Genomic DNA, 56,282 nt, shown 5'->3' on the forward strand with positions numbered 1-56,282 from the left:
ACGGCGGCGGGGGCTTGGGCCCAGTTGTTGCGGGCTCCTTCGAAGCCCCGGCAACCGACCGCGCAGGAGGTGAACGCGTCGGCGGGCCGATGCTCCTGGACTCCGGCGATGAACGCGCCGGTCTGCTGGTTGGCGTATCCGTCGGGCGAGCTGGGGCCCAGCCAGGTGGTGCCGGTGAAGGTCAGTCCCTCGAAGGAGAGGTCGTGGGCGGGCTCGTCGTAGGTGCCGCCGACCTCGATCAGGGTCTCCAACCGCGGCAGTTCGACCCGCGCGTTCGCCAGGTCCTGCCCTTCGAGCGGCTTGTAGTACAGCGTGCCGGCCGTGGTGTCCAGGTACCACTCGCCGGGCTCGTCGAGGAACGCCCGGGAGTTCAGCAGCCAGAACGTGGGTGTGCGGAACGGCGCCTGGATCGTGTCGTATCCGTAGGTGTTGTTGTCCCAGGCCGGCTGCCGCATGACGACCGTGGAGCCGGTGATGCTGTCCACGGGCGCGAAGCGGTTGGTGAAGGACAGCATCGCCTGGAGTTCGATACGCCGCTGGTCGGGCAGTTCGGCCAGGTAGTCGAGGTCCGGGTTGGTCAGGGTGAAGCCGGTGGCGTTGAGCCTGATGTCCGACCGGGACAGGCTCGTGCGGGCGCGCTGGGCGAGGGTGCCGTCGACGTAGAGCTGCCGGGTGTCGAAGCCGGTGCCGACGTCCGCCCGGTAGACCCCGGTCGTGGGGTCGTCGAGTTCCCAGCCGGTGACCGGCTCGGCGCCGGTCAGGACGGGGCTCGCTCCCGGGGCGGCCCGCCAGGCGACGGTGTGGCCGTCGCGGCCGGAGTCGGCGGCGTCGAACCGCAGTGGCTCGCTGAGCCGGTAGGTCCCGTCCTGCAGGGTGACGGTGACGTCGGCGTCGGCCCGGGCGGCGAGTTCCCGCGCCCGGCGCTGTGCCTCCGCCAGGGTCGCGAGCGGCTTCCGCATGGTGCCCGGGCCGCCGTCGTCGGCGTTCGCGGCGCCGGCGGGCGCGACGACCAGCGTGTGGTGGGGGACCGCGGCGTGCGCTTGGGGGGCGGGCATGGCGGTGATGACTCCGGTGGCCAGGACAGCGGCGGCTGCCGCGAGGGAGGTGCGCAGGCGTGAGGAGAGCGGTGGGGACACGCTTACGTCCTTTCGTCGTGAAGGGGTGTCACGAGGTCGGGGTGGAACGGGGACGCGGCAGGTGGTTGGCGGTAGGCGGCGGCGGGGAGGCCGGGAGCAGTCGCCGTCCGGCCTGTTCCGGCCTGACGTGGGGGCCGCCTGGTGCGGTGGTGTGCGGTCGGCGGGACGTGGTGATCGCCTCCGCGTCGACCCGGAGGCCGAGTCCCGGTGTGTCGCCGAGGACGAAGGCGCCGTCCTCGACGCGCAGGTCGACCGAGAGGCCCGTCGGGGGGCGCAGGTCCTGTAGTTCGCTGACGATGTGGTTGGGCACGGCCGTCGCGGCGTGCAACAGCCCGACGGGGGTGGTGCCGACCGGGCTGACCGGGAGGTCGTGGGCGTGGGCCAGGGTGGCCACCCGCAGGAAGTGGGTCACGCCGTGGACCGCCGCGGTCTGCACGATGTCGAGCGCGCCCGCCGCGAGCAGCGGGCGGTACTGCTCCAGGCCCGTGAGGTTCTCCCCACTCGCGACCGAGGCTCGGACTCCGCGTTGGACGACGGCCAGGCCTTCGGCGTCCCAGCGCCGGACGGGCTCCTCGACCCAGGTGAGGTCCAGGGTGCGTTCGAGTTCGGCGACGTGACGGACGGCCTGTTTGCGGGTCCAGGACTCGTTCGCGTCGAGCATCAGGCCGGGTCGCATGCCGCGCCCGGCCTCGGTCAGCACCTGTTCGACCAGGGTCAGCCGGTGCCGGTCCTGGTCGACGTCGAGGCCGCCCTTGAGTTTGGCCGCCCGGATGCCGTGCGCCGCGTACTCCTGGTGGACGGCCACGAGTTCGTCGTCGGTCAGCTCGATGTCGAGACCGGAGGCGTAGGCGGGCACTCTCCGGTCGCGTCCGCCGAGGAGCCGCCACAGGGGTTCGCCGGCCGCCCGCGCCTTGATGTCCCACAGGGCGGTGTCGAGCGCGCCGATGGTCCCGAACCGGGCCCCCGCGTGCCCGGCCTTGAAGGTCTCGCGCAGCATCCGGTCGTAGAGCGCGGTCACGGCGCGCGGGTCCTCACCCTCGATGGCGGCGAAGAGGGCGTCCACCTCGACGTGCGATCCCAGGCCGACGCCGGTGATGCCCTCGTCCGTGTCCACGAGGACGATCGGGACGGGGACGACCCCGTCGGCGAAGACGCCGTTGGCGTCACCGACGGGACGGCCCCACTCCTGGACCGTCGTCAGGGTGCGATACCCGGTGATCCGCATGTCATCCCTTCGTGGAGCCGGCGGTGACGCCGTCGGCTATCTGGCGCTGGAAGAAGACGTAGAGCACGAGGACGGGGAGCGCGGCGACGAGTACTCCGGAGGCGAAGACGGGGATGTCGTCGGAGTACTGGCCGCGGAGCGCGGTCACGCCGACCATGAGGGTGCGGTGGTCCGCGGACGGCATCATCAGCAGGGCGATCAGGACGTCGTTCCAGCAGAACAGGGTGTTGAGGATGCCGACCGACAGCAGGGCCGGGCGGCCGAGCGGCAGCATGACGCGCCGGTAGACGCCGTAGGGCGTGTTGCCGTCGATCCTGGCCGCGTCCACGATCTCGGCGGGAACGCCGGTGTAGTAGCTGGTCATCAGGAAGATCGTGAAGGGGAGGAACTGGGCGACGTAGGCGAGGACAAGACCGGCGTGGGTGTCCAGGAGCCGGCCGTCCGCCATGATCCGCGCGAGGGGGACCATGATGACCTGGAAGGGGACGAACAGGGCCGCGAGGCAGCCGAGGAAGAGCGCCCGCGAGCCCCGGAACCGCAGGTGGCTCAGCGCGAAGCCGGCCATCGAGCCGATCAGCAGGAGCAGCGCGACGGCGGAGGTCACCACGATGAGGGAGTTGACGACGTACCGTTCCATGCCGACGTTCGTCCACGCCGCGGTGACGTTGTCCAGGTTCGGGGAGCGTGCCAGGGAGAACCGGTCGAGGACGTAGTCGTGCCGGGTCTTCATCGCGACGTTCGCGGTGAACAGCAGGGGATAGACCGTCGCCAGGGCGAGCACGCCCATGGGGACGGCCACCAGCCACCTGCCGACGCGCCGCCCCGGCATCAGCTCTCCCTCCCCGTGCGGCGGAGCAGCGCGATCTGCGCGAGTCCGACGACGAGCATGATGACGAAGAGAACGGTCGACGCGGCCGAGGCGAGCGCCGGGCGGTTCATCTGTCCCTGCTGGATCCAGATGTAGTACTCCGGCAGGTAGGTGGAACCCTCGGGGCCGCCGCTCGTCATCACGTACAGCAGGCCGAACATGGACGTCAGCATCCCGATCATCGTGGTGACGACGACGAACTGGATGGTGCGGGACAGGCCCGGAACGATCACGTGCCGGATCACCCGGGGCAGCGACGCCCCGTCGACGCGGGCGGCGTCCAGGAGCGAGGGGTCCAGGGTGGAGAAGCCGGCCAGGAAGACGACCAGCGCCATGCCGAAGGTCGCCCACACGTGCACGCCGACGACGGTGAACATGGCGATGTCCGGATCGCCCAGCCAGTCGACCGGGCCGATTCCGAGGTACCCGAGGCCGGAGTTGAGCGGGCCGTCGAAGGCCAGCAGGAGGTTGAAGATCGCGCCGACGATCACCGGTGAGAGCACGGCCGGGAAGAAGTAGACGCCGCGATGGAACCGGTGTCCTGGCACGCGCAGGTGGATGAAGGTCGCCAGCAGGCCGGGGATCGCGACCGCCACCGGCAGCAACAGCACCAGCAGCCCGACGTTCTCCAGCGCGGTGCGGAAGACCGGGTCCTCCAGCAGCTCCGTGTAGTTGTCCAGGCCGACCGCCTGTCCGTCGCGCTCGCCGTCGCCGGTGAAGGAGTAGTTGACGCCGAGGAGCAGCGGGTACAGCCGGAGCACCAGGATGATCAGGACGGCGGGAGCGATCAGGACGTAGGGCGCCAGCCGTTCGGCGCGGCGGCCACCCCCGGGTGGGCGAACCGACGGCGGGGAGCTTCCTGGCGACACGGGGTCAGCTCGCCCGGTCGGAGTCGGCCAGCTGTCGCAGCGCGTCCTCGACGCCTACCGATCCGCTGAGGAGTTGCTGGGAGAGCCGCCCCATCAGGTCCAGGGTCTCGGCCGACAACGCGACGTGCAGCGCGGGTCTACCGGTCTCGATCTCCGGCGTGATCGCGGCCAGGGCGGGCCCACCGCCGGAGGCGTCGACCGTGGTGTCGGCGACGATCGCGCCGGCGTCGGCCTGGAACGTGGCCAGCGCCTCGGGGGAGGTCAGCGACCGGACCAGGTCGGCGGCCAGGTCCGGGTGTTCGGTGCCCGCCGCGACCGCGTACCCGATGCCGCCGTCGTAGGGCAGGCCGGGCCTGGCGCCGTCCGTCACGACGGGGGCCGGCATCACGCCGACGTTGTCCTCGCCGAGGAACTCGCCGAAGTCCTCCCAGTGGCCGATGTCCGACATCAGCCCGACGATGTGGGCGGCCCGCCCCGACTCGAAGAGCGCGAGGGAGTCGTTGAACAGCGCGGTCGAGTTGACCCCTTCGTTGTTCAGGCCGGCGTCCTCGACCTCCTGCCAGAGCTCGAAGATCCGCCGCACGTGGGGAGAGGTCCAGTCGCGGTTGCCGGCGATCCAGTCGTCGTACTCCCGCGGAGTGAGGACGGCCGACCCAAGGCCCGAGAGGAAGAACTGGATGCCGTAGCCCTCCTTGTTCCCCAGGGAGAAGCAGGCGGCCTCCGTCTCCTCGGTGATCGTCCGGCAGTCGTCGAGGAAGTCCGCCCACGTGGTGGCCGGGTCGTCGGGGTCGAGTCCGGCCTCCTCGTAGAGGGCCCTGTTGTAGTAGATCGGGTGTCCCTGGAGGGTCACCGGGGCCGCGTAGACGGTGCCGTCCCTGGAGAACGCCTCCCAGCCCGCCAGCCGCCGCATGTCCTCCTCGGTGACGTGGTCGTCCAGGGGCAGCAGGTCGTCGGCGCGGTCGCGCAACTGGCCGCCGCCGTTGAACAGCATCACGTCGGGGCCCTCGCCCGTGCGCATGGCCGTGCCGAGCAGCGTGTAGTACTGGTCGAACGGCTGCGCCACGAACTCCACGGTCACGTCCGGGTGCCGCTCGGCGAAGTCGGCCCGCGCCGCCTCGACGTACCCGGCGGCCGTCTCGTCACCGGACTTCCAGTCCCAGACGACCAGCGTGTCGTCCCCCGAACCGGACGAGGAGCCGGATCCCGCGCTGCCGCAACCGGTCAGAGTCAGAGCACCCGCCAACGCGGTCGCCCACAGTTTTCGCCGCTTCATCCGTCGCTCACTCTCCGGAGGGCGCCGGGGCCACCCGTCCGTCGGTCCAGATCGCGGGAAACGTAATTCGTATGATGAATTGCGTCAAGGGGTGGCGCGTATACTTGCCACGCGAATCGTGGCGCCGCCTGATCGCGGCCCACGGGAGGGACTATGACGGCATCACAGGAAGCCACGTCGGGCGCCGCGGTGCCACCGGCCTGGGTGCGAAGACCGGCGAACCTCGCGAGGGCGCTCACCGCGGAGCTGGTGGGGCGCATCGTCCGCGGGGTCTATCCGTCGGGCACGTCCCTGCCGGCCGAGCCGGGGCTCTGTGAGGCGTTCGGGGTCAGCAGGACGGTCGTCCGCGAGGCGGTGAAGCTGCTTCAGGAGAAGGGCCTGGTCCAGGTCCGGCAGGGCGCGGGCACCATGGTGACCCCGCCGTCGCGGTGGAACATGCTCGACGAGCTGGTGCTGGGGGCCAGTATCGAGGAGGACGAGAGCCTGGAGATCCTCGACGACCTCGTGGTCACGCGGCGCCTGCTGGAGTCCGACATGGCCAACGTCGCCGCCCAACTCGCCACGGACGACGTCCTCGACCGGTTGCGCACGCTCGTCGACGAGATGGACCGGCTCGTGGATGACCGCGTGACGTACGAGGAGCACGACCGCGCCTTCCACGACACGATCATGCGGGCCTCCCAGAACCGCATCGCCCGTGCCGTGGTGCGTTCGCTCGAGGGGCAGGTCATCAACACCGCCCGGTACGTGGGCAAGACCGAGCGTGCCCTGTGTGTCGCGTCCAACCAGGGCCATCGCCGTGTCTACGAGCGCGTCGCCGCCCACGACCCGAGCGGCGCCGCCGAGGCGATGTTCGACCACATCACCGAGGCGTGGCTCGTCCGGCGCGGTGGGACGGGCGACCCCGGGCGTCTGCGGCGCTAGGCCCTGTCCTAGCCGTCGGCGTCGCCCGGTCCCGCCGAGGTGGGACCGGGCGACGCCGAAGCCCCGGTACGGCTGGGCGGTCGGGCGGGGCTATCCCAGCCTCGCCTCCCACCTGGTGCCGTTCGCGGTGGCGCCGGCCGGGAGGCGGTCGCGGGCGGCGGTGTCGCCGTAGAGGCTCCAGCGGAACCAGTCCAGGAAGGTGTTCTCGGTCTGCGGGTAGGTCCGGAAGCCGGGCACCAGGTACCCGCCGTGGTCCGCCCCGACGTGGGTGAGGAACGCCTTGGGAGCGGGGAGTTCCTCGTAGGCGCGGCGTGCCGAGTTGTAGTCGCAGGTGGGGTCCCGGTCGCCGTGGATGAAGAGCACGTCGGCCGAGACCTGGCCGGTCGGGTTTCCCATGTCCACGCAGGCGATGGGGACGGCCGCGGCGATGCGGTTGTCCGGCCACGCGGTGACCAGGCCGTGGGTGGTCATGCCGCCCATGGAGTGGCCGGTGACGCCGACGCCGGCCCCGGTGTCGATGTGCCCGGCGAGCGGGTCGCCCGAGGTGCCGTTCAGCGCGAGGGTCCGCGTGATGACCTCGGACACGTCCCTCGACCACTCGCCGCCGTAGACGCTCCCGAGGTTGGTGTTGTCGGAGAAGGAGGGAGCGGGGCAGACGAAGCCGGCGGCGGCCAGGCCGTGGGTCTGGGAGGAGTAGCAGTCGGAGTTGCAGCCCATGCCGTGGCTGAACTCGACGACGGGGAACACACCGGCCGCGACGGGGGCGTTGGGGACGGGCGCGCCGCCGGGGGTGCCGGTGGCCGGGTAGAAGACCTTGGTGAACAGCGAGCGACCGCCGCGGGCCCAGCGGTACTCCCGGACGCCGATGGCGTAGGTCGCGGTGGCCGCCGGGCTGGCGGCGGGGGTGGGGTGCGCGTGCACCGGCGCGGCGCCGAGCACGGCGGCGCTCATGCCGATCGCTCCGGCCGCGCCGAGTCCCAGGAGCGTGCGTCGTCGCATCGTCATGGGTGACTCCTCGAGTGTGGGGGATGGTGGTGGGGAGGTGCGAGGGACGGCAGGGTGGCCCCGGTTCCGGGTGAGGCGTCAGCAGCCGTCGGTGGTGCTGGTGGCCAGGCCAAGGCGCCAGGGGAGTTGGGAGTAGTCGCCGCCGGCTGAGGGGTCCATGCCCTGGTACAGGAGCCGGAGGTCGCAGGGGTCGATCGCCATGGTCTGGTCGTGGGTGCTGCGGACCAGTTCGCCGTGGCTGATGTCCCGGGTCCAGGCGTCGCCGGAGTCGAAGGTGACGTTGTTGGCGCGGGCGAAGGGGTTGTCCTGGGTGGCGGCGAGGGGCGTCCACTGGCTTGTCAGGCCCTCGGCGGTGAAGGAGCGGTACCAGCGCCGCCCGTCGGAGCCGATGGCCTCCCAGATCAGCAGGTAGGTGTCGCTGTCGCCGACGCGGTAGACGGCGCCGCCCTCGAAGAGGTTGTTCGCGCTGTCCTCCAGGACGATCCGGGTGTTGCCGAAACCGGCCGGGAAGTCGGCCACGGTCGTCTCGGAGCGGTAGACGTGGCCGTTGTCGTCGGCGGAGAACAGGTAGCACATGGTGTCGTCGCAGATGACGAAGAAGTCGAGCCAGTGGCCGTTGCCGATGTTCTGCCGCACCACGTCGGGGACGCTGTCCATGAAGTTCCGCGGCGCCGACCAACTGGTGGGGTCGTCGGGGTCGGTGGTGGTGGAGAACGAGGGCAGGCCGGTCTGGTAGACGAGGTACCACTCGCCACGGGGGGCGAAGTAGAAGGCGTGCGGCGCCGCGCGGTAGCCGGGTCCGATGGCGGAGCTCGCTTCCAGGTCGGTCTGCGGGGAGGTGGCGGCCTGGGACCAGTCGGTGAAGCTGGTGTGGGCCAGCCCCCAGTCGCCCCTGGTGTCGACCCTGGTGAAGAAGACGTGCCAGGTTCCGTCCTCGTCCTGGACCACGGACGGGTCCTTGACCGCGACGGAGCCGATGTTCGGCGCGGGGGAGATCAGTGGCCCGCTCGAGGACCACTGGAAGCTGTCGGGTAACCGCTGCTCGGCCGGGGCGCCGGCGGCGGCCCCGTCCGCCTGCTCACCCGAAGCGGGTGCGGCGACCAGCGCGATGACCAGGCCGAGCAGGAGGACGGCGGCCGTGTGGAGGGGCCGGGAACGGGAACGGCGTGCAGGTGAAGGCATGGGGGGACTCCGTGCGGCTCGGCCGGTGGGTTCACCCACGAGAACGTCGCCCGTCCATGGCGTCCGGCACGGTGGCGTGTGGGGGACCTCACCGGGACAAACGGATGGTGCGCGTACCGTCCTGCCGGGTCCGTGCGGGCACGGACCGTGCGCCAGACCGAACGTCCGTCACGTCGAACGCCGACTGGCTCTCCGGACATCTCGGATGATAGCCGGGGCGAGACGTTAGTCAACATACGTCATATGACTTTTTCGCGGCGCCCCGATCGGTCCAGACGACGGGGACTGACGCGGCCCGGGCGGACGCCGGTGAGGTCGCGGAGCGCGCACGCCGGTGCCCGAGACCGCGTGACGCGCCTGGCGTTCCGGCGGACCGGTGCAGGTCAGAGGGGCAGGGCGGGAGGACGGTACATCTGCCGGCTCAGCGGCCATCGCCAGGAGATGCTGTCGACAGGTCGTCAGGGGGTTCTGGCAGGGCCTCCCAACGCCGGTGATCCGCGTCTACTGTGGAGCCATGGGGACGAAGGACGAGTTACGGGAGTTCCTGTTCACCCGCGGGGCGGATGTCGCACCGCACCGGCGAGTACCGGGCGGCGCGCCGCCCGGGCGGCGCGGACTTCGGTGGGGTGGGTGCTGGGCCGCATGAGCTTACCGGCGGTCGTGCACGACGCGAGGCAGGACATCGTCGCGACCATCCTCATGGGTTGGGCTCTGGACAGGGAGAGCGTGGCGTGAACCCACGACGACTCCTGGTTGCCGCACTCCTGTCGGTCTGCACGCTCACGGTCGCCGGATGCTCGGCATCCGGGAGCGACACCGACCGTGACCAGCGGCCCGCGCCTTCGACGCCCGCCGAGACCTCCGAGTCCGCGACCACTGGATCCGAGGTCGGCGACCAGCCGACCGAGGCGCCCACGACCCCGGCCGAGGATTCGGCCCAACACCCGTCGCTCACGGACTACTTCGACGAGTTGCCCGATGCCTCACCGGTCCAGCTCGGAAGAGTCCGCGAGCAGACAGCGGCCTACACCTCCTACGACGTCAGCTACCGCAGTGACGGGCTCCGCATCACCGGCGTGCTCAACGTTCCCACCGGTGGCGGCCCGTTCCCCGCGGTCGTGCTCGCCCATGGGTGGATCGACCGCGACGCCTACGTCACCGGGCAGGGCATGACCCGCGAGCGCGGTCACCTGGCCGAGAACGGATACGTCGTGCTGCACGTCGACTACCGCGCACACGCCGGTTCGGACGACGATCCCGAGCTGTTGGGCCAGCTGTACCGCGGCTACGCCGTCGACGTACTCGGCGGCGTCTCCGCGCTCCGGGCGTCCGAGCTGCCCGTCGACGACGAGCGGATCGGCCTGATGGGGCGTTCCCTGGGCGGCAGTGTGGTGCTCCAGGCACTCGAGATGGCGCCCGGACTTGTCGACGCAGGCGTCGTCTACTCGGCACAGTCCTCGCTCGAGTCGGACAACTACCGGCAGTGGGGCGGGCGTCCGGTCGACGGCTATGGCGCGGAGTACGCGAGCCGTCACGGCACACCCGAAGAGAACCCGGCGGCCTGGCAGGACATGTCAACCCGCCCCCATGTCGACCGCATCACCGAACCCGTCCTGATGATCCACGGCACCCGCGACGAGGACTGCCCGCCCGAGTGGGCTCGTGCGACCCATGCCGCGCTCGCCCAGGCCGACGTCGACGTCCAGCTCAACTGGTACGACGACTCTCACGCCTTCGGACCCAGCTTCACCCAGTCCATGGAGGACACCGTCGCGTTCCTCCAACGTCACCTGAGCTGAAACTGCCTTCCTGACCGGCCCGTCGTCCCGTGACGACCCCGACCCGAGGTGCCGACACCATGTGGACACGACACATACCCCGGACCGCGCTCCTCATCGCCGGGCTGACCACGCTCCTCGCCGTCAGCGGATGCGCGTCGAGCACCCCCGAGGCACCTCCCGCGCCGGAGGACCGACAGGGCGCCAGCGAGGTCTCCGACCACACGCCGGCTCCCAGCCAGGACCCGAGCCCCGAGGAGGAACCGCCCCTCACCAGCGACGGCCGCCCGCAGGTCGCCTACCTGACCATCCCGGAACTCGACATCCGGAACCTGCGCGTCGAGCCCTATGAGGGACAGACCGACGACGCCCCGGGAACGGAGATCCAGGACCGTGGCATCGCGGCCAGCCCACACGGCCCGTCCGGGGGAGTGGGCCCCGGAGGCATCGGGAACTACCAGGTGACAGCGCACCGAAACTCAGCGGGCGGCCCGTTCCTCGCGATCCCCGACCTCCCGAACGGCGCGCGGATCGAAGTGGCCACCGACCAACGCACCTACGTCTACCAGGTGATCGAGACCAGGGAGACGTCGTTTCGTTCTGAGCGATCCCTGGCGGAGCAACGAGCCGCCGTTCCAGGACATCCGGGTCGCGCCCCCAGCGAGGCCCTGATCACCCTCTCGACGTGCGCCACCCAGGAGGACCACGCCGCCGGGAACTACTGGGCCGACGAGCTGGGCAACCCAGAACACCGAATCGACAAGATCGGGGTACTGATCAGCTCGCACCCGGCCTGACCCCGCCCCGTCCGCTCGGGGAGGTCGTCCCCGTGGGTGCGTGCTTCCGTTCCCGCCCTGCCGCACAGCGCGCCTGCCGCCGTGGCGACTTCGAGACCGAGGGGCTCGACGCGGCGACTGACCGGGATTCTGCCCAGGCGTAGAGCGGGGCGATGCGGACCCGGTACGCCTTGCGGCGCGGCTCGCGGGGTGACCGCTCTCGACGGGCATGTCACCTACGTGGGCGTGCTCACGACTCACCTTCTGATCGGCGCGTCGCGGCACTCGACTGACGGTGTCCACGATCGGGGGCGCTGGCCGGGCGGCGTAGCCCGTCGACGAAAACGCTGACGACGCGCTGGTTGTATTCGGGTCGATGCCCGGGGATGGGCTGGGACAGTTGGGTGATGGCGTGCAGGAGCTGCTCGGCGCTGACGTCATCGCGAACCGTGCCGTCGGCCACTGCCGCGTCGAGGAGCGCCGCGAGGGTTGGGCCGAGCCGTTCCAGGAAGTAGCCGGGCAGTCCCGAGAACGCCGGATCGCCGGAGTGCAGTGCTGAGGCGAGTCCGCGTTTGGCGGCGAGCAGGTCGGTGAACTGGTGGATCCATCGGGTGAGCGCCTCGGCTGGTTCGTGTGCGGCGCTCAGTGTGGGGCCCGCGTCGGCGACGGCGTCGATGCCGCTTCGCACGACGGCTGTGACCAGGTCTGAGCGCTGGGGGAAGTGCCGGTAAAGCGTGCCGACCCCGAGGCCGGCCAGGTCGGTGATCTCCTTGGCCGGTGCGTCCACGCCGGAGGTGGCGAAAACGGTCCTTGCGGCTTCGACCAGTGCGTCGACGTTGCGTCGCGCGTCGGCGCGGCGTCGGCGAGGTGCCGGTTCCCCCGCGCCCGGCTCCGTGGATGCGGGCGCCTGGGCTTCGGCCCGCGTTCCGTTCTGAGACACCACACCATCTCCTCTTGCATAACCGGAAAGGCTTTCCGTATAGTTCCGGAATGGGTTTCCGCTTAAGGCAGCCTACGGCATCCGCGCGGTGCCGACCACAGCAGGGAGAGAACCGTGCACTACCGCCCCCTCGGCCGGACCGGCATCCAGGTCAGCCCCTACGCACTGGGCACATTGATGTTCGCCACGGTCATGGGCAACGCCCCCGAGGACTCGGCCCGCATCATCCACAAGGCGCTGGACGCCGGCATCAACTTCATCGACACCGCCGACGCTTACGGGGACTCCGAAGACGTCGTCGGCCGGGCCCTCAAGGGACGCCGGGACGACGTCGTGCTCGCCACCAAGTTCGGCCGCCCGACCGGCCAGGATCCCAACCACCAGGGAGCCTCGCGACGCTGGATCGTCGCCGCGGTGGAGAACTCGCTGCGTCGCCTGGGGACCGATCACATCGACCTCTATCAGCTCCACCGTCCCGACCCCGACACGGACATCGAGGAAACCCTGTCCGCGCTGACCGACCTGGTCCGTAGCGGCAAGGTCCGCGCGATCGGCACGTCGCAGACGCCGGCGTCCGGCATCGTCGAGGCTCAGTGGATCGCCGAGCGGCGCGGCTTCGAGCGGTTCAGCACCGAGCAGCCGCCCTACTCCATCCTCAACCGCGGGATCGAGCGCGAGGTGCTGCCCACCACCCAGCGTTTCACCATGGGCACCCTGGTCTGGGGTCCGCTCGGCCAGGGACTGCTCACGGGCCGGGTGCGCAAGGGCCAGGACAACGAGCTGAAGCGCGCCGGCCTGTTCCGACACCTCAACGACGAGCACCGGCTCGACGCCGTCGCAAGGCTCATCCCCGTCGCCGCCGAGGCAGGACTGCCGATGAGCCACCTCGCGATGGCGTTCACCATCGCTCACCCCGGCGTCACCAGCGCACTGATCGGCGTCCGCACCATGGAGCACCTCGACAGCCTGATCGCCGGCCTGGAGGTCGCCCTCTCCGACGACATCCTCGATCGCATCGACGAGATCGTCCCGCCCGGCACCGACGTCGGCACCCTCGACCAGGCCTACCAGCCCCCGGCTCTGGAGAGCCCGGTCCTGCGCCGCCGCCCGCCCGCCCTGCGCGCCGCGGCCTGACCACAGTTCCCGCCGGCACACCAGAGAGGTTCTGTCATGAGCGACATCACCATTGACTGCGCCATCGACGGCCAGTCCTATGCGACCGAACAGCTGGACAGGTTGCGGCATGCCCGGAATCTGCACGTGCTGCACCAGATGAAGCGACTCGGTGCGAACATCGAACACGACCACAAGCCGCTGTCCGATGACGAGATCGACTGCCTCAGTGCCGAGGACGCACATGAGGTGAACGTGGCGACAACCCTGGCGTACGGCGTGGAAGGCCTGCGCGAGCTCTTCGCGGAGCAGCTGCGGATGTCGGACCGGATGTGGAAGGACTGGGACGCCGCCTCCGCCGGACTGCCGTTACAGACGGCGCGCGCCGAGCTCCGGGTGACCGGGGTGACCGTGGAGGAGTTCCGTGCTCACGTGGCCGACTTCGACGAGCTCCAGAAGTTGGTCGTCGAGGCCAACCCCGACCACTTCTTCTTCTATCCGGACCGGGCCGGGGTCGCCTACGCCATGGAGACATTCGGCATGTACGGCACCCCGACCGACGTGATGGTCGCGGCCGACCCGAAGCTCCCGGCCCCCTTCGACCTCGACGAGGGGTTCCAGCTCCTTCTCGCCGGACACACCAGGCTGTCCAGCGACGGCACCCCGGTCAGCATCATCGCCTACCACCAGTGCAAGCCACTGCCCAACGGCCTCGTTGTCAGGCTCTGCGCGCTCTTCCCCGCGAAGGCACCCAGGGAACTGGTCGACGGACACAAGCTGCACCTGGCGATCGAGTTCACCAAGACGCTCGAACTGATCGCCGCTGCACGCTGATCCCAGCCAGCTCCGCGTTTCGGCGTGGCATCCGGCCGCGGGCCACCGGGGCGCGCGGTCGGGCGAGTGCCGTCGATCCGCCGGCGGTCGGGCGAGTGGCCGTCGTCGATACGGCTCGGAACCTACCGCCGGGGCGCCGGGTAGGTGACCGAGACGGTGAGCCCGCCGTCCGGTCCCGGGCGGGCGGTGACGAGGGCGGCGTGCGCCTGGGGGATCGAGGCGACGATGGACAGGCCGAGGCCGAGGCCGTGCCCACTTGGCGTTGTCTCGCGTGATGGTTGACGGTTACAGGTGATGCTGGACGGTTAGCGGGTGTCGGCTCTGTAACGGGTGACGCGGTCGCCTTTTGTGGGACGGGTGGAGATCTCGACCTCGCCGTGCAAGACGCGGAAGCAGGTCTTCTCGATCACCACGGTGACGGTCTTGCCGGCATGCGGGACACCCGGACGGAGCTTCTGCCGGGCGATCACGAAGGTGCCGTCGGCTCCGACGCGGCGGACCGCCTGCCGAGGCTTGAGCGAAGGACAGCCCGGTCACGCCGCGTCGCAGAGGTGCGACAGACCGAAGCAGCTTTGGCGGGGCAGGTAGCGGTGGTGCCGTCGAGCTTTCTCTTGAGACCGCCGAGGGCTCTCCGCGTGAACCATTCGGTCGGCGAGGCCATGCCCTCTGGTGTCCGTGACGAGTACGGGAGTCACGGTGGACGTGGCGTCGGCCGGCGTTCGGCGGGGCGAGGCCGGGGAGTCCTGCCACTACGTCTCGATGTAGTCGCGGGCGTGGCTCTCCGGCTCAGTCCAGGATGATCGGATTACTGAGCGCGGCCATGTGCCCGTGGGGATGACGTACCTCGACGCGGACGAAGGCCGACTCCCGTGCGCTGGTGCGCCACTCCACGGTGCCGGTGCCAGTGCCGGGCAGTGCCGCGTGGTACGCCTTCCCCAGCTCGGTGTGGAATCTGACGGTGCCCGACGGCACACCGCGGACGGCCGCCCGCACCAGGGCCGGCTCACCACGGGTCTCCAGCCGTTCGCCGATCCCGGCGCGCCGGTCACCGGCCAGGACGGTGAGCGTCAGTTCCACGGCGGCTGACTCGGCCACCCAGCTCCGGCCGGCCCGGATACCCGCGAGAACCGCGTCGGTGCTCAGCTCATCGGCGAGCACGACGGTGTGGGGGGTGCCGAGCTGTCCCGCCAGATGCGCGTCGCTGTTGCCCATCGCCGGCCGCCACCGCCCCCGGTGGATGTCTGCGGCCAGGCCGCGGCCCCATTCGGCCAGAGCCGCCTCGTTGTCGGCGTTCCACGGCAGGTCCGAGGCCCACACCCCGTTCCACACCTCGACCGCGTCGAACCCCTGATACTGGTACATGAACGTGCCCGAGGGATACGGCGCGAACGGATGGGCCGCCACACACAGCCCCCCAACGTCATGCACCTGGTCCAGATGCCGGTCGATCACCGCCTCCCGCACCTCGTACCGCCAGTCGATCACCTGCCCCGGGCGGATGCCGAGCGCGAGCCAGTGCCCGGTCCGGGTGGTGACCTCCTCGCCCAGGATCACCAGCAGATCGTCGTTGGCGCACCGCCCCCACACCCCGTGCGTTGCGGCCGACTTGTGCTCGGTCGTCGCAAGGAAGTCCAGCCCCGCCTCACGAGCGGCGGCCGCCAGCTGCTCCGGCGTCATCTCACCGCCGTCCGAGCACACCGAATGCACATGGCTGTCCCCCCGATACCAACCTCGCCCACGACCGGCCACCCGCACCGGCGGGAAATCCGCCCCCGACATCTCGTCTCCCTCGGAGCTTGCCATGCTCACGGATGGCCCTTCCTGAGGCGCCTCCAGCAGGTGAGGCCCTGCCCACGCCTCACCAACGGCACTGTCCTCACACCGGACACGACTGCCGGCACCGCGTCACGGGATCGTGTGACGAGCCCTCACTCGCTGCTGCCTCCGAGACCTCGCACCTCGAACGGCATAACTCCGCCCAGGCCACACCGGGAGGTCGGCGCCGGGCCTCGTCACGGGGCGGGTGGCCGGGTCGCCGTGGCCACAAGGCCAATGGACAATGCCGCCGACACAAGGCAGATTTGATCAGAGGTCCACCCATGTCGGCCATTCAGCGGAGAAAGGCGCCAGCCTGGCACCCTTCTAACTTACTAAGGACAGCAGTTACGTGTCGTCTCCCTCAGTTCTGGAACCCGTGGCGCATATTCTGCGCACCAATGCAGCCGCCTGCGACGATGATGCGAGTTTCCCGACGGAGTCCTTCACGGCGCTGCGCAAGCACGGCCTCCTGGGGTTCCTCGTACCCACTGAGCACGGTGGCGTGGGCGCAGAGCTCGAAGAATTCGTCGAGATGGCCAGGTGGCTCGGCTCCCATTGCCTGTCCACCGCCCAGATTTGGGCGATGCACTGTTTCCAAGTGGACGCGATCGTTCGCTTCGGCTCGCAGGAGTTGAAGGACGACCTCCTGTCACGGATCGCCGCAGGCGACGTCTACATAGCATCGGTGACCAGCGAACGAGGTCGTGCATCGGGCCTCTTCACCGCCCTCGCCCCCCTCACTGAGACCTCGGAGGGTCTCCTGGTCGAACGGTCCGCCCCGGTGGTGACCGGAGGTGAGCACGCCGACGGCTACCTGATCACGATGAGGGCCTCGCCCGAGGCATCGGAGGGCGAGGTCACGTTCGTGTACGCCGACCGGGCCGACGTGGACGTGCGCACGGAGAGCGGCTGGAACGCGCTCGGGATGCGGGGAACCGCCAGCGTTGCCCTCCAGATCGACGGGACCGTTCCCCGGCACAACGTCGTCGGCCTCCCCGGCAAGTTCGACCACATCGCGCGGGAAAGCATGATCCCGGTCTCCCACCTCGGCTGGGCCGCCTGCTGGCTGGGGGCGGCACAGGGAGCGCTCGAGGAACTCGTCCGCTGGTTCAGCCGGTCACGCAAGCCCGGTCCCACACCCAGCAGGGGTGCCGGCTCCGAGCTGTTCCACGAACGCCTCGGAGGCATCCGGATCAAGCTGGAGCTCGTCAGCGCCTATCTGCGGCAGGTGTGCCAGGAGGTCACGGCGGCCAGGGACCTGGGGGCGTCGCTGGCGGCCCCCGGCACGCAGATTCATCTCAACACACTCAAGGTTGCCGCGTCAGAGCTGACCTTTGAGGCCGTGAACGCCATGGTGGAACTCGCGGGACTCCGACTCGGCTACCTGAGGGACGCTCCCATCCCTCTGGAACGCCACTTCCGAGATCTGCGGGCGGCGAGTATGAACCACGCGAATTCCGACCTCCGTGTGGGCATCGGGGCCCTTTCGATGCTGGACCGGCGGAGTGGGCTCATCTGACATCAGCTCCCGAAAGGTCGGTGATCAGAAGCCGTGTTCTCCCAGTCGTTGGTGACGCTTTTCGAGAACCAGGTGCGCCGCACCCCTCTCGCGCCGGCCGTCGCGGATGAAGAACGCTCGCTCAGCTATCGAGAACTCGACGGCTGGTCCACTGCCGTCTGCGCCGAACTGGTGAGTGCCGGTGTGGCGGATGGCGACCTCGTCGGCATCCGCATGCGGGGTGGGGCGGAGTACGTCGCCGCCATCATCGGGGTGCTCAAGACGGGAAGCGGATACGTCCCGCTCGACCCCGACTACCCGTCCGGGCGTCTCTCCTTCATCGTCTCCGACTGCCGGCCCCGGGCCGTCCTCACCGGGTCCGGCGGCCCCGGAATCGATGCCGGTGCCGTGGAGACGATCGCCATGCCGAACTACGGCGCGTACCGGGAGCCCTCCCGGCGTCCCGCCACGCACGCCGACTCACCGGCGTACGTGATCCACACCTCCGGTTCCACGGGAACGCCGAAGGGGGTGTTGATTCGACACCGGAACGTGATGGGCCTGTTCCGCGGCGCCTCGCGCCACTTCACGTTCGGGCCCGAGGACACCTGGTCGCTGTTCCATTCCCACGGCTTCGACGTCTCGGTCTGGGAGATGTGGGGGGCGCTCCTCCACGGTGGGCGCCTCGTGTGCGTGCCCGAAGGGCTGCGCCTGCATCCCGAACGCTTCGCCCGGTTCCTCGTGCGCGAGGGTGTCACCGTCCTCAACATGGTCCCTACCGCCTTTCGCCACCTTCTGGGTTCCGGCGAGGGGCAGCACGACGGCCTGCGCCTGCGCCACGTCGTGTTCGCGGGCGAGACGTTTGACGCGGCCCCGGTCTCCCGGTGGCTCGCGAGGCTGCCCGCCGACCGCCGGCCGACCGTGGTGAACATGTACGGGATCACCGAGGCGACGGTCCACGCCACCTACCGCCGCGTCGCCAGGGAGGACTTGGCGCGGCAGGGCGAGGGGACGCTCATCGGCGAGCCGATGGAGCACCTGCGGGTCCGGTTGCTCGACCAGAACCTGCGTCCCGTACCGGAGGGCGAGTGCGGGGAGATCGTCCTGTCCGGTGCCGGCGTCAGCGACGGTTACCTCAACAGGCACGACCTCAACACCAGCCGCTTCGTCACGCTGCCCGACGCGCTGGGGGTGCCGGAGCACTGCTTCCGCACGGGCGACCTGGCGGCCTGGTCACCGGATGGACGTGGCCTCGTCTACCACGGTCGCCTGGATGACCAGGTGCAGTACCGGGGATTCCGCGTCGAACTGGGGGAGATCGAGGCGGTGCTGCGGGCCAGCGCCGACGTGAGGGACGCCGTGGTGGTCTTGGACGGCGCGGGAACGACCACACCCAAGCTGGTGGCGCACGTCGTCGCGGACCGACGGGACGGCACCACGGTCCAGCGAATCCACCAGCACCTGGTGAATTCCCTGCCCAGGTACATGGTGCCGCAGCGGGTGGAGTTGGTGGCGTCTCTGCCTCGGACGGCATCCGGAAAGACAGATCGCAGGCAGTTGCTCCGACCCCTAGGAAGGTGAACGATGCCCGCTTCCCCCTGGCCCCCGCCCTTTGAGGCGACGCTGCGTTCCTACCTTCCGCTCCTCACTCCGGAGCAGGACCTGAAGAGGGACCTCGTACTGGTCAACTACGGCCTGGACTCGCTCGCGGCCGTGGGACTCCTGCTGGACTTGGAGGACCAGTTCCAGGTCACCATATCCGACGAGCATCTCAACGCCATCACGCGGATCGACGCTTACGGGCTCTGGGCCGCCATCGAGAGCGTCCGCCAGACGGCCGGGACCGAGCCCGCCCTTGCCGACGAGGTGGGACGGGCACGGGGCGCGGCGGGTCAGCTGCCCTCGACGTGAGCCACGATCGCGCGTGCCAGCGGCGTCAGAACCGCGGGATGGAGGACGTGCCCCATGCCCGGCACGGAAACGAGCCGTGCCGTCGGGATCGTGGCTGCCAGCCATCGCGCGTGCGCCGGGGGGATCAGCGGGTCCTCGGGCGCCTCGATCACCAGCGTCGGCGTGGTGACCCGCGACAGCTCGGCGCCACGGCGGACATCGTGTTGGGCGATTCGGTTGTGCACCCCGCCCCCTCCATGGCCGCCGATCTGGCTGGGCAGCCTCGCCTCTAGGCGTCGGTACCGCTCCTCGTCAATGGGATGCACGGAACCGTTCAACAGGCGCCAGTGCTCCACCCGCAGATCGAGTTCCGTGGCCTGGTCCCGCGCCTCGGCCTGTCGCCGCCACAACTCGACCAATCGAGGGTCGGGCCCCGGCAGCGCGGGGTCGTCCGCTCCGTCTCCCATCGGCAGGGCGGGCGCACAGAAGAGTGTGGCGCTGAGCAGCCTTTCGGGATAGTCGAGAAGGAGGAGCTGGGAGAGAAGGCCGCCCATGGACATGCCCACGACATGTGCCGCAGGTATCCCGAGAGCGTCCAGGACAGCCACGGCGTCGGCCGCCAGATCGCTCATGGAGTAGGGCATCTTGTCGAACACTCGGGAGGACCGACCCGTGTCCCGGTGGTCGTACCGAATGACAGAGTGGTTACCCGCCAGGTGGGCCAGAAATTTTCCGGGCCACGCCATTCCGGATGAATTGGCTCCCATAACGAGCAGTAACGGAGCGCCCTCCCGCTTCCCCATGCGCTGTGTCCACAGCCGCAATCCGGAGCCGACTTCGACAAAAGTTCCGTCAACGAGGCTATCGGGCATGACTCCTACCTACCATCGCTGGACCGGGGTTACTCATAGCGCAACTGGACCCCGCCCGAAATTTGGCACGTTCTGCACATTTGTTGTGCTTGAGGAGTAGGGGGTGGGGAGGTTTAGAACGGTACTCGGCGACGTCGGCGGTCTGGACGGTCTGCTGTCCAGACAGTTAGTATTACACCAAGTGGGCGGTTGGTGTCATGTGTGGCAGGTGAGGATAGCAGAAGGTAAGGACTGACTCAAATGCTTTCTCGAGATGGCGGAAACGAGTATCACGACTTACGCGCGCTGACGGTCGAGAGGAAAGCTCTCAGTCAGCGTGAGAAGGAAGTTCTCGACCTCGTTGTGACCGGAATGTCCAATCGTGAGATCGGGTCTGAGCTGGGAATCTCCGAGAGAACCGCTCGAGAGCATATGGCGCGTATTCTCCTCAAGCTGGGAGTCGGTACGCGCGTCGAAGCAGCAGTGATCGCCACCCAGTGGAAGTTCATGAATTCAGAGTGATGAGCGAGGACCTATGAGGAAGGTACGACATGATCAACAATCACGCCCCGTCCTCGACCTCCGCTTCATCGGTCGACAAGTTATGGCGCCATCATCCCGAGGTTTTTCTGGGCCGTTCTGAGATCCATTCCCCCCTCGACGAGAGCATGAACTACCTGAGGGGCAAGAGGGTTCTCGTGACGGGCGCCGGCGGCTTCATCGGAGCCGAACTCTGCAGGCAGATCAGCCGTTGCGGACCGGTGCAGCTCATGATGCTCGACCGGAACGAGACGGCCCTCGACGCGACGCGTGTCGCCGTCGGCGCTTCGATGGGGCGAGAGGCGGTGGAAATACTGCTTGCGGACATCCGTGATTCCAGGGGGCTCATACGGCTCTTCCGCGACCGCAGACCTGACATCGTCTTCCACGCCGCCGCCCTCAAGTGGGTTCCGATTCTTGAGCGGTTCCCCGGAGAGGCGTTGAAGACGAACGTCCTGGGCACCCAGCACGTGCTGGAGGCAGCCCAGATCGCCGGTGTCGAACGACTCGCGAACGTCTCAACGGACAAGGCGGCCGAACCGATCAGCGTTCTCGGCTACTCGAAGCGCATGGCTGAAGGGCTGACCGCGGCGGCCGCCGACCATGCCGGACGGCCCTTCGTCAGTGTCCGCTTCGGAAACGTGCTGGGCTGCGAAGGGTCGTTCCTCCCCGTATTCGCGCACCAGATCGCGGCGCGCCAGCCGGTCACCGTGACACACGCCGACGTGACCCGTTACCTGATGACCGTGCGAGAGGCCGCCGAGTTGGTCATCCAGTCGCTGGCCATCGGCGAGCCAGGGGATGTCCTGGTGATGGACATGGGAGAACAAGTGCCCATCCTGGACGCCGCTAGAAAGCTGATGGAACGAGCGGGCATCTATCCCGGAGTGCAATACATCGGCCTGCGCCCGGGGGAAAAGCTGGTCGAAGAGCTGTTTAACTCAGCAGAGTCCGACGTGCGCAAAGTCCACCCGCATATCATGAGCGCCGGTGTGCCTCCACTGCTCCCCATCACCTGTCTGGGCATCGATCCCTGGGGCGATGACGAAACGATCGTGGCGGCAATGCGCGAGAACTGCGTCGGTATGGCCGCCCGTCTCATTCGAGGAGCCAGGGACCGCAGTGCCTCGCGCCGGCCGAATGCGGATTCAAATAGTCCACACTTTCGGCTTTCGTTGCTCGACTGACGTCTCAACAACATACAGAGAGCCCATCCATGTTGTTGCAACTCCTGCGCCCGGCGCTTTCTCCGCTCACATCGCGCCTCGCGTTACTTCTGCTTCTTCAGCTGGCTCAGACCGCCGCCCTGCTGTACTTACCGGCGTTGAACGCCGACATCATCGATGAGGGCGTCGTCAGGGGGGAGCTCGACCGCATCCTGTCGCTGGGTGGGATCATGCTCGCACTGACCGTTCTCCAGGCGGTGTGCACGGTGGGTGCGGTCCGCCTGGCCTCGCGTGTCGCCACGGCCGTGAGCCGCGACATACGCGCCTCCGTGTTCAGGCACGTGCAGACGTTCTCCGGCAGCGAGTTCACTCGCTTCGGCACGTCCTCGTTGATCTCCCGGACCACCAACGATGTCCAGCAGGTGGAAGCATTCCTGCTGAGCGGCCTGATCCTGCTGGTGGAGGCTCCTCTCATCTGCCTCGTCGGCATCGTCGTCGCCCTGCGTCAGGATGTCGCCCTGTCCTCCGTTCTTCTCGTCATCATCCCGGGGCTCGTTCTCCTCATGGGCCTGGTCCTCCGCAGGACCCGTCCGGTGGCCCTGCAGTTGCAGGAGAACACCGACACGGTGAATCGCGTGCTGCGCGAGCAGATCGCCGGTACTCGGGTCGTCCGCGCGTTCGTCCGAGAAGAGCACGAGACCCAGCGGTTCGAGCGAGCCAGCCGTGCGCTGGCGGACGTCTCGGTCACCAACGGAAGGCTGGGCACCCTGCTGCTTCCGCTGGGAGCCACGGTGGTCAACCTCTTCACCGTGCCGATGGTGTGGCTCGGCGCGAACCGTATCGACGCGGGCCACATGGAGGTGGGAGACATGGTCGCCTTCCTCACCTACATGGCGCTCGTCCTCGCCTCCCTCATGACCTTGGCATCGGTCCTCATGATGCTTCCCCGGGCCCAGGTCTGTGCGAGGCGCATCTCAGAGGTGCTGCGCGTCGAGTCGGCTGTCACGCCTCCGGCCCGCCCCGTCCGACGCATGCGCCGTCCCGGTCACGTGGAACTCCGCGGCGTCGGCTTCAGCTACCCGGGAGCCGAGGCTCCCGTAGTGAGGGACGTCACCCTTTCGATACGGCCGGGGGAGAGCGTCGCACTCGTGGGCCCGACGGGCAGCGGCAAATCGACCCTCCTCCAGTTGATGCTCCGCATCGTCGATGCCACTGAGGGACAGATTCTCATGGGGGGAGAGGACATCCGCTCCCTGGACCCGACGTTGCTCACCCGCCGCGTGGGCTACGTGCCGCAGCGGCCGTATCTCTTCTCCGGGACGGTGGCGTCCAATCTGCGGCTCGGCAGGCCGGATGCCTCCGACGGGGAGTTGTGGCGGGCGCTGGCGACCGCACAGGCCCAGGAATTCGTGGGCGCGATGGAAGAGTCCCTGGGCGCCCGCATCGCTCAGGGCGGGACCAATGTCTCAGGTGGCCAGCGGCAGCGCCTGGCCATGGCCCGGGCCCTGCTCGTCCGACCGGACATCTATCTCTTCGACGACGCCTTCTCCTCGCTGGACTACCTCACCGAGGCGGCGCTGCGTACCGAACTGGCCCACGAGACGTCGAGCGCGACCGTGGTCTTCGTCGCCCAGCGGGTGAGCACGATCAAGAGCGCCAACCGAATCGTGGTCCTCGACCAGGGGCGGGTCGTCGGCGACGGTACCCACGAGGAACTGTTTCACAGCAATGTCATCTACCGGGACATCGTGCTCGCACAACCAGCCGAGGAGGGCCCGTCATGAGTGATCGGTCCACCTTTGCCCCGTCCGCGAAACGGCTGCTGGGGTTAATGCGCCCGCAGCGTGCCCTGCTGCTTGCCGTCGGGGGCCTGGGCCTGACCAGCATCATTCTGAACATCGCGGGCCCGTTGCTCCTCGGACGGGCCACGGATCTGGTCTTCTCGGGGGTGGTCGGCGAGCGGACGACGGGGGAGGAAAGCAAGCAGGAGGCCATCGACAGACTGCGGGCCGCGGGAGAGGACGGGCAGGCCGACCTTCTCAGCTCGGTGGCCTTCGAGCCGGGCCACGGCATCGACTTCGGGGCGATCGGCGGCATTCTGTTACTGGCCCTCGCGGTGTATGCCGTATCGGGACTCTGCTGGATCGTTCAGGGGCGTGTCATGACGCTCGTCGTCCAGCGCGCCATGCTCGAGTTGCGGGCGAGGGTCGAGCGGAAGCTGTGGCACCTTCCCGTCGGCTACTTCGATCGTCAGCCACGGGGCGAGATTCTCAGCCGCGTCACCAACGACGTCGACACGATCGCGCAGACGCTCCAGCGGACCATCAGCCAGATCACCAATTCCCTGCTGCTCGTGGCCGGCGTTCTCTCCATGATGCTGTGGATATCGCCGTTGCTGGCTGTCGTCGCCCTGACCACAGTGCCGCTGTCGGTGGCGCTGACGACGTTCATCGGGGCTCGCGCGCAGACACAGTTCGCCGAACGGTCGGCGGCCACCGGCCGCCTCACCGCGCACGTGGAGGAGATGTACAGCGGACACATGCTGGTTCGGGTGTTCGGCCGCCAACGGCAGGCCCTGGAGGCATTCCGCGGGCACAACGAGGCGCAGACCGCGGCGGGAACCCGCGCGCTGTTCACGAGCGGGCTCATCCAGCCGGCGATCGCCTTCGTCGGCAACCTCGGGTACGTCATGGTGGCTGTCGTGGGTGGCCTCCGGGTCGCCAGCGGCTCCCTGTCCATCGGCGATGTCCAGGCATTCGTCCAATACTCGCGCCAGTTCAGCGGACCGCTGACGAACGCCGCGAGCCTGTCCGGGGTGATCCAGACGGGTGTCGCGTCCGCGGCTCGGGTCTTCCAGGTGCTTGACGCGGAGGAGGAGGCCGACGAGGGGCGGGCGCCTGCCCTGGCGGTCCAACCGCGGGGACACGTCTCCTTCGAGTCCGTCTCGTTCCGGTACGAAGCCGAGACCCCGCTGATGACGGAGCTGTCGCTCACCGTCGAACCGGGACAGGCGGTGGCCATCGTGGGACCCACGGGTGCCGGTAAGACGACCCTGGTGAACCTGCTCATGCGCTTCTACGATCCCGCGGGCGGCCGGATCTCGCTGGACGGCGTCGACATCGGTGGTATGCCGCGTCGCGACGTACGCTCCCACATCGGCATGGTTCTGCAGGACACGTGGCTCTTCGCCGGCACGATCTCCGAGAACATCGCCTACGGCATCGAGGGGGCCACGCGCGCCCAGATCGAGGCGGCCGGCCGCGCCGCGCACGCCGACCACTTCATCCGCACCCTTCCGGACGGTTACGACACCGTGCTCGGTGACGACGGCCAGGGTGTCAGTTCCGGTGAGCGGCAACTCATCACCATCGCACGGGCGTTTCTCGCCGATCCGGTCATTCTCGTGCTCGACGAGGCGACCAGCTCCGTCGACGCCCACACCGAGCTGCTCGTTCGACAGGCCATGACGCGGTTGAGCCGTGGTCGGACCTGCTTTGTCATCGCCCACCGGCTCGCCACGGTGCGGGACGCGGACCTCATTCTCGTCATGGAGGCCGGAGCGATCGTCGAGCGCGGGACACACAGTGAATTGCTGGCGTCTGACGGGATCTACACACGCCTGTATCGGGCGCAGTTCTCGCAACCCGTTGTGGATGTCGAGGCGTGAGTCCCGGGGCGGATAGGCGTGATCGCCATGGCCGAAGCTCCAATGGACAGCCGTGGTGGGAGGTGGAAAAATTGGCGCGATGTCTAGATCCGGGATGCGTTCAGAATTATCCTGCGGCCAGGATATGTCGGGGAGGACAGTAGCGATTACCGGTGCTGGCGGATTCATCGGCAGCCACCTGGTGGAACACCTGCTGCACCGTGGGGCGAACGTTCGGGCCCTGGTGAGGAGTGGTTCTGTTGTAGGGCGCACACGACTCGACGGATTTCTCTCGGCCCCCGGCGGCAGGCTCACCATCGATCAGTGGAGTATCGAGGAACCTGATTCTCTTGCCGTGCTGCTTCGTGAGTGCGAGACCATCTTCCACCTGGCGGCGCTGAGCTCGGTGCCTCACAGCCACGCGAGGCCGGACGCGTATCTGCGGACGAATGTCGCCGGAACCCTCACGGTGCTGCGCGCGTGCCGGACGGCGCGGCCCGCGCGGCTGGTCTATATCTCCAGCTCCGAGGTCTACGGACCAACTCGCTACGATCCGGTGGACGAGCGGCACCCGCTGGCCGCTCGCTCGCCGTACGCGGCGAGTAAGATCGCCGCCGAGAAGCTGTGCGAGAGCTTCGCCCACACCACAGGGCCGGCGGTCGTGATCCTCCGCCTCTTCAACGTCTACGGCCCGCGGCAGAGCACCGGGGCCATCGTTCCGCGCATCGTCGCCCAGGCCCTGCGCGCCCGCACCGTCCGGCTGAGGGACGTCGACATCGCCCGCGACTTCAGTTATGTCTCCGACGCCGTGCTGGCCATGACCGCGTTGTCGCGATGCGCCGTGCGCGAGAGATGCTCCGTGGTGAACGTCGGCTCAGGCGTTTCCCGCACCCTCGGACACATCGTGAGAACCGTGGCGCACGTACTCGGTGTCCGACTCTGGATACAGGGTGAAATCCCGCCGCCCATGAAAGACCGGTACGCCGACAGCCGGGGACGGGCGGACCGGAGAAAGCTACGAGAACTCGTCGGTCCGTTACCTGCCACACGCTTTGAACACGGTATAAGAAACGTCATTCAGGAGCTCGTTGAAGCAGCGTCATGACCGCGCACACCGACCGATCCCGCCGTGAAGCAACCTGTCTTACTGGGAGCGAGTGAATGCCCGAGTCGATATTCAAACGGAATTCTGAGCCAGGATTGTCGCCGGAGCTGCACGCACTCGACAGATGTCGGAGCGAGATCATCGACGTGCTGCCTCCCTACGCCTGGCACGGTCCGACCCGCGCGGCCACCTGCTATGTCTGGCCGTCGTCGGAATGCCCGGTGGGATGCGGCCACTGCAACTACGCCTCCCCCGTCTCGCTCGGCCAGATCACTCGCTACAGCGTGGCTCGTGACCCCGAGCCCGTCATGCGTGTGATGAACAGCATGGGGCTGTGGAAGGCCGTGCTGTCCGGAGGCGGCGAACCCATGGTGGAACCTGAGTTCTGCGAGCTGTTCGTGCACGAGATCGACTCGCCCGACCTGAGGGAGATCGAACTCATCACCGCCGCGCACTTCGCCACCGACGGGGCCAGCGCCCGGGCGCACGTCAATCGCTTGGTGCGGGCCTGGCGGACCCGCTCGACCGACCGGCACGCCGCCGACTTCACCATCCGGATAAGTCTGGACTGGTTCCACGCCCAGCGGATCGGTGTGGAGGCGGCGGCCCAGGTCATCACGCTTCTCGGCGAGGACGACTACCGGGACGTCGGTTGCTACATCCGTTCCGTCCTCCTCGACGGCGACACCACCATGGCGCGGCTCAGCGAACGCCTTCGAGGACGCCTCACTGACCTCCACGACTACCAGCAGAAGATCCTCCTGCCGGACGGCCGGGAGATCCTCATCTACTACAAGAACCTCATCGTCGATGGTCGTATGACCCAGCGGAAGATGTCCCGCCTCCCGGTCAGCGTGCCGCGGGAGTCCCGAGCGGACATCTTCGGCAAGCGGTTCCTCAACGACGCGGGCAAACACGTTCCGGCCCGGGTCTACAACGGCCCTCAGGTGCGCCACCTGGACGGACTCGCCTGCCTGATCGAGGACGACGGGAACATCCGGATCCTGGAGGGGAGCGACGTCAACCGGTCCCCCAACGTACGGACCGTCCGGGACTGGGACGAGGCAGTGACGATGCTCTACGCCGACCCGCTGACCGTCTACCTCGTCGACAACGGGCCGTTGGAGTTGGCCCACCTCCTCGCGGAGAGCTTCCCCGAGGCGGCTCGCTTGGCCGCGGACACCAACCAGCTCTACCACCTCTCCGAGGTGCTCATGGCCTCTCCGGACCGCAGGCTGTACGCCACTCTGCGCGCCCTGGAGTTGCACGAGGCGGAAGGCAGGGTGCGGGTGGACCACGCCACCACCGACCGGGGCTGGTCCCTTCTCGCCCGGCACGGCGTGACGCGCCCGGACCTGGAGGCGAGGGGATGACCGGCCTGTCGGTCTTCCCGGTGCTGGGCCCTCCCGGCGCGGGCAAGACAACGGCCTTGACCCGGCTGGCCTCTGAGCACCCGCGGCTCACACGCTTCGGCGTGCGCGACTACGGCCTGCGGCTGGCTCGTGAGGGCGACGCGTTGGGCGCGCTCGTGCACGGCCCGCTGGCACGCAACGAGATGCTGCCGAACTCGCTGGTCCTGCGGGAGTTCCACCATTTCCTGGACCGTGTCCCCGCCCGGACGCGTGTGGTCGCCGTCGAGGGCTATCCGCGCGATACCGCGCAGTGCCAGGACTTCCGGCGCGCCGTGGAGGGGGCTGGCCACCGGATCGGCGCCCTGATCGTCCTGTCGATACCCGACGACGTCTCACGGCATCGCGTTTCGGGCCGTCGGATCTGCACCTCCTGCGGTGCCGCGACGGAGGACGGCGGCGGCAGTACCTGCGCGTTGTGCGGTGGGCCAACGACCACGCGCCGGGATGACGAGGCGCTGCGCCACACACGTCGGCTGCGCGAGTACCGAGTGGTGGTCGGCGAGGTGCAGTCCTACTTCTCCCAGCGGGGCCTGCTGCGGAACGTTGACGGTCTGCTGCCCGCCGCGGAGGTGGCCCGGAGGCTCAAGGCCCTACTGCTGGGCGACGACGCGACACCGGAACGAGCCGGGAAGGAAGGACTCCGATGACCGGGGGCGCGAGGGTCGGTGGGGCGGCGGACATGATGGTCAGGCGCCGGTCGGCCCTGGACCGGATGGCTGAGGTGCCAGCGCCGGAGGGCGCGGGAACGGCGCTGGCTGGCATGACGGTGGCCTTGGCCGACCACGTGCTGGCACCGCAGGCGACAGAGGTGCCCGCGACGCTCGTGCGCGATGTCGTCGACCGTCTGCTCCGGGACCCGGGTCGCACGGGCGCCGGGGCCGCGCTGGTGACGGGACTTGAGGCGGCCTTCGACCTTCCGCAGACTCGCCGCTTCCACGAGGTGCTGTTCCGGGCGGTCTGGGAGGTGTTCCGCACCGAGTGCGACGAAGTGGACGCAACCGCCGCCTCCCGGATCAAGACAGGGGTGACAGAGGACGGGAGCATCCCGTTGGAGCAGTACGGGAGCGCCTGGAGCTTCAAACGGCTCCACATGGACCGCGATGCGATGCTCTTCTCCCACCTCTACGGGCCGGTGGCCGGCTTCGCCGGCGGGGAGGTGCTCCTGGCCGACGTCCGCGGTTTCATGCGCCGCCACCATCTGCGTTTCGACGACCTCTTCGAGTGGTCGGTGGAGCCCACGCCGGGCAGCAAGCCCGTGCTGCGCCAGGAGTTACACGAGCCGATGATGCGCGAGTTCGGCGTGGACCTCGGCGCCCTCGGGCCGGATGCGGTCGTCTTCGTCAACAACGCCCCGGGTGCGGGGATTCTCCACGGGGTGAGGCCAGTCGTCATCGAGGAAGGCGCCGAGTTCGTTCGTGTGTTCCATCGCTGCAGCGCCAAGACGGCGGCTCCGTCCCTCCGCGCCACCGAGGGGGGAACGGGATGACCAGGAACATCCTGTTCACCTCCTTGCCGACCCCCGGCCACGTCAACCCCACGCTTCCGCTGGTGGAGGAGCTGGTCAGGCGCGGGCACCGCGTCACCTACGGCGTCCATCCGAAGATGTCCCGCGCCGTCGTCTCCGCCGGCGCGGACCTGCTGCCCATCGATTTCGAGATGCCCCCGCAGCCCGCCTCGCGCACATCGGGACCGGAGCGGTTCGCGCACCGGCTGGCTCTCTTCGCCGAGCTGATCGAGGCGGGGTTCCCTTCCCTTCTCGACCACGCGCGGGCCGAACGTCCCGACGCCGTCTGCTACGACATGATGACGCCCAGCGGCAGGATGATCGCCGAGCGGCTCGGGCTGCTCGGCGTCGGCCTGCTGCCGAGCTTCGCCAGCAACAGGCACACGATGGAGAGCCTGCTCCCCAGCATGGCGTCGCCCGACCAGTCCACCCTCCAGCCGGTGTGGCGGACGTTGCGGCGGATGGCCCGCGAGCACCGGGTCAGCATGTCGACGGTGATGATGGCCGGTCCCCCCGCCCAGCTGAACATCGTCTTCCTGCCGCGCCGCTTCCAGCTCGCCGGTGAGACCTTCGACGACAGCTACCACTTCGTCGGCCCGGACCTGGGAACCAGGTCGCGCGCCGGTGGGTGGAGCCCGCCCGACCCGTCGAGCCTCGTCCTCTTCGTCTCGCTGGGGACGGCCTCCCACCGCCCTGACCTGTTCAGGCTCTGTGCCGAGGCGTTCCGGGACGGGGCCTGGCACACGGTTATGGCGGTCGGTGACCACGTGGACACCGGTACCCTCGGGCCGCTCCCTCCCACGGTCGAGGTGCGCCCCTTCTTCCCGCAGCCAGCCGTCCTGCGGCACGCCGACGTTTTCCTCTCCCACACGGGGATGAACTCCACGATGGAGGCGCTGCTCAGCGGTGTGCCGATCGTCGCCCTACCGCAGCGCCCCGAGCAGGAGGTCATCGCCAGCAGAGTCGAGGCGCTCGGCCTCGGGCGACGCCTCAGGGAGACGGATCTCACGCCGGGCATTCTGCGCGCGGCCGTGGAGGAGGTCCACCGCGACGAGGGGATTCGACGGGAGGTCCACGCGATGCGGCAGTGCATGCGCGGAGTCGGCGGCGCCGTCGCCGCGGCCGATGTCATCGAGGCGCAGTGGTGATCCGGCGCCCGCCCGGCACGGTGGTGTCACGCGTCCGCGTCCACAGCTGGGCGGAAGGCGGGCGCGCCCGGCCGCCCGGCGAGGGCGGCGAAACACTCGGCCGCGGTCGTCGCCCCGGCCGGGTCCGTGCCGGAGAAGGCCAGCCGGACGGACGGACGGGGGGCGCCGAAGGCCGCGCCCGGAGAGACCCGCAGTCCGGCGTCGGTCAGTGCGGCCACTGCTCGCCGCTCGTCGGTGCCTTCGCACTCCAGCAGCAGGGACGGACCTCCTCCCGCGACGTGCCAGCCGAGCAGGTCGGCCGCGCGCGACGTGAACGCGCGGCGCGCGTCCTGTGTCGGCTCGACGCAGGCAGAGCGCAACGCGGCGAACGTGCGCGGACGAAGGAAGGCCGCCCAGGCTCGCTGCCAGGCGGTCGGCGGGCCGAGCGCGGTCAGGTCCCGCGAGACGGCCGCCGCGCAGGGGGCGGTGACCCAGCCGAGCCGGCTTCCGCCACCTGCCGCCTTTGCCAGCGACGTGACCGTCCAGGCGCCGACCGGTACGGGCGGGACGGCGCCGTCGGGCGCGAACCAGCGGTAGACCTGGTTCACGACGACGCGGTGCCCCCGGGCCGCCAGCCGCCCCAGGTCAGCGGCCAGCGGCTCCTTCACGGTCAGGCCATCGGGATTGCGGAACGGCGTGGTCACCCAGAGGGTCGTCAGCCCCGTGGCCCGGGAGGCGGCCTCCGCCATGGCGTTCCACGCCACCTGGCGCACCCGGCCGCCCATGCCGAGCAGCTCGGGAATGTCGAGGAAGGAGGGTGCCTCCACGACAGCCTCCGTGCCGAGTGGCGTCCACGCCGCGGCGAACTGGCGGACGCCGCCGGTCACCACAGTCCGTTCCGTGTCGGCGCCGAAAAGCTCCGCCAGTCGCTCCAACAGGGCTGGCTCCCCTCGAGGGGGCGGCGATGACCAGGCGCCGGGCATGCCCAGTGCGCGGGACTGCGCGTCGACGAACCGGGCCGCGAGTCGATCGGGCCAGGGCCGCGGCGGCCCGGTCAGGTCGATCATCACGACGCGGCGGCTGCCACGACGCGCGCGATCACGCCGCGGGACAACTCGTAGGAGACCGTGGCCACGAAGAACTCCTCCCCCACGCGGAGGTAGCTGCCCGACGCGGTGTCGAACCGTTCGATGTCCGGATCCTCAGCCATGCGGACGCCGGCGCCGGCGCCGGCGGCTGCGGGTGCCGAGGGCGGCGAGGAGACGTCGTCGGGCAGGAGGCTCCGGGCGAGGTCCACGGGAACCAGCCGCACGCACGTCCACGGGTTGAAGGACACCGGCCTGATCGACGTCTCATGCTCGGGCTGGACGACAGAAAGGGTGAGCCGTCTGCGGTAGTAGGAGAACGCGTCGGCGGCCAACCGTACGGCGGGGAGGAGGCCGCGGGCGCGGCCGGTGGAGAACGCGTGGACGGTCGTGCCGATGCAACGGCGGCTCCAGTCGGGGCGATCCGGCAGCGGCGAGGGTTCGAGGGTGCGCGCCGGGCGCAGCGCCAGCAGTGCGGTCTCCTGCTGGGCGGTCAGCGCCGAGGAGGCACGGAGCGTCGTGACGAGGTAGCCGAAGAAGCCCTGGAGGTGGGCCCTGCGCAGCCTGGCGGTCAGCCGATCGGCGGCGAAGGAGGGGCGGGAGAGAGCCGTCAGCAGGTCGTTGGTGTCCTTGGCCGTCACGAAGTAGTCGCCGGCAGCGTTGTTGACGATGCAGGCCAGGTTCTCCTCCGGCGCCACGATGTGCAGACCGGGCGGGCTGAAGGGCAGAGTGTCGGTGAGCCCGAGCCGAGCGCAGTGCCGGACGGAGTAGTCGCCGAAGTGGATGTCGACGTTCAGGAAATCCGGGCTGCCGGCGGGCGCGACGAGGTTGATCTGGCCGTACAGCAGATCCTCGTCCTCGTCGTACTTGAACCAGGGCAGCTCATTGTCCTGATAGACGTACCCGAACTCCTCCCTCAGGATTCGCGAGACACGCCACCCGTCCGCGCAGGTCCGCACGAAAAGGTCGATGTCGTTGAAGTCCCGAACGGTGCGGTCCTCGTATCCGACGTTGGCGCCGAGCCCCTTCCCTCCGAATATCTCGATCCCCAAGTCGACCGCGATTCCGTGCAGCCGTTTCATGTTCTCGTCGAGGACGCCGTGCGCGCGCTCCAGGTCCCGCACCTTTTCGGCCATGGTGTCCAGGCAGCGCCGCACGGCCGGATTCGACGAAGCTAAGGGAGAGAGTCGTCGCCACACGAGCGTCCGCATCCTCAGGGACTCGAGGAAGCGACCGGCCCTGACGGGACCGGCCGACTCGATGGCTGCGACGGACTGATCGAGTGTGAATCGCGGCTGCAGACTCGCAAGACTCCTCAGAGCCACTACGTCGTCACGAGAAAGGTGCTTGCTGTGTGACATGTGCAACTCCTCTCGGAAGCGTTCAGGGCATGAGCGCAAGTGCCTCTCGTTCACCGGAATTCGTTGCCGAGAAAGGGGATTTCCCGTTCCGCAGAGTATCCGAGCGCGTTGAAGCGCCTCAAGCGTCGCGTGACCGCGGTCCCGCCGGCGGGACACGGAGGGGCTGGAACCCCGCGCCGACGATGTTCGCGGACATGGAAACGCGGGCGAATGTTGCAAAAGGCGCAATCTGTGCACCGGTGGCCGGAGTTCACGCAAGAAGCGAGAAGCGAGAAGCGAGAAGCGAGAAGTGAGAAGCGGAAGGACGGCGGTAGATGCATGGAATGAAGGGTGACGGGTACGGCAGGGTTCTCGGGCACCAGAACCCGATCGAGAAGAAGGTGCTGACGTACCGGAACTCCATCTCCCTACCGGCGTGCCTCTCTTTGGAGGCATGGAAGAGCGTCGGGGAGAAGATCTCGCGATTGCACGACGCCTCCGCATGGTGGCTGGGAGACTGGCTGGTATACGGCCAGGACCTATACCCGGACCGCTACCGCAGCGCGGTGGAGGAAACCTCTCTCGGTTACCAGACCCTGCGTAACTACGCGTGGATAGCCAGGCGTTTCACCACGTCTCGTCGTCGCAGCGGACTGAGCCTCCAGCACCATGCCGAAGTCGCTGCGCTACCGGACGCCGAGCAGGATCTCTGGCTGGACCAGGCCGAGGCGGCGGGCTGGTCGCGGAACCAGTTGCGGCACGCAATGAGATCCAAACCCCGCAGCGTCCCGCCCGCCGACCGCGAAGGGATGGACACTATCCGACTCACCGTTCCCCGGAATCTCCGGCTCACCTGGGAGATCGCCGCCGCGCACGCCCAATGCGACCTCGCCCACTGGATGATCGCGACCCTGGACAGCGTGGTCGGCACCCGTCCCCGCGCAACCGCCGACCACTCCTCTCCGCCTCCCGTGCTCACCCCGCTCTCCACTCCACGTCCGAAAACCGGTGACGCTTCATGATCGACCTGGCATCCACGAGAACCGACGTAGCGGTCACCATTGGCCCCAGTAGCAGGGATCCCGCCTGCGTCGAAGCCCTCGTGGCAGCGGGAATCGACATCGTACGCCTGGGCATGTGCAACGGCACCCGCGAGGAACACGCCCGGACAGTCGACCTGGTGCGCGAGGCCGCCGACAAGTTCGACCGTCCCGTGCGCATTCTGGCGGACCTCCAGGGACGTAAGAACAGGCTGGGCGCGCTCCCCGGCGGGCGCGCCGACTGGGCGGCCGGCGAGACCGTAGAGCTCGCCGCCCGTCCCTGCCGCCCCACCTCGCACCGCACCTGGACCAAACACCCCTGGCCCGAGGAGCACGTACGCCCCGGCGGCAGCGTCCTGGTGGACGACGGGGCAGTGGTGCTCCGGGTGAAGGACGCCGAGACCGGAGTCCTGCGGTGCGAGGTCGTCCAGGGCGGCGCCGTGACGAGCGGCCGGGGCGTCAGCATGCCGGGCGTCGTGCCCGACGGGAACGGCCTGTACGAGGGGGACGCGGAGGACCTTCGGTTCGCCCTCACCCTCGGCGTCGACATCGTGGCGCTCTCGTTCGCATACGGCAGAGCCGACCAGGAAGCGCTGCGCGCCCTCGCCCCCGACTCCGTCCTCATGGCCAAGGTCGAGCACCCGCGGACCGTGGACGCCCTCGACGAAGTCGTCGAGGCGTTCGACGGGCTCATGGTGGCGCGGGGCGATCTGGCCCTCGAAGCCGGCTACGAAAACGTGCCCTTCATCCAGAAGCGGACGATCGCGGCATGTCGTCGGGCCGGCGCGTATTCCATGGTGGCGACACAGCTTCTGTACTCGATGCAACAGCATGCCCGGCCCACCAGGGCAGAGGTGTCGGATGTCGCCAACGCCGTCCTGGAGGGAGCCGATTCCCTTCTCCTCGCCGGGGAGACGGCGTTCGGCCGGCAGCCCGTAGGAGCGGTGACGACGCTGCGTCGGATCATCGCGCGCGCCGAGCGCTATCGGTGCGAGGCCGGCGGCGCGTAACCCCTCCGCTGGCGCCGGCACCTCTCACACCCGCACATCTCCTCACGAAGGAGGCACAACCGTTGTTGAAGGCCAGCACGCTGAGGGGACTCAGGCCCGAGGACGAGCTGCTGCTCGCGCTCGCCAGGCTGCGCCTGACCACCGAGGAGAAGGACCGGATCCGGTCCTTCCTGGCGGCTCACGAAGGGAAACTGGACTGGGGGCGGTTCATCGATCAGGCGGCCCGACACATGGTCCTGCCGATCGTGGGCCGCAATCTGTCACGGAACCGCCTCACCCACGCGGCGGACGGCCGTCCCCTGATGCCGTATCGCTGGATCTACGCGGACGTCTATGAGGCGAACAGGCTGCGCACCGCCCTACTCACCGACGAGTACGGGAAGGTGCTCCGTGGCCTCAACGACGCCGGTCTGCCCTACCTGATCCGCAAGGGCCCGGTCCTCGGCGAACATGTCTACCTGGATCCCGCGGCGCGGCGCGTGTCCAACCTCGACGTCTTCCTGCGACGCGACGACTTCGCGGTCTACGCGGACGTCGCGGCCGAACTCGGCTACGACGTAGGCGCCCCGTCCGTCAACGGGCAGCGCATCACCCCGTTCGACCGGAGGACCGAGCTGTACTTCAAGACGGTCGTCACCAATTCCTCGTTGCCTTTCATGAAGGTGGGGAACTCCAGCCTGGTCGACATGTACATCCTGACGGGAATATCGAGTCTCTTCCAGCCGACGACAGGGCTGACGAACGACGTGGAGGAGCTCTTGGATCGCTCGCTTCCCACGACGCTGTACGGCGTACCCGCCCGCATGCTGGACCGCGTCGACCAGATTCTTGACGCCTGCGTCCAGGTGCACGTGCGTGCCACGATGCTGTACTACATCGAGAGCGGCAAGGACCTGACCCTCCGCAACTTCCTCGATCTCATCGCCGTGTTGGAGAGTCGGCCGGACGACTTCGTCGAGGAGTTCGAGGAGCGGGTGCGCCGCTTCGACTGTGCCGACAGTGTGTACTACTCGCTCCACCACGCAGGGCTGCTGTACCCGGCGTTCGTACCCGAGGATCTTGTCGAGCGCTTCCGGCCGACGAAACTCGACTACCTGGATGAGTACGGCGGCTTCGACGGGGGCTGCTACCGCTGGCAGAAGCCGTTCGCGAAGCGCCTGTTCGACACGCGTCGGGCGGCCGAGGTGACGGCGAGAAGCGCCGTTCCCGGCCCTCGATCGGTCGTCTGAAGACCCCGGGGCTCGGTGAGCGATCCGCGGGACGGCGACGTCAGGACGCCCGCCCAACCCGTGGCCGCGTAAGGGTGCTCGTCCTCTCTCGCGGCCGTCCGATGCGCAGCACCAGTGGACAGGCGACCAGGGCGGCCGCCACGGCCAGGGCGAAGACGGCGGCGAACGCGGTGCCGTCCGAACTGGTCTGCTGCTGGACCATGTTGAACGCCGCACCGCACACACCGATCAACAACATGCTGCACAGGCTGTCCGCGAGTTGCAGGGCCGCGGAGTTGGTGCCCTGCTCCGCGGGCGAAGAGTACTCCAACGCGAGCACGCCGATGCCGGGCAGCAGGACGCCCATCCCGCAGGCGCACAGGACAAGGCCGGCGGCGGCCACGGCTGTGGGCGTGCCGGGCGTGGTGCCGCCGAGCGCCACCGCCGTACCCAGCAGGTGCACGAGCGCGCCGGTCAGCAGCACCCGCTGCCGGTGCGGCCGCAGCCGGGGGCGGCTCTGCACCCAGGATGCCCCGGCCCAGCACACCGCGGCGCCGAGCAGCACAGAACCGGCGGCGATGGGCGGCAGGCCGCGTTCGTCGATGAGGAGCAGCGGCAGGTAGGACTCGACGGCGAAGTACGCGGCGGCGGCGGCGCCGCGTACCAGGACGAGCGCCGGCAGGCCGCGGCCGGCGCGCAGCGTGCGAGGCGGGAAGAGTCGACGCGCACTCAGCACGAGCACCGTCAGCCCGGCGGCCGCCAGAAGGAACGGCACGCGCGCGTGCGGCGACAGCGCGTACTGCACCAACGCCGCGCCGGCCGCCACCGCCAGCGCCGCGAGCATCGGCGGCCGGGCTGGGGGAGCGTTCTCCTCCTGAGGCTCGGGCAAGCCGTTCAGCGGGCGGGAGAGTAACTGCCAGACAAGCACGGCGAGCGTGAGCAGCGCGGTGAGGTGGAAGACCCAACGCCAGGAGAGCCAGTCCGCGACCGCCCCGGCGATCGGCGGGCCCAACAGCGACGGCAGGATCCAACAGGCGGTGGTCAGCGAGAACATCCGGGGGCGCAGGTGCTCCGGATAGGCCCGGGCGACGACGACGATCAGGGCGACCGTCACGGCCCCGCCGCCCGCTCCCTGGACCACACGGCCCGCGACGAACGTCCACACCGAGCCCGCCGCGCCGGACAGCACGGCACCCACGGTGAAACACGTCAACCCGGCCCAGATCACCGGGACCGGCCCGACGCGGTCGGTGATACCGCCAGCCAGGGCCGTGCCCACGACCCCTGCCACCAGGAACCCGCTGAAGACCAGCGCGTACTGGGGCAGCCCGTCGAGGTCGCGCACCGCGACCGGCATGACGGTGCCGAGCGCCAGCGCGGCGAACGCCACGATCGCGAAGCCGCTGCTGATGGTGAGGGTGGCCCGGCGGTACGACGCGGCGAAAAGGCTGTCGGACGGCGTGCTTGTGGTGGCCATTGAGCCTCCTGGGCGCTCGCGTACTCCCGTGTGAGCCCGCCCCGTTGATCGCGGCGAGCGGTCCGTGACGCCGATCGCGGTTCACATCGTCTCGTCGGACGGAGCGCGTCCGTCCGACGAGAGCCCGCGAGCGTCAGGGCCGGCGGAGGAGGACACCGAATCCGGCAGGTTTGAGGGTGAGTTCGATCAGCGCGTCACGCTGCCTCTGCGGCAGGCCAGCGGCCAGGTCTTTGACCTCGGGTGACCACGGCATCGCCGCGACGCTGGGCCACGGTTCGCCGTTGGCCTCCACCAGGCGCACCACGTCGAAGCCGGTGCCCTCGAAGAGGTCGTAGAGCTGGTCGACCCGGAAATCCAGATCATGCGGGTGATAGACCACGTCGTGCAGGTGGATCAACGACTCGTCGGCCGGCATGTTCTCGCGGTACACCTTCCGCGCGAAGTGCTCGGGCGCCAGGGTCCGCACCAGGTCCAACCGGTCGGGGTGGTCGGGCCCGATCCGCAGGATGCGAAGCGACTCCCGCAGGTCCTGGAGCTCGCGGCGGCCGAGCGTCGCGTACGTCCAGACGTACACGTGGCCGCCGGGTCGCACGAACTCGAAGAGCCGCCGCGCACCGAGCGCGGTGTCCGACAGGGTCTGGAGGACACCGTGGCAGTACACGAAGTCGAAGCCGCGCAGGTCGTCGTTGGCGTCGAGGAAATTGCGCCGCTCGACGTGCGCGTTGGTGACCTCCCGTTGCCGCATGAGCGCACGCGCGTAGGCAAGGGACGGCTCGGACAGGTCGAACGCGACGATCTTCGTCGCCGGCATCGCCGCCGCGAGGTCGACGGTGACGCACCCCGTTCCACAGCCGGCTTCGAGCAGGGTGGACAGCGGGCCGACCTCCTCCATCACCGGCTGAAGGAAAGTCTCGAAATAGTCTGAATGGTTCCCGTAGGTCGGATAAGGATACTGTTGGTAGAGTTCGACAACACTCGCTGTGATGTCATCCATGACGAAAGCCGATCCTCTCGTTGTCTCAGGCGGAACCGCGTGCACAGATCGACGTCAGACGCGGGCTGGCCCGGACTCCAGGTCGACCACGATTCCCGCGTCCCATCCCGTCAGGGTCGTCCGTCCCGCCGGCGCCTCGCCGATCACGATGCCGGTGAAGTCGGGCACGCTGGCGACGGCGCCGATGTCGACCAGTCCGGCGTCGCCGACGGCCACGCAGACCGCACCCGCCGCGACGGCCGACCGTACGCCCGCTTCCGAGTCCTCGAAGACCAGCACCCGTTCCGGATCGATCCCGAGCCTCACCGACGCCAACAGATACGGGTCGGGGTTCGGCTTCCCGCGTGGGACGTCATCGCGATTGACCGACACCTTGAAAACGCCGGTCAGTTCGAGATGGTCCAGCACGAACTCGATCCGCCGCGGCCAACTGCTGGTCACGAGCCCAAGGGCGACGCCACGGCGAGCGAGCGCGGTGAGCAGGCCGACGACCCCCGGAATCGCGGAGCACTCCGCCTCCTCCTCGGCCCTGTCGACCTCCGACCAGATGGCCTTGCGGTCGCTCTCCGACCGGTCCGGGAAGAGAAGCCGAACCGTTTCAGAACCCGGTCGCCCATGAACGCACCTCGCGATGTCATCGGGGGTCAGAACGCGACCGTGGCGACGTGAGACCTCACCCCAGGCATGCTCGATGACCGGTCCTGAGTCGACGATGACACCGTCCATGTCGAAGACGACGGCCGCGATCCGGATCCGGCGGGACTCCGCGTCCACTGCGCTCCTCCTACTGCCGATCGGGCAGGTCCGCGGCATCGCGTGCCTCGTCCCGGATGACGAACGTGTCGTCGACCAGCAGCACGTCTATCGCACCGCTCCGCAGCGCGTCGAGCGCGTCGCGGTGCGATCCGACGATCGGCTCCTCGTGCTTGTTGAACGAGGTGTTGACCAACGCCGCTTGTCCGGTTCGCTCGTACCAGGAGAGCAGGACCCTGTGCAGGAAGGGGTCGTCCTGCTCGCGCACGATCTGGGGACGCGCCGTGTTGTCGACGTGCACGACGGCGGGGCAGGTCTTCGAGAACTGCTCGTGGCACTCGTACGTGATCGTCATGAATCGCGCGGACACGTGGTCGCTCGACCACCCGACGTAGCAGTCCGCGGCGAGCTCCTCCGCCGTGATCGGCGCGAAGGGCATGAACTCGGTCCTGTTCAGTCGCCCGTTGAGCCAGTCGTTGATCGCGACGTCGTCGGTGCGGTAGAGCACACTTCGATTGCCGAGCGCGCGTGGTCCGAATTCCATGCGACCGCGAAACGTTCCCACGACCTGGCTGTCTGCCAGGGCGTCGACGACGATCTTCTCCATGCCGTGATCGACGCGCCGAACCGACAGGGTGGGATATTCGCCGAGGAGCTCGTCCAACCGCGCCGTGGAAATCGTCGCGTCGGGGCCAAGCGCCATGGAGGGTGCCTTGGGACGCAAGGAGGTTCGGCGGTGCGACGCGACGACGGCGGCCTGAAGCGGCAGTCCGCCGTCACCCATCGGAGGCAGGACGTAGACGTTGCGGACGTCGGCCGTCTCGAATATGCGCTGGTTGAGCTTCACGTTCGCGAACACGCCGCCCGCAAGGCAGACGTTGCCCGTGGGCACCGTGGCGATGTGCCGGGCCACGAGGGTGGACAGTATCGACTCGATGTGCGCCTGCGCGGCAGCGGCGACGTCCGCCGGGTCGTGCTTGGCGATCTCGGCCCGTAACTCGGTCGTGTAGCCGTCGTACGACGGCTGGAATAAGTCTCCGCACCGCGCACGGATCCGGTTGGCGTCGTCGATGTCGATCATCTGTCGCATCAGCGGCAGAGCCCTGGCCGGGTTCCCGCGCGCCGCGAGCCCGGTGATCTTTCCCTCGTGGCGATTCGCTCGGAATCCGAGGAGTTTGGTGATCCGACCGTAAAAATAGCCCAGGCTGTCGATGGACGTCTCCCTTTGGAGGACCTCCGTCTTCTGCTCCGTGCAGTAGGCGACCGTCAGCGACTGGAAGTCGCCTCTGCCGTCACAGGACACGACCAGGGCCTCGTCGAAGGGGGAGCACAGGAACGCGCCGAGCCCGTGTGCCTCGTGATGGTCGACGTACGTGGCCTTCGATCTCAGGCCATTGTTGTCCACGAAGTCGTCGAACTCGGCGCGCTTCTCCTTGTCGTTCGCCATCTCGTCCGAGATCCGCTTTCTGAGGTGGGTGAACGAGTCGGGATTCCTCCTGACCTCCTCCGCCACGCGGTCGACATAGAGCAGCAGGTGCCGATCGGCGTCGAACCCCGCATGCCAGCCGTATGCGATCGCGTCCATGGCGTCGAGTGACGTCCTGCCCTCGTGGAGAACGAAGTCGATCGATCGCGTCGGCCACGTCTTGTGATCCTTGATCCGGGTGAAGCGCTCCTCACTCGCGGCGGCGACGATCTCGCCGTCCTCCACCAGGCAGGCTCCCGCTAAGTCATTGTTGGTTATGCCGAGAACAAGCAACTGTTCCTCCGGGCTCGGGCCGCCAACGCGGAATCTCTCGGACGAGGCGAGCACGAATCAAGCGACTTAGGGAGTCTGACGGCCGGTGTCGAAACCTGTCAACAGCTCCGATCGTGATTTCTCTCGTCGGCTTGCCGCTGTTCAACTGCGGAAGTTCAGCGGTCAATCGGCGAACTCACCACCGAAGCGGTGGCTGGAACGGGAGACATCGGCGACCACGTGACGACTATCTGACGTAGCGATCCAGCCGGCCGATCTCGGCGTCGAACGGCCAGGTGCAGAAGGCGAGGTTCTCGACCTCCTCGTAGAACGGAATGCCGCCTTCAGCTTTGTGCGGGGCGCGACCGTGGTGCAAATGCACCAACGGATCGTCATGGCGATCCATGACGCCGTGACGTTCGATACGCCAGACGAAGTCCTCGTCCTCGCCGCCCCATCCGACGAATCGTTCGTCCATCCCGGCCAGTCGTCGAAAGAGCGACTCCCGGAGCCACACGCACCCGCCCGGCGGCCGCCGGAGCCAGACTCCGCGCAGATCTTCCTGATCGACCCCGTGCGTCCCCTCGAGGCAGCGCCGCGTACTCGCACGCGCGCTGGCGCGGTCGTCGAGAAAGAGCATGTCGCGATAGGGCCAGTGTGCCTGCGTTCCGCAATGGCCGAATCGTTCGATCGCGCGCTCGACGAAATGGTGATCGACCAGGATGTCGCCGTCGAGGACGCATACCAGTTCGGCAGGACGCGCGCCGTGCACGACACCGACGTTCACGGCCCACGACTTGTTGAACGGGCCGGGACTCGGAGCGAACAGGTAGTGGTCGCAGGCTCCGCCGAAGAGTTCCTTCCACCGAGGTCGCGTGTCGCTCTCGACGACGATCACCCGGTATCGGTCGCGCGGATGGCTCTGGTCCGCGAGGGCGTTGAGCACGGCGGCCAGGTTCCGCACGCGGTCATGCGCGTCCTCCGCCGCGCGAAACGGAATGACGACGGCGGCGTCAACCGGATGCGTCCCGTGGTGGGGACGCCGGGCCACGCCACCGAGCAGCGCCTGCGCCCCCGGCGCGGGAGTCTCCTGGCCGAGGGGGGAACCGAGGTGAACGAGCAGCCGTGACGAAGTCTCCACCTTCTGGGCGAGCCTGAGCAGCCGCGCGGACGCCGACGTGCCGGCGAACTCCGTGAAGACGGACTCGAGTTCCTTCACCAGCTGCCAGCAGGCGCCGTCGTCGCGCGGGTTCGCGGTTACCATCGACGCCCGCGCGCGAACACCGGGCTCCTCCGAGTCGAGCAGGGCGGAAGCCATCGCCCCGTGTGCGTCGGCCGCCCACTTCCAGTAGTTCGGCGCGACGCCTCGCGCATCGGCGTCGTGCGCCAACACCAGGCTGCTCACCGCGGCGTATGCCAGCAGGCGCGGCTCCCGAGGTCTCGGTGTCACGCGACATCACCATCCTGTCCATTCACCGTCTGGACGTACGCCGTCGCGATGGTCCCATCGGTGCGGGGCTGTTGGAAAGACCGGCCAGGGCTCGTGGCGGAGGCAACGAGACTCCCGTGTCAGCGCGCGGGTGCGCGACGATCCGCTCGCCGACCGGCTGACATCCATTCCCGGTGCATCTCGGCCAGTCGCTCGTTCAGGAACGACGCCGCCGTGTGGTGCTCGTTCAGCCGGGTGTTGCCCGCCGGATGAACGAACAGGGGCATGGAGAGGCGAGAGCGACCGCTTCCGCCGCCGCCAGGCCAACGCACTCGGTGCTCGGTGGCACGGTAGTGCCCGGCGGTGATCTGTTCGAGCATTTCTCCGGTGTTGATGACGAACGCCCCGGGGTCGCACGGCACGTCGTGCCATTCGCCCGCGTTGTCGCGCACCTGAAGTCCCGGTTCGCGAGGGGCGGCCAGCACGGTGACAAGGCTCAGATCCTTGTGGGCGAACCCCCGCAGCGATGCGTTGGTGTTCTCGTCGATCCGCGGGAAGTAGCGCTGGATGCGCAGCGTCGTGCCCGAGCCCGCGGCCAGCGTACGCGGCAGCGGCATGCCGAATCCCTGCGGAACCTCGGCGGGCGCGGAGTCGCCGAGCCAGCCGAGGATCGTGGCCGCGAGCCGCCTGCCTTCGTCGAAGTACCGCAGGGCGGAGTCCGAGACCTCCTCCGGATAGGTGCCGTGGCGTAGGACCTGGAAGAACTCCCGTTGGCCCAGTTCCTGGGCGCCCGGCCCGCCGCGCACCGGCGGCGAGGGGAAGAACCCGTCCTGCCCGCCCGATGTCCTGTACTTCCACTTGCGATCGGTTTCGAAGAAACGCGACCACTCCTGGCGGACCACTTCCGGCAGGCCCGATTCGGCCAGTGGATGACCGCGGAGTATGCCGAATCCGGTGGCGTGCACGGAGCGGGCGAACTCCTCAGCCGCGTGCGGTGCCGTGTAGTCGACGGTCGCTATCCGCATGGCTCGAACTCTCCTGGGTCGCGGTGCTCACTCCGGCAGGGGATTGGGCTCGGAACGCGGCGTCGAACTCCTGGTACGTGATCGCGCCCGATGTCATCGAGAAGTAGAGGTCGGCGAGTGCCGGATCGTCGGCCAGCCGGTGCATAAACGCCAGGTCGCCGTCGTCGAGGTTCAGGTCGGCGACCGCCAGAGCGGCCTCGTAGCCGGGCCTGGCGGCGCTCCGAAGCGTGGCGGCGTACTCGGTCAGCGCCCGATCCGGGGTCACCGCCGACGCGAGGCAGTCGGTGAGCAGTTGGGCCTGGAGAAACGCGTCCGTGATACCCCACGCGGTGACCGAGTCCTTGTGCACCGCGGCGTCGCCCGCCAGCGCCCACCCGGGGCCCGCGGCACGCCGGATGAAGTTCGGCTGGTCGCCCGTGCCGTGGAGTCGTTCGGTCATCTCGGCCGCACGCAGCCGCTCGAAGAGTTCGCCGTCGTGCTCGCGGATGGTCCCCAGGTACACATCCAGGGGCCGCTGCCTGGCCCGGGCGAACTCCCGGTGGCGCAGATAGCAGGCCACCAGGGTGCCGCCGTTGGTCCCGACGGCGCCGACCAGCGCACCGTCCGCCCTGGTCACCGACAGCGCGTTGTCGGTCGGCAGGTCCCAGAAGGCGTAGTAGACGCAGCTCTTGGTCGCGGCCTCGGCCAGCGCCGCGGCCCGCACTCGGCGCGCCACCAGCGACCGCATTCCGTCCGCGCCGACCACCAGCGAAGCCCGCTCGTTCACCCAGCCGCCGCCGGCGGTGCGGCAGCGTACGCCGGTCGCCCGCCCGTCGGCGAAGAGCAGGTCGTCGACCGTGGTGGCGTCCCGGAACTCCACTCCGGCCGCCACCGCGGCCTCGACAAGCAGCCGGTCCAGCAGGTGGCGGCGTGGCGCGTAGTTCATCCGCTGGCCGCGCACCGGACGGCTCGAACCGGTCACCGTGATCCCGGCGGCCCGGTAGATCGTTCGCCCCATCGGCGGGCAGCCGGTGTCGCGCAGCCGGTCCAGCAGTTCCCAGTCAGCGAGCGTCGCAACGCCCCGCAGCTGGATGTGCCCTGTCGACAGGGTGTCCTTCGGGAAGACCGCCCGGTCCAGCAGCAGCACGCGGCGCCCCTGCCGGGCCAGCAGCAGCGCGGTGCTGGCGCCGGCGCAGCGGGCGCCGACCACGATCGCGTCATAGCCGCTCAACGGCCGCCTCCTCGTAGGTCCTTGGTCGCGGGCTCGCCCGCCGAGCGCGCGATCAGCAGGCTGGCCAGGTGGTTGTCGTGCGCGCCTGGCCGGCGCACAAGACCCGCCCGGGTGTCGAGCGCCGTCCGGTACCCGGCTGTGCCCAGCGCCGCGCGTACGGTCTGCGCCCCCCAGCCGATTCGCACCAGCAGCGCTCCGAGGCCGGCGCCGGCCACGCCCGCGTCGCCGAACCAGAGCAGAGCGACCGGTAGCCCGGCCGCCCGCAGCCCCTCAAGCCGTGTGGCCGAGCCGGGCAGCGGCTCGGCCTCACCCGGCGGGTAAAGCCCGGGGGCCATACCTTCGGCCCGCACCACGCCGATCAGCACCGTCAGGCGAGGTCCGAACTGCTCGTTTAGCCACCTCCCGCACTGGTCAAGGGCCGCCCGCGGCTCCCCCGGGGAGACGTCGCCTGGTCCGGTGACCGCCGTGGGACCTGGCTCCGGCGTCCCGAGCGGCGGAGGGCCGAGACGCAGCGCCGCGTAATAGAAGTCCGCCTCAGTCGTCAGCGGCACGCTCGGCCTCCCGGTACACACCGACCACGGCGGCCGGCACCTCCTGATCCGGCCTCAGCTCCAGCAGCTCACTCAGCGCGGGATCGCACCGGGTGGTCACCTGGAGCTGGCAGCCCGCGACCGCCTGCCGCAGCTCCGCCAGCGTCACCCCGGCCTGAACATGGGCGAGCCGGAGGCTCTCCGCACCGCGCTCGGCGTACCACCGCACCGGTGCGGCCACCAGCACCAGTACCGCGTCCGGCTCCCCTGGTAGGCCGAGCGGCACCGCGTCGGCGCTCGCCCGGGTGGCTACCAGCTGCCCTGAGCCCGGGTCGTAGAGGTGCACCAGGTAGGGCGAGTCCGGAACGGCCAGCAGATAGACGTGCACCTCCTCGGTGGCCGCCGGCTTGGTCAGCAACAGCCGCAGGTACGGCGGCAGTCGGTCAAGCGGCAGCTTCGGCGAAGCCTCGTACTGGGCCTTGATCCGGGAGAATGGCCGGCTCGTGCCGCGCGGTGGCGCGGCCCACGGCGACCAGGCCGCGGCCGCTTCGTAGTGCGCGGTCACCAGACCTTCCGGCCCGGGCACGCGGGGGAGGCAGTGCGCACAGCCCGGCTCCGGGACGAGTACGAGTGTCTCCTGACGCAGGTCGGCCAGCGCGGTGCGGACCACCCGGCGCACCGTGGCCGGCGGCGTGATCATGCTCAGCAGCGCCAGCACCTCGGCGCCAACCAGCCCGGCGGCCAGTTCCACTGCGTGCGCGGGCAGCGGCCCGCGCGTCACCGCCGCCGCGGCCGACGACCAGCAGTCCGGGCAGCAGGTCCAGCGCGGATGGAAGAACGGGCCCAGCTCAAGCCGTTCGCCGTCTCCGGCGCACCGGAGCACCGGCGTGCCGGTCCGCCACAGCTCGGCTGCGAGCGCGGCGAACCCGGCGGGCTCCCGCTCGCACACCACCACCAGGTCCTGCGGCCCGGCCGGGACGGCGGTCGCCAGGACGGCTCCGGTGACGCCGCTTTCCCGCAGGCAGGAGAGCACCGCATCGGCGAGCTGGCCGGTCCCCAGCACCGTGACCCGGGCGTTCGCCAGGGATTCCGTGACCGTACACACCTCGCCGTGGCGCCTCGTCAGGGAGAGGCTGCGGGACAGGTAGGCGTCTGCCGCCGGGTCCGGCTGGTCCGGGACGGGCCGGTCCGGGGCGACCCACTCGACCAGGCCGCCCCTCTCCAGCAGGCGCAGGGCCCTGGCCACCTCGGACGGGCGCGCCCCGGTGCCCGCGGCGAGAGCGGCGATGTCGTGCTCGCCGTCCAGCCGCGCGAACAGCCGTGGCAGCAGCTCGGTGGCCGCCGCCCCGGTGAACACCTGGCGCCTGGCCACCCCCTCGACCACCAGCCCGTCCGGTTGCCGGACCACGGCGAGGCCACGGGCCAGCCGGGGTCTGCGCTCGGTCCCGGGAGGCGCCTCGGCGGCCCGCGCCGCGCTCATCGCGCCCTCCCGGCACCGGTCGGGGCCGGGACGCGCAGCGACCGCGCCACCCTCGCCACCGCCCCGTCGGCGCCGAGCCGGTCCAGCTGCCCACACCTCGGGCAGCCGTGGCAGCCCAGGGTCCGGTGTGCGGCGACCCGGCCGCCGACCGTGTTGGCGGACAGCACCAGACCGGGCTCGCGCAGCCGCAGCGCCTGCTGCGCCAGGCCGACCGCCAGCCGGACGTGGTGCGGCAGATGGCCCTTGACGCCGAGCCGGTGATCGGCGGCGTATGCCTCCGCCATCGCCCTGACGGTGTCGGAGGGCTCCCGATGCTGCGCGCGGCGGGCCAGGTAGCAGCTGTGACACGGTCCGTCCGGCGGCGCCAGCCAGGGGCCGACCACCACCCACGGGTGCTCGGACACCACCGGCAGCCACGGCCGCCCGGCCGCGAAGGCGGCCTCGTCGAGGCGCTCGCAGAGTTCCTCGAGCGGCCGCCAGAGCGCCACCACCAGGACCTCGGGCGCCTCGCGCGCCGGCCCTTCGGCCGTGAGCTGCTCGACGGTCAGCAGTGCGGCGCCCAGTTCGCGGCAGAAGCGGTCGCGTACCGCCTCCCCGAAGTCCCCGACGCCGGCCACACCGACGCCGGCCGGCTGTATGTCTTGGGCCATGGGTTCTGCTTTCCTCCTCCGGATCCACGGGGACGCCGTGCGGCGCTCACCGGTCGAGCGGGATGCCCAACACGAACTCCCCGACGGACGATTCCTCCAGCGGGTCGAGCCCGGTGATCCAGGCGAACGCGGCCGAGTCGCCGGCGCCGACCGCGCAGCCGCCCAGCCTCATCGCCGTCGCCGCCAGGTACATGGCCTGGTAGAACACGCCGACGTTCTTCAGGGTGGCCGCGTAGCTCAGACCGCGGTACTTCCACGACATCCGGTTGAACCGCGCGGCGAGGGTGACCACTACCTGGGGGACGCCGGCCGCGCCCACGCTCCCGCAGGCGTCGGCGACCAACGCGAGCACCGCGTCGCGTTCCGCCGTGACCAGCGTCAGCCCGTGCGCCGCCGGCTCGTAGTGGTACACGCCCGACGGCAGCCCGCGGCACCGGGTGACCGACAGGTAGAGCTCCAGGTCCTGGCTGGCCCCGGCGGAGGGGACCGGCCGATTGGTGCGGGCGTACGGCATGTCCTCGGCGGCCGGCGTGTGGCCGCGCACCCGGGCGGTGCGGTACAGGAACTCGCCCAGCTGGTCCAGCGTCAGCGAGCCCCTTACGAAGCGGCGCACCGAGCGACGTTCCTCCACCACCTCGGCGAACGGTGGATCGGACTTCCGCAGCCGCGCCAGATCAGGCCGCGGCAGCGCGATCACCGGCTTCAGCACCGGCTTCACCGCGGGGAGTGGCCGAAAACGGCCGCGGAACGGGTAGACCGTCCCGACGGCCCCCGCGGCCAAGCCCTTGCGGCTGTGCCAGTGGAGCAGCACGTCGTGGAACTCCCGCTGGCCCGGCACCGGGTCGGCGTCCTCCTGAAGCCGGCCGGTCTCGTCCACCGCGCCGGCCACTCCGCCGGCCACCAGCAGCTCCAGCAGCTCCAACGCCACGGCGGCCGGCAGGTCGGCTCCGGCGCACAGTTCACCGACGTCTCGCGGCTCTGCCAGACGCGCCAGCACCGTGGCGACCTGCGGGGCGCCGACGACCAAGCGCGTGTGTCCCGTCAGCGACTCGACCACCAACTGCTCGTCCAGGCGACGCAGGCAAGCGAACCGAGACAGCCGCAGGCGTTGCCCGGGCCTGAGCCGCACCGGGGTGATGGCGGCGAGCTCGCTGGTGCCGCCGACCCGCAGCAGCTCGCGGTCACCGTCGGCGCACCGCAGGTTCAGCACGCCCTGGCGCAGCAGCGCGGCCAACTCCCGCTCCAGGGCGTCGCCGGCCCGCGGTGCCAGTCCGGTCAGCTCCGCGTCGCCGCGCGCACCGGTCGCCAGCGAGAACAGCGCGTCCGCGACCCCGGGAGCGGACGGACGCAGCAACCTGGACCGGCCGGCCGGGGTGGTCAGCAGCACGGCGGCATCTCCTGGTCCGCCGGCCGACCGGATGGCGGCCCCCGTGGCCAGGCACCAGGTGATCACCGCCGCACTCCCCCCTGGCCCGCGCCCGCTACGCGAACGGCTGCGGCCACGGGTTCTGCTCCTCCTCGGGGAGACTGGCGAAGCCCATCAGCGCCGGTGCCTCCGCCAGTCGCGGATGCGCCCGGAACTGCGCCAGCGGTTGCAGCGACATCGGCTGTAGCTCAGGGACGACGACCGCGACCGCCGTCAGGCCGGCCACCCGCAGCTCCCGGCAGGTCCGGTCCACGGCCACCGCCTGCATGCCGGCGGCGGCCAGCCGCTCCAGCGCCTCCTCCAGCGCCGCCCTGGGATCAGCGGGCAGCGGGGTGACGCCGGCGGAGAGGCGGCGGCCGGCCAGATCCGCTGTCAGGAAGGCGAACGCCTCCGCGTGCTCCGGCCGGCACATCATCCGCGCGCCCTCAAGGAACGTGAAGTCCCCGTAGTCGGAGGGGGCGTGGGTCTCCCCTTCCGAGCGGTAGCAGTCGCGGATCGTCAGCAGCTCAAGCAGGCAGCGCTCGGCAGCCTCGCCGAGACTGCGACCAGCACCCGCGCCGACGACCTGCCGGACGGTGTCGTCGTACGGGGAGACCTGGAGCGCGTAGACGACGGGCACTCCCAGGTCGGTGGTGGCGTCGAACAGCAGCGTCCGCAGGAACCGCCGCTCGCACCAGGCCAGCAGCTCGTGGGCGTCGGGGGAGAGGACGGCGGGGTCCACCGGCGGCAGCGGCAGCATCTGCAGCCAGGTCAGCGCGACCGCGTCCCGCTCGAACACCTCCATCAGGCCGCCCAGCACCGCCTCGTACGGATCGGTGTGGACCGACTGCCCGGTGGAGATCTGCGAGATGAACCGTTCGGCATCCTGGACCCGGAAGCCGTAGCAGACCATCACCGTGGGGACCCATAGGTCCTGGCCGGTCATCAGGTCGACGCCGCGGGTCCAGTGGATGGGGGTGTCCGCGTCGAAGGGACGGACCGGGCAGCGCGGGTTCGCGTACTCCCGGTCCGAGCACCGGGGCACACGCGTCATGTCGAGCGCTGGCCCGTCGAGTTCGCCCAGCCTGGCCAGGAGCGGCCGCTCGTGCACCAGGCGGCTCGCGTAGCGCTCGGCGGCCTCGGCGGTGGCGACCACGTAGGAGCGGTACTCGTCGTCGAGGGCCCGGCCGGCTCCCGAGGCGCCGATCGAGCCTTCCGCGGTCACCCCGGGCATTCCGCTGTCCACGTTCGCGATCGCCATCGCCAGGCGGTCAAGCCCGCGCAGGCCGGGCACGGGGCGGGTCGCGGAGACCAGCCCGAGCGGGGAGACCAGGGCTGCCAACGGGGACGCGCGGAAACGCTCTTCCGCCGGGGTGCCCGGGGAACTGACGGAGGTGGTGGCCATATCTCCCGTCCTTGTTGAGGCGCCGAGGGTGAGCGGGCGAGCCCGGGCGGGCCCGCCCGACATTCACCGGATTCAGCAGCCGCCGACGCAGTCACTCGCACACGGCGGCGGGCCACAGATCATGAAGGCGCCGCCCTGCTCGTAGACCCCGTCGACCAGCAACTCCCAGTCCGTGCTCTCCTCCTCGGAGAGCGTCAGATCCAGATTCTCGTCCTCGTCTATTTCTCCCGGCATCTCATCCTCCTTGGCCGACCGATTAATGCGGGGGCGATCGCGCCCAAAGTGAAGTGTGTGCCCGGAAATTCGTCAACGGGTGCCAGGTGTTCAACTGGCGCGCCTTCAGCGGTTGAACACCGGCACATCTTGTGGCCACCTACGTCGTGTGTTAGACACCCCGTTCAGGTTCCGCCGGCCCCGACGCCGAATGGAGAAACGAGTTGCGCAGGACCTTTGAGGTGTGTGACGACTTCTACAGCGACCCGGGGGCCGTGCGAGAGGGCGCTCTGCTCGGCTCGCCCGTCGGAGACGATAAGGCCGTCGAACGGATCCGCGGACTCATGGCGACGGGGGAGCCGGCCCCTTCCGACGTCGCGGTGAGTTCGTATGTCACCCTGCTGTCGGCGGAGTCGCCCGCCGAGGGCGTCGTCTCGCCGCCCGGTAGCCGCTGGACGGCCCTGGTGTGGTTGAGCCTTCCGGAGCACTGCCGCGGTGGCCTTTCCTTCCGCCGCGCGGGCACGGGAGGCGTCGTGCGGGAGACCGCGTTCATCGAGGCGAAGTTCAACCGCGCGGTGGTCTTCGCCGCGGGGAGCGGGCCGCACGTCGACGGGCCGGGATTCGGCGAAGGCCCCGAGACCGCACGGCTCACGCAATGGCTGCATCTGACAACGAATTCCCCGGAGTCGGGATTGGAGTTGGAGGGGCATCATGCGTAGCAAGGTGATCGTGGTCGATGACTTCTACCCCGATCCTGATGTGATCAGGGCGCGGGCGCTCAGGTCGACGTTCGGGGACCTCAACCCCGTCGACTATCCCGGGTACGCGAGCAAGCTGGCCCTCGACGCGAGCATGCTGCGCCGGCGGTTCAGCGAGCTTGTCGGTGGTGAGGTCTACGTGGACAAGGCCAGGCTGACGTGGGGCGGCTTCCGCTATATCACCGCCGAGTCCGGCGTCAACACGAAGGCACACGCGGATATCAGGGCCATTGACTGGGCGGGCATGGTCTATCTGACTCCGGACGCGCCGATGAGTGCCGGAACGGGCTTCTACCGGCACAAGGAGACCGGATTCGAGGCGCCCCCGACAGATCGGCAGGCCAGAGCGCTGGGCTTCTGCGACGCCGTGGAGTTCGACGCTCGCGTCACGAGCCCCGACAAGGCAGACCTGTCCAAATGGGAACTCACCGGATGGGTCGGGCCGGTCTACAACCGCCTCGTGTTGTTCAGGGGGTGCGAGCTGTACCACGCGCCGCTCGGCGGATGCGGGGACGGCCCCGAGACCGCCAGGCTCACCCACAACTTCTTCTTCACCGTGATCCCCGCCCCCGGCACCCCGGCGTACCCGGTCCAGGACCGATCCACGGCACTCGACACCGAGGAGGAAGCATGGCGGAGCGAGCAGCCGGTCGCCCTCTAGTCGACGTCGCGCTCCTGGCCTGCGGAGAGGAGCAGGGCGCTGCCGACGACCATGTGCTGGTCGCCACGGACGCGGTGGAACTCGGCCTGTACGGCCCCGCCGGCGTCGCACGGCGAGCCGTGGAGAGCGGCTCCCTTTACCGGACCTGCGATGACCTTTCGCGTGCCGGCAGGGACCTGCGTACGCTCGTAGTCGCGCGGCAGTCGAACGAAGGCACGGCGCTGGCGCGGTGGATCGTCGACGGCTGGAGCATGCTGCGCGGCCAGGGAGACGGTGCGGATCTGAGGGGCGCGCGCTTGCGGGGAGCGGACCTGCGCGGGGCGCGGCTGCGAGGATGTGACTTGACGGAAGCCGACCTGACCGGCGCCGACCTGGAGAAGGCGGACCTCACCGGGGCGGTGCTGACCGGTGCCGACCTGGCCGGAGCCGTCCTCCTCAACGCCAGTCTGCGGAACGCCGACCTCACGGAAGTGGATCTGCGCCGGGCCGACCTGCGCCACGCGGACCTGCGGGGCTCCACCTGCGCACGGGCCGCTCTGCGCGGCATCGATCTCTGGGGTGGCTTCACCCGGAACGTGGACTTCTCGGCCGCGTTCACCGACGGCGCGCAGCTGGACCGGGCCTGGGCCTGACCCGCCGGGGGGCCTCGCCAACCCGTCGCGGCGGTGGAGGCCCAGGACAGAGGTGGAGCCGAGAGCAGGTCCTTGTCGGCATCCCGCCCGTGGAGTGGCTCGGGACTTCGCCGACGTCGCTCGGAAGTCGGACTCCCCGGCGTAGGGGACCGTGACGACCCGGGGCCCCGGTTGTGGCGGTGCAGGTGAAGGCTCTCGGGACGATGGCGAACCTCACCGGCTCGGCAGGTACTTCGCCAGGTCGCCGATCGGTTCGGCGGGGCGCCAGGTGCACCAGTGGTGGTCGGGGCCACGAGCCGGGGGCGGCGCGCTCGGGTCGGAGTGGACGCGGGCGTGGTTGAGGTGGACCAGGGTGTCGCCGAAGCGCTCGATGCCGCCGACGAAGTCGGCGCGCCAGGCGAAGTCGTTGTCCTCGCCGCCCCAGCCCTCGAACCGCTCGTCCAGCCCGGCGATCTGGTCGAAGAGCCGGCGCCGCACCCAGACGCACCCGCCGGGCGGTCGGCGCAGGAACACGCCGCGGAGCGTCGCGTGGTCGACCGCCGGCCGCCCCAAGGAGCAGCGATGGGCGACGGCGCGGTCGCTGCTGGCGGGATCGGCGAAGATGATGTCGCGGTAGGGCCAGTGCGCCTGCAGGGTGGGCTCCCGCGCGAAGCGACCTTCGCCCCGGGAGAGGAAGTCGGAGTCCGGCAGCACGTCGCCGTCCAGGACGCAGACCAGCTCGTCCGGACCACCGCCGTGCACCACCCCGCAGTTCACGGCCCAGGACTTGTTGAATGGGCCGGGGTTGAAGGCGAAGAGGTAACGGTCCACGTGCGGCTCGATGACGGACCGCCAGCGCGGCTCGGCGGCGCTTTCCACCACCACGATCCGGTACCGGTCGCGCGGCAGGTCCTGGTCGGTGAGACCGGCCAGGCAGGCAGCCAGGTTGCGGGCCCTGCCGTCATGCGGGTCATCGGCGCGGAACGGGACGACCACGCTGATCCGGGTGGACGCGGCGCCAGGCCCTGGCCCGGCCCCGGCCATGCCGCTCAGGATCTGCCCCACCGTCATCGGCTCCACGGCTGGCTGGGCGGCCAGCTCCTCGCCCAGGTGCAGGCCGATCCGGGCGGAGCGCTCGATCACCTCAAGGGCGGCCGTCAGCTCCCCCGCGGGCCAGGACCGTTCGTTCAGCACCGCGTCCAGTGCCAGGCACAGCCGCCCGTGTGCCGCCATGTCCCGCGGCGCACGGGCCACGTCCGCGAGCGGGCCGGCGAGCCGCGGCGCGCCGCGCAGCAGCTCCACCACCCGTTCGTGGTCGGGCCGAGTCCAGTACCACCAGGGCCAGCAGGTGCTCTGAGCCTGTGGATCGAAGGTCAGGGTGGCGCAGTTCGCGAGCAGCCGAGCTCCGCGCAATGTCGTCGACGTGCCGGTCGACACCTCGGCGGGCCCGGGCCGGTGCGCAGCGGTGTCATGGCCGCTCATCCGTCCCCCGCCGCTCCTCGGCCCACTTGTCCAGCTCGCTCAGCACCGAGCCCAGTGGCGGGCAGATCCACCCGTCCGCCTTCCCCGTAGTCCAGCTAAGGCCCGGCCTAGGCGGGATGACCTTGACGCCGGGACGTGCGTTGAGCGCCGCCACATGGCCGGACATCACCGCGGACTCCCAGCCGCCGGGCGGCAGCGCGGGAGCCACGCCGACCGGGACGTCGGTGCAGTGCAGCGCCAGCAGGCTGGGCGAGTCCGCCAGGCCCAACGCGAGACGGGCCGTGTAGTGCAGGGTCGCGGGCCACACCACCGCGAGCCCGGCCCAGCGCGCCCACTCCACGTGCCGCACGCCCGAGGCGTCGGAGCCGGGCTCCCAGGCGTCGTCCAACACGGGCCGCCCGGAGATCACGTGCAGCGCCTCCTTGCTGACGAGCCGCCCCGCCGTCCGGGTCAGCACAACCTGAACCTCAAGCGCGGGTTGCTGACGGCGTACCCAGGACAGCTGGCCGGGCAGTTGGGCGGCCACGAGCGAGCCGGTCGCCACCAGCAGCAGCCGGTCGACGCGTATCGAAAACCGATCGGCCTCCGGCACCGGCACCTCCTAGTCCATCGACTCCCGTCCTCATGCGCGGAAGAGAAGTACGCTCGCAGTCAAATGAGCGTGAGCGAGTTCATCAAGGCGTACAAGTGAGCAGGTCCGCACTTGGACAGGCTGGACGGCCCGCACACCGAGTCGGCTACGGTGCGCCGCGGACAGGGAATCCGCCTACCGCTCGGACTCCGATGACAGCTGGCTCTCGTCGAGCAGCTGAGGACCACGCCGCGAGGCGGCGAACCGTGAGCGGGTCGGCCGGCGAAGCCAGGAGGGGCATGGTGGAGATCCTCGTCCTCACCCGCGGCCACGGGTTCGGGCACGCCGCCCGCGATCTGAGGGTGATCCAGGCACTGCGCCGGCGGCCAGGCATCACGGTCCGCGTCATGGCGGAAGGCAGCGCGCTCGACTACTACCGGATGCGCGGCGAGCCGTGCACCCCACTGCCCGATGAGGGCTTCGGCGAGGTCGCGGCGAAAGCCGTCTGGAAGGCGCTGGCCACGGTGCCCCGCCCCGATCTGGTGGTCTCGGACGAGGTCATGTGGGCCCTGCCGTACGCCCGCAAGATCTGGAAGCGGCCCTGTGTAGTGCTGCTCTGCGCGCTCTGGGCGGAGTACGGCTTGCCGGAGGCGGACCGGTTCTTCGACGCGGCCGACGAGGTCATGGTGCTCGACTTCCCGCAGAACAGGCGGCCGGCGTACGGCACCACCGCGCCGCTCAGCTTCCTCGGTCCCGTCGTGCGGACCTTCACCACCGAACGCGGCGCCGCCCGCGCCGGACTCGGCATTGGCGAGCGGGACGAGGTGGCGGTGCTGAGCCTGGGCGGGATGAACACCCGGCCCGAGAGCCGGCGCATGGCAGCGGCCGCCATCGGGGCCTGGCGCGCGTACGCGGAACCCGGCGCTCGGTTGTTGGTGCTGGCCGATCGGCAGACCGAGCCGGACCCGGTCCACGACGGTGACGACACCCATGGCGGGACCGTGGTCTGGGCCGGGGTCACCCCGGAGCCCGAAACCTACTACCGGGCGGCCGACATAGTGCTCAACGACGCGATGGGGTCCACGGTCTGCGACCTGGCGTGGAACCGGGTGGCCACGGTCGCACTGTTGGACGAGCCGTCGGCGAGCCGCTTCCCCAGGACCTTCCTGGGCCGGGTTCGGCACCTGACGGCGGCCGGCTTGATCGAGATGGCCCCGGTGCACGAGGGCCGGTTGACGGTCTGGCAGGCCATCGAGCGGGCCAGGAGCGGCTCGGCGCGGACGCACGGGCGGGTATTGGACGCTTTCGGCTGGAGCACGGGCGAGTCGGTCGCGCGCCGGCTGCTCGACCTGCTGGAGGCGGGTGGAGGGAAGCGGCTTGACGGGCCGCGGGACCGCTCAGGCAAGGCCCGACCGGTTGGCTGAGACGTTCTCGTTCTGTGCGGAAACAAAGATGGCTGATCGAGAGGCTGTTGGGGATGCGGCACCGGGCTGGGGGCCAGTGGGGAGCGCGCCGGCTGCTCGTGTCGCCAGCCGCGCGACGGCGACTGTCCCGGACGCCCGACCGTAACCCGGTGACGGTTGCCGTTTAGCTGACTTTTTGTCCGAATTGATAGGAAAGTCGAACAAATGATGGCCGCTCGCTGTCATCTTCCCGGCGTCCTCGCGCGACTCTATAGTCGGTAGAGGCGGATGAGGACGGGGTGGCCGGGGTCCAGTCGCCGAGTG

At 69.6% G+C, this 56,282-nt stretch carries 52 protein-coding genes (1 of these 52 running past the window's edge); 24 read left to right on the plus strand and 28 right to left on the minus strand.

Going from position 1 to position 56,282, the window contains the following annotated elements:
- The 5 genes in view from ACFWI8_RS03085 to ACFWI8_RS03105 are tightly spaced (at most 28 nt apart) and all read right to left on the minus strand, a layout consistent with a single transcriptional unit that may run on beyond the window.
- Positions 1–1,136, minus strand: partial view of a right-handed parallel beta-helix repeat-containing protein gene (locus tag ACFWI8_RS03085; protein WP_387084912.1) — the 5' portion only. 898 nt of this gene lie to the left of the window's left edge; only the first 1,136 of its 2,034 coding nucleotides appear in the window; it begins with the start codon at positions 1,134–1,136; its stop codon lies beyond the left edge, outside the window.
- 28 nt (positions 1,137–1,164) lie between these two features.
- The gene (locus ACFWI8_RS03090) at positions 1,165–2,361 is read right to left on the minus strand and encodes a mandelate racemase/muconate lactonizing enzyme family protein (RefSeq protein ID WP_387084914.1); all 1,197 of its coding nucleotides are present in this window, start codon (positions 2,359–2,361) and stop codon (positions 1,165–1,167) included.
- Between the two features lies 1 nt (position 2,362).
- On the minus strand, positions 2,363–3,190 hold the full coding sequence (locus ACFWI8_RS03095) for a carbohydrate ABC transporter permease (RefSeq protein ID WP_387084916.1): 828 nt from the start codon (positions 3,188–3,190) through the stop codon (positions 2,363–2,365).
- Positions 3,190–4,098: a carbohydrate ABC transporter permease gene (locus tag ACFWI8_RS03100; protein WP_387084918.1), complete on the minus strand. Its 909-nt coding sequence runs from the start codon at positions 4,096–4,098 to the stop codon at positions 3,190–3,192. Before ACFWI8_RS03100 ends, ACFWI8_RS03095 begins: the two co-directional genes overlap by 1 nt.
- Before the next feature lie 4 nt (positions 4,099–4,102).
- The gene (locus ACFWI8_RS03105; RefSeq protein WP_387084920.1) at positions 4,103–5,371 is read right to left on the minus strand and encodes an ABC transporter substrate-binding protein; all 1,269 of its coding nucleotides are present in this window, start codon (positions 5,369–5,371) and stop codon (positions 4,103–4,105) included.
- A 153-nt stretch (positions 5,372–5,524) separates the two neighbouring features.
- Between ACFWI8_RS03105 and ACFWI8_RS03110 the strand changes: the two genes are divergently transcribed.
- On the plus strand, positions 5,525–6,295 hold the full coding sequence (locus ACFWI8_RS03110) for a FadR/GntR family transcriptional regulator (RefSeq protein ID WP_387084922.1): 771 nt from the start codon (positions 5,525–5,527) through the stop codon (positions 6,293–6,295).
- A 90-nt stretch (positions 6,296–6,385) separates the two neighbouring features.
- Here the strand turns inward: ACFWI8_RS03110 and ACFWI8_RS03115 are convergent, their stop codons facing one another.
- Positions 6,386–7,300, minus strand: a complete 915-nt coding sequence (locus ACFWI8_RS03115) for an alpha/beta hydrolase family protein (protein WP_387084924.1) — start codon at positions 7,298–7,300, stop codon at positions 6,386–6,388.
- Positions 7,301–7,378: 78 nt separating this feature from the next.
- Positions 7,379–8,482 (minus strand): non-reducing end alpha-L-arabinofuranosidase family hydrolase, encoded by a 1,104-nt coding sequence (locus ACFWI8_RS03120; RefSeq protein ID WP_387084926.1) that lies wholly within the window; start codon positions 8,480–8,482, stop codon positions 7,379–7,381.
- Positions 8,483–9,213: 731 nt separating this feature from the next.
- Between ACFWI8_RS03120 and ACFWI8_RS03125 the strand changes: the two genes are divergently transcribed.
- Entirely contained in the window at positions 9,214–10,281 is a 1,068-nt protein-coding gene (locus ACFWI8_RS03125) for an alpha/beta hydrolase family protein (RefSeq protein ID WP_387084928.1), read from the plus strand.
- A gap of 59 nt (positions 10,282–10,340) precedes the next feature.
- On the plus strand, positions 10,341–11,057 hold the full coding sequence (locus tag ACFWI8_RS03130; protein WP_387084929.1) for a sortase domain-bontaining protein: 717 nt from the start codon (positions 10,341–10,343) through the stop codon (positions 11,055–11,057).
- 229 nt (positions 11,058–11,286) lie between these two features.
- Here the strand turns inward: ACFWI8_RS03130 and ACFWI8_RS03135 are convergent, their stop codons facing one another.
- Entirely contained in the window at positions 11,287–11,979 is a 693-nt protein-coding gene (locus ACFWI8_RS03135) for a TetR/AcrR family transcriptional regulator (protein WP_387084931.1), read from the minus strand.
- A 111-nt stretch (positions 11,980–12,090) separates the two neighbouring features.
- Here ACFWI8_RS03135 and ACFWI8_RS03140 point away from each other — a divergent pair, with 111 nt between their 5' ends.
- Both ACFWI8_RS03140 and ACFWI8_RS03145 read left to right on the plus strand, forming a co-directional pair.
- On the plus strand, positions 12,091–13,110 hold the full coding sequence (locus tag ACFWI8_RS03140) for an aldo/keto reductase (protein WP_387084933.1): 1,020 nt from the start codon (positions 12,091–12,093) through the stop codon (positions 13,108–13,110).
- 36 nt (positions 13,111–13,146) lie between these two features.
- Positions 13,147–13,923, plus strand: a complete 777-nt coding sequence (locus ACFWI8_RS03145) for a hypothetical protein (RefSeq protein WP_387084935.1) — start codon at positions 13,147–13,149, stop codon at positions 13,921–13,923.
- Positions 13,924–14,228: 305 nt separating this feature from the next.
- On the opposite strand, the gene ACFWI8_RS03150 is transcribed toward ACFWI8_RS03145, so the two are convergent.
- Positions 14,229–14,393: a hypothetical protein gene (locus ACFWI8_RS03150; RefSeq protein ID WP_387084937.1), complete on the minus strand. Its 165-nt coding sequence runs from the start codon at positions 14,391–14,393 to the stop codon at positions 14,229–14,231.
- Positions 14,394–14,709: 316 nt separating this feature from the next.
- Positions 14,710–15,726 carry a CehA/McbA family metallohydrolase gene (locus ACFWI8_RS03155; RefSeq protein WP_387085317.1) on the minus strand — a complete coding sequence of 339 codons (1,017 nt, stop codon included), beginning with the start codon at positions 15,724–15,726 and terminating at the stop codon, positions 14,710–14,712.
- A 364-nt stretch (positions 15,727–16,090) separates the two neighbouring features.
- Here ACFWI8_RS03155 and ACFWI8_RS03160 point away from each other — a divergent pair, with 364 nt between their 5' ends.
- The 3 genes from ACFWI8_RS03160 to ACFWI8_RS03170 are packed head-to-tail and all read left to right on the plus strand — an operon-like array spanning position 16,091 to position 19,150.
- Positions 16,091–17,260 carry an acyl-CoA dehydrogenase family protein gene (locus ACFWI8_RS03160; protein ID WP_387084939.1) on the plus strand — a complete coding sequence of 390 codons (1,170 nt, stop codon included), beginning with the start codon at positions 16,091–16,093 and terminating at the stop codon, positions 17,258–17,260.
- Between the two features lie 51 nt (positions 17,261–17,311).
- Positions 17,312–18,820 (plus strand): amino acid adenylation domain-containing protein, encoded by a 1,509-nt coding sequence (locus ACFWI8_RS03165; protein WP_387084941.1) that lies wholly within the window; start codon positions 17,312–17,314, stop codon positions 18,818–18,820.
- Between the two features lie 3 nt (positions 18,821–18,823).
- Positions 18,824–19,150: an acyl carrier protein gene (locus ACFWI8_RS03170; protein ID WP_387084943.1), complete on the plus strand. Its 327-nt coding sequence runs from the start codon at positions 18,824–18,826 to the stop codon at positions 19,148–19,150.
- Here the strand turns inward: ACFWI8_RS03170 and ACFWI8_RS03175 are convergent.
- Complete coding sequence (locus tag ACFWI8_RS03175; protein WP_387084945.1) at positions 19,132–20,001, minus strand: alpha/beta fold hydrolase; 870 nt, start codon at positions 19,999–20,001, stop codon at positions 19,132–19,134. The genes ACFWI8_RS03170 and ACFWI8_RS03175 overlap by 19 nt on opposite strands.
- A 240-nt stretch (positions 20,002–20,241) precedes the next feature.
- Between ACFWI8_RS03175 and ACFWI8_RS03180 the strand changes: the two genes are divergently transcribed.
- The 9 genes from ACFWI8_RS03180 (at position 20,242) to ACFWI8_RS03220 (ending at position 30,501) form a co-directional block, all read left to right on the plus strand.
- Positions 20,242–20,502 carry a response regulator transcription factor gene (locus ACFWI8_RS03180; RefSeq protein WP_387084947.1) on the plus strand — a complete coding sequence of 87 codons (261 nt, stop codon included), beginning with the start codon at positions 20,242–20,244 and terminating at the stop codon, positions 20,500–20,502.
- A gap of 29 nt (positions 20,503–20,531) precedes the next feature.
- Positions 20,532–21,707 (plus strand): polysaccharide biosynthesis protein, encoded by a 1,176-nt coding sequence (locus ACFWI8_RS03185; RefSeq protein WP_387084949.1) that lies wholly within the window; start codon positions 20,532–20,534, stop codon positions 21,705–21,707.
- Positions 21,708–21,736: 29 nt separating this feature from the next.
- Entirely contained in the window at positions 21,737–23,470 is a 1,734-nt protein-coding gene (locus tag ACFWI8_RS03190; protein ID WP_387084951.1) for an ABC transporter ATP-binding protein, read from the plus strand.
- On the plus strand, positions 23,467–25,353 hold the full coding sequence (locus tag ACFWI8_RS03195; protein ID WP_387084953.1) for an ABC transporter ATP-binding protein: 1,887 nt from the start codon (positions 23,467–23,469) through the stop codon (positions 25,351–25,353). Before ACFWI8_RS03190 ends, ACFWI8_RS03195 begins: the two co-directional genes overlap by 4 nt.
- Before the next feature lie 124 nt (positions 25,354–25,477).
- The gene (locus ACFWI8_RS03200; RefSeq protein WP_387085320.1) at positions 25,478–26,437 is read left to right on the plus strand and encodes a GDP-mannose 4,6-dehydratase; all 960 of its coding nucleotides are present in this window, start codon (positions 25,478–25,480) and stop codon (positions 26,435–26,437) included.
- 56 nt (positions 26,438–26,493) lie between these two features.
- Positions 26,494–27,810 carry a hypothetical protein gene (locus ACFWI8_RS03205; RefSeq protein WP_387084955.1) on the plus strand — a complete coding sequence of 439 codons (1,317 nt, stop codon included), beginning with the start codon at positions 26,494–26,496 and terminating at the stop codon, positions 27,808–27,810.
- Positions 27,807–28,496, plus strand: coding sequence for an adenylate kinase family protein (locus ACFWI8_RS03210; RefSeq protein WP_387084957.1), 690 nt, complete (start codon positions 27,807–27,809; stop codon positions 28,494–28,496). The genes ACFWI8_RS03205 and ACFWI8_RS03210 overlap by 4 nt, the downstream gene beginning before the upstream one ends.
- Positions 28,493–29,335 (plus strand): hypothetical protein, encoded by an 843-nt coding sequence (locus ACFWI8_RS03215; RefSeq protein ID WP_387084959.1) that lies wholly within the window; start codon positions 28,493–28,495, stop codon positions 29,333–29,335. Before ACFWI8_RS03210 ends, ACFWI8_RS03215 begins: the two co-directional genes overlap by 4 nt.
- Complete coding sequence (locus tag ACFWI8_RS03220; protein ID WP_387084961.1) at positions 29,332–30,501, plus strand: macrolide family glycosyltransferase; 1,170 nt, start codon at positions 29,332–29,334, stop codon at positions 30,499–30,501. The genes ACFWI8_RS03215 and ACFWI8_RS03220 overlap by 4 nt, the downstream gene beginning before the upstream one ends.
- Before the next feature lie 26 nt (positions 30,502–30,527).
- On the opposite strand, the gene ACFWI8_RS03225 is transcribed toward ACFWI8_RS03220, so the two are convergent.
- The gene (locus ACFWI8_RS03225) at positions 30,528–31,547 is read right to left on the minus strand and encodes a pyridoxal phosphate-dependent aminotransferase (RefSeq protein WP_387085323.1); all 1,020 of its coding nucleotides are present in this window, start codon (positions 31,545–31,547) and stop codon (positions 30,528–30,530) included.
- The gene (locus ACFWI8_RS03230) at positions 31,547–32,722 is read right to left on the minus strand and encodes a hypothetical protein (protein ID WP_387084963.1); all 1,176 of its coding nucleotides are present in this window, start codon (positions 32,720–32,722) and stop codon (positions 31,547–31,549) included. Before ACFWI8_RS03230 ends, ACFWI8_RS03225 begins: the two co-directional genes overlap by 1 nt.
- Positions 32,723–33,240: 518 nt before the next feature.
- On the opposite strand from ACFWI8_RS03230, the gene ACFWI8_RS03235 reads away from it, so the two are divergent.
- The 3 genes from ACFWI8_RS03235 to ACFWI8_RS03245 all read left to right on the plus strand — a co-directional run bounded on the left by ACFWI8_RS03235 (position 33,241) and on the right by ACFWI8_RS03245 (position 36,184).
- Positions 33,241–33,927, plus strand: a complete 687-nt coding sequence (locus tag ACFWI8_RS03235) for an LmbU family transcriptional regulator (protein WP_387084965.1) — start codon at positions 33,241–33,243, stop codon at positions 33,925–33,927.
- Positions 33,924–34,955 (plus strand): pyruvate kinase, encoded by a 1,032-nt coding sequence (gene pyk / locus ACFWI8_RS03240; RefSeq protein WP_387084967.1) that lies wholly within the window; start codon positions 33,924–33,926, stop codon positions 34,953–34,955. Before ACFWI8_RS03235 ends, pyk begins: the two co-directional genes overlap by 4 nt.
- 62 nt (positions 34,956–35,017) lie before the next feature.
- Positions 35,018–36,184: a nucleotidyltransferase family protein gene (locus tag ACFWI8_RS03245; protein ID WP_387084969.1), complete on the plus strand. Its 1,167-nt coding sequence runs from the start codon at positions 35,018–35,020 to the stop codon at positions 36,182–36,184.
- A gap of 40 nt (positions 36,185–36,224) precedes the next feature.
- Here ACFWI8_RS03245 and ACFWI8_RS03250 read toward each other — a convergent pair whose 3' ends face one another.
- The 13 genes from ACFWI8_RS03250 to ACFWI8_RS03310 all read right to left on the minus strand — a co-directional run bounded on the left by ACFWI8_RS03250 (position 36,225) and on the right by ACFWI8_RS03310 (position 50,493).
- Positions 36,225–37,640, minus strand: a complete 1,416-nt coding sequence (locus ACFWI8_RS03250; RefSeq protein ID WP_387084971.1) for an MFS transporter — start codon at positions 37,638–37,640, stop codon at positions 36,225–36,227.
- Between the two features lie 133 nt (positions 37,641–37,773).
- Complete coding sequence (locus tag ACFWI8_RS03255; RefSeq protein WP_387084972.1) at positions 37,774–38,634, minus strand: class I SAM-dependent methyltransferase; 861 nt, start codon at positions 38,632–38,634, stop codon at positions 37,774–37,776.
- 54 nt (positions 38,635–38,688) lie between these two features.
- Positions 38,689–39,447, minus strand: coding sequence for an HAD family hydrolase (locus ACFWI8_RS03260; RefSeq protein WP_387084974.1), 759 nt, complete (start codon positions 39,445–39,447; stop codon positions 38,689–38,691).
- A complete protein-coding gene (locus ACFWI8_RS03265; RefSeq protein ID WP_387084976.1) occupies positions 39,419–41,200 on the minus strand; it encodes a carbamoyltransferase C-terminal domain-containing protein in 1,782 nt (593 codons plus the stop codon). The genes ACFWI8_RS03260 and ACFWI8_RS03265 overlap by 29 nt, the downstream gene beginning before the upstream one ends.
- Before the next feature lie 172 nt (positions 41,201–41,372).
- Positions 41,373–42,530, minus strand: a complete 1,158-nt coding sequence (locus tag ACFWI8_RS03270) for a glycosyltransferase (RefSeq protein ID WP_387084978.1) — start codon at positions 42,528–42,530, stop codon at positions 41,373–41,375.
- A 164-nt stretch (positions 42,531–42,694) separates the two neighbouring features.
- Positions 42,695–43,579, minus strand: coding sequence for a 2OG-Fe(II) oxygenase family protein (locus ACFWI8_RS03275; RefSeq protein WP_387084980.1), 885 nt, complete (start codon positions 43,577–43,579; stop codon positions 42,695–42,697).
- Entirely contained in the window at positions 43,536–44,789 is a 1,254-nt protein-coding gene (locus ACFWI8_RS03280) for an NAD(P)/FAD-dependent oxidoreductase (protein ID WP_387084982.1), read from the minus strand. The genes ACFWI8_RS03275 and ACFWI8_RS03280 overlap by 44 nt, the downstream gene beginning before the upstream one ends.
- Positions 44,786–45,340 (minus strand): hypothetical protein, encoded by a 555-nt coding sequence (locus ACFWI8_RS03285; RefSeq protein WP_387084984.1) that lies wholly within the window; start codon positions 45,338–45,340, stop codon positions 44,786–44,788. Before ACFWI8_RS03285 ends, ACFWI8_RS03280 begins: the two co-directional genes overlap by 4 nt.
- On the minus strand, positions 45,324–46,799 hold the full coding sequence (locus ACFWI8_RS03290; RefSeq protein WP_387084985.1) for a hypothetical protein: 1,476 nt from the start codon (positions 46,797–46,799) through the stop codon (positions 45,324–45,326). The genes ACFWI8_RS03285 and ACFWI8_RS03290 overlap by 17 nt, the downstream gene beginning before the upstream one ends.
- Complete coding sequence (locus ACFWI8_RS03295; RefSeq protein ID WP_387084987.1) at positions 46,796–47,449, minus strand: TOMM precursor leader peptide-binding protein; 654 nt, start codon at positions 47,447–47,449, stop codon at positions 46,796–46,798. Before ACFWI8_RS03295 ends, ACFWI8_RS03290 begins: the two co-directional genes overlap by 4 nt.
- A gap of 46 nt (positions 47,450–47,495) precedes the next feature.
- Positions 47,496–48,836 (minus strand): SagB family peptide dehydrogenase, encoded by a 1,341-nt coding sequence (locus ACFWI8_RS03300; protein WP_387084989.1) that lies wholly within the window; start codon positions 48,834–48,836, stop codon positions 47,496–47,498.
- A gap of 94 nt (positions 48,837–48,930) precedes the next feature.
- A complete protein-coding gene (locus ACFWI8_RS03305) occupies positions 48,931–50,259 on the minus strand; it encodes a YcaO-like family protein (protein ID WP_387084991.1) in 1,329 nt (442 codons plus the stop codon).
- A gap of 72 nt (positions 50,260–50,331) precedes the next feature.
- Positions 50,332–50,493, minus strand: coding sequence for a hypothetical protein (locus tag ACFWI8_RS03310; RefSeq protein WP_387084993.1), 162 nt, complete (start codon positions 50,491–50,493; stop codon positions 50,332–50,334).
- 221 nt (positions 50,494–50,714) lie between these two features.
- Here ACFWI8_RS03310 and ACFWI8_RS03315 point away from each other — a divergent pair, with 221 nt between their 5' ends.
- Genes ACFWI8_RS03315 through ACFWI8_RS03325 form a run of 3 tightly spaced genes read left to right on the plus strand, consistent with a single transcriptional unit; the run spans position 50,715 to position 52,523 of the window.
- Entirely contained in the window at positions 50,715–51,191 is a 477-nt protein-coding gene (locus ACFWI8_RS03315) for a hypothetical protein (RefSeq protein ID WP_387084994.1), read from the plus strand.
- Entirely contained in the window at positions 51,184–51,891 is a 708-nt protein-coding gene (locus ACFWI8_RS03320; protein WP_387084995.1) for a DUF6445 family protein, read from the plus strand. Before ACFWI8_RS03315 ends, ACFWI8_RS03320 begins: the two co-directional genes overlap by 8 nt.
- Positions 51,861–52,523 carry a pentapeptide repeat-containing protein gene (locus ACFWI8_RS03325; RefSeq protein WP_387084996.1) on the plus strand — a complete coding sequence of 221 codons (663 nt, stop codon included), beginning with the start codon at positions 51,861–51,863 and terminating at the stop codon, positions 52,521–52,523. The genes ACFWI8_RS03320 and ACFWI8_RS03325 overlap by 31 nt, the downstream gene beginning before the upstream one ends.
- Before the next feature lie 213 nt (positions 52,524–52,736).
- On the opposite strand, the gene ACFWI8_RS03330 is transcribed toward ACFWI8_RS03325, so the two are convergent.
- A complete protein-coding gene (locus tag ACFWI8_RS03330; protein ID WP_387084997.1) occupies positions 52,737–53,984 on the minus strand; it encodes a glycosyltransferase in 1,248 nt (415 codons plus the stop codon).
- Positions 53,971–54,576: a flavoprotein gene (locus ACFWI8_RS03335; protein ID WP_387084999.1), complete on the minus strand. Its 606-nt coding sequence runs from the start codon at positions 54,574–54,576 to the stop codon at positions 53,971–53,973. Before ACFWI8_RS03335 ends, ACFWI8_RS03330 begins: the two co-directional genes overlap by 14 nt.
- 278 nt (positions 54,577–54,854) lie before the next feature.
- Here ACFWI8_RS03335 and ACFWI8_RS03340 point away from each other — a divergent pair, with 278 nt between their 5' ends.
- Complete coding sequence (locus ACFWI8_RS03340; protein ID WP_387085000.1) at positions 54,855–55,979, plus strand: hypothetical protein; 1,125 nt, start codon at positions 54,855–54,857, stop codon at positions 55,977–55,979.
- Positions 55,980–56,282: the final 303 nt, after the last annotated feature.

This window comes from Streptomyces sp. NPDC127098, from assembly GCF_042722465.1.
GTDB lineage: Bacteria > Actinomycetota > Actinomycetes > Streptomycetales > Streptomycetaceae > Streptomyces > Streptomyces millisiae.

What these genes read in the sequence shown, in the direction of transcription:
- ACFWI8_RS03090 (WP_387084914.1), bottom strand. Translation starts at nt 2,361, where the DNA reads ATGCGGATCACCGGGTATCGCACCCTGACGACGGTCCAGGAGTGGGGC.
- ACFWI8_RS03340 (WP_387085000.1), top strand. Translation starts at nt 54,855, where the DNA reads ATGGTGGAGATCCTCGTCCTCACCCGCGGCCACGGGTTCGGGCACGCC.
- ACFWI8_RS03210 (WP_387084957.1), top strand. Translation starts at nt 27,807, where the DNA reads ATGACCGGCCTGTCGGTCTTCCCGGTGCTGGGCCCTCCCGGCGCGGGC.
- ACFWI8_RS03195 (WP_387084953.1), top strand. Translation starts at nt 23,467, where the DNA reads ATGAGTGATCGGTCCACCTTTGCCCCGTCCGCGAAACGGCTGCTGGGG.
- ACFWI8_RS03260 (WP_387084974.1), bottom strand. Translation starts at nt 39,447, where the DNA reads ATGCCGCGGACCTGCCCGATCGGCAGTAGGAGGAGCGCAGTGGACGCG.
- ACFWI8_RS03175 (WP_387084945.1), bottom strand. Translation starts at nt 20,001, where the DNA reads ATGCCCGATAGCCTCGTTGACGGAACTTTTGTCGAAGTCGGCTCCGGA.
- ACFWI8_RS03275 (WP_387084980.1), bottom strand. Translation starts at nt 43,579, where the DNA reads ATGCGGATAGCGACCGTCGACTACACGGCACCGCACGCGGCTGAGGAG.
- ACFWI8_RS03180 (WP_387084947.1), top strand. Translation starts at nt 20,242, where the DNA reads ATGCTTTCTCGAGATGGCGGAAACGAGTATCACGACTTACGCGCGCTG.
- ACFWI8_RS03185 (WP_387084949.1), top strand. Translation starts at nt 20,532, where the DNA reads ATGATCAACAATCACGCCCCGTCCTCGACCTCCGCTTCATCGGTCGAC.
- ACFWI8_RS03295 (WP_387084987.1), bottom strand. Translation starts at nt 47,449, where the DNA reads ATGGCCCAAGACATACAGCCGGCCGGCGTCGGTGTGGCCGGCGTCGGG.
- ACFWI8_RS03110 (WP_387084922.1), top strand. Translation starts at nt 5,525, where the DNA reads ATGACGGCATCACAGGAAGCCACGTCGGGCGCCGCGGTGCCACCGGCC.
- ACFWI8_RS03105 (WP_387084920.1), bottom strand. Translation starts at nt 5,371, where the DNA reads ATGAAGCGGCGAAAACTGTGGGCGACCGCGTTGGCGGGTGCTCTGACT.
- ACFWI8_RS03170 (WP_387084943.1), top strand. Translation starts at nt 18,824, where the DNA reads ATGCCCGCTTCCCCCTGGCCCCCGCCCTTTGAGGCGACGCTGCGTTCC.
- ACFWI8_RS03305 (WP_387084991.1), bottom strand. Translation starts at nt 50,259, where the DNA reads ATGGCCACCACCTCCGTCAGTTCCCCGGGCACCCCGGCGGAAGAGCGT.
- ACFWI8_RS03235 (WP_387084965.1), top strand. Translation starts at nt 33,241, where the DNA reads ATGCATGGAATGAAGGGTGACGGGTACGGCAGGGTTCTCGGGCACCAG.
- ACFWI8_RS03215 (WP_387084959.1), top strand. Translation starts at nt 28,493, where the DNA reads ATGACCGGGGGCGCGAGGGTCGGTGGGGCGGCGGACATGATGGTCAGG.
- ACFWI8_RS03310 (WP_387084993.1), bottom strand. Translation starts at nt 50,493, where the DNA reads ATGCCGGGAGAAATAGACGAGGACGAGAATCTGGATCTGACGCTCTCC.
- ACFWI8_RS03115 (WP_387084924.1), bottom strand. Translation starts at nt 7,300, where the DNA reads ATGACGATGCGACGACGCACGCTCCTGGGACTCGGCGCGGCCGGAGCG.
- pyk (WP_387084967.1), top strand. Translation starts at nt 33,924, where the DNA reads ATGATCGACCTGGCATCCACGAGAACCGACGTAGCGGTCACCATTGGC.
- ACFWI8_RS03250 (WP_387084971.1), bottom strand. Translation starts at nt 37,640, where the DNA reads ATGGCCACCACAAGCACGCCGTCCGACAGCCTTTTCGCCGCGTCGTAC.
- ACFWI8_RS03155 (WP_387085317.1), bottom strand. Translation starts at nt 15,726, where the DNA reads ATGGCAAGCTCCGAGGGAGACGAGATGTCGGGGGCGGATTTCCCGCCG.
- ACFWI8_RS03095 (WP_387084916.1), bottom strand. Translation starts at nt 3,190, where the DNA reads ATGCCGGGGCGGCGCGTCGGCAGGTGGCTGGTGGCCGTCCCCATGGGC.
- ACFWI8_RS03325 (WP_387084996.1), top strand. Translation starts at nt 51,861, where the DNA reads ATGGCGGAGCGAGCAGCCGGTCGCCCTCTAGTCGACGTCGCGCTCCTG.
- ACFWI8_RS03120 (WP_387084926.1), bottom strand. Translation starts at nt 8,482, where the DNA reads ATGCCTTCACCTGCACGCCGTTCCCGTTCCCGGCCCCTCCACACGGCC.
- ACFWI8_RS03205 (WP_387084955.1), top strand. Translation starts at nt 26,494, where the DNA reads ATGCCCGAGTCGATATTCAAACGGAATTCTGAGCCAGGATTGTCGCCG.
- ACFWI8_RS03190 (WP_387084951.1), top strand. Translation starts at nt 21,737, where the DNA reads ATGTTGTTGCAACTCCTGCGCCCGGCGCTTTCTCCGCTCACATCGCGC.
- ACFWI8_RS03130 (WP_387084929.1), top strand. Translation starts at nt 10,341, where the DNA reads ATGTGGACACGACACATACCCCGGACCGCGCTCCTCATCGCCGGGCTG.
- ACFWI8_RS03320 (WP_387084995.1), top strand. Translation starts at nt 51,184, where the DNA reads ATGCGTAGCAAGGTGATCGTGGTCGATGACTTCTACCCCGATCCTGAT.
- ACFWI8_RS03145 (WP_387084935.1), top strand. Translation starts at nt 13,147, where the DNA reads ATGAGCGACATCACCATTGACTGCGCCATCGACGGCCAGTCCTATGCG.
- ACFWI8_RS03330 (WP_387084997.1), bottom strand. Translation starts at nt 53,984, where the DNA reads ATGAGCGGCCATGACACCGCTGCGCACCGGCCCGGGCCCGCCGAGGTG.
- ACFWI8_RS03255 (WP_387084972.1), bottom strand. Translation starts at nt 38,634, where the DNA reads ATGGATGACATCACAGCGAGTGTTGTCGAACTCTACCAACAGTATCCT.
- ACFWI8_RS03220 (WP_387084961.1), top strand. Translation starts at nt 29,332, where the DNA reads ATGACCAGGAACATCCTGTTCACCTCCTTGCCGACCCCCGGCCACGTC.
- ACFWI8_RS03200 (WP_387085320.1), top strand. Translation starts at nt 25,478, where the DNA reads ATGTCGGGGAGGACAGTAGCGATTACCGGTGCTGGCGGATTCATCGGC.
- ACFWI8_RS03290 (WP_387084985.1), bottom strand. Translation starts at nt 46,799, where the DNA reads ATGAGCGCGGCGCGGGCCGCCGAGGCGCCTCCCGGGACCGAGCGCAGA.
- ACFWI8_RS03225 (WP_387085323.1), bottom strand. Translation starts at nt 31,547, where the DNA reads ATGATCGACCTGACCGGGCCGCCGCGGCCCTGGCCCGATCGACTCGCG.